This is a genomic window from Pseudomonas sp. LBUM1657 (genome assembly GCF_059716075.1).
The window spans coordinates 1,666,606-1,724,276 of record NZ_CP166799.1 but is presented as its reverse complement, the minus strand read 5'-3'; the positions used below and the strand labels follow the sequence as shown (position 1 = coordinate 1,724,276).

Annotated in this window: 54 protein-coding genes (2 of these 54 only partly in view); all 54 read right to left on the bottom strand. The window is 60.0% G+C overall.

The genetic code is table 11. From position 1 onward, the window contains the following. A protein-coding gene (locus ACA055_RS07835) for a flagellar motor protein (protein WP_497683107.1) crosses the window boundary here: on the bottom strand, window position 1 shows a 1-nt sliver of it. It extends 740 nt beyond the left edge of the window; only 1 of the gene's 741 nt is visible here; the start codon is cut by the window's left edge — 1 of its three bases falls inside, at window position 1; its stop codon lies off the left edge, out of view. After that, window positions 1-1,131, bottom strand: coding sequence for a protein-glutamate methylesterase/protein-glutamine glutaminase (locus ACA055_RS07830; RefSeq protein ID WP_497683106.1), 1,131 nt, complete (start codon window positions 1,129-1,131; stop codon window positions 1-3). Before ACA055_RS07830 ends, ACA055_RS07835 begins: the two co-directional genes overlap by 1 nt. A gap of 49 nt (window positions 1,132-1,180) precedes the next feature. Beyond that, the gene (locus ACA055_RS07825) at window positions 1,181-3,427 is read right to left on the bottom strand and encodes a chemotaxis protein CheA (RefSeq protein ID WP_497683105.1); all 2,247 of its coding nucleotides are present in this window, start codon (window positions 3,425-3,427) and stop codon (window positions 1,181-1,183) included. 30 nt (window positions 3,428-3,457) lie between these two features. Beyond that, entirely contained in the window at window positions 3,458-4,246 is a 789-nt protein-coding gene (locus ACA055_RS07820; RefSeq protein ID WP_497683104.1) for a protein phosphatase CheZ, read from the bottom strand. A 22-nt stretch (window positions 4,247-4,268) separates the two neighbouring features. Continuing rightward, window positions 4,269-4,640: a chemotaxis response regulator CheY gene (locus tag ACA055_RS07815; protein ID WP_003183998.1), complete on the bottom strand. Its 372-nt coding sequence runs from the start codon at window positions 4,638-4,640 to the stop codon at window positions 4,269-4,271. Between the two features lie 168 nt (window positions 4,641-4,808). Then, complete coding sequence (gene fliA / locus ACA055_RS07810; protein ID WP_007894214.1) at window positions 4,809-5,549, bottom strand: RNA polymerase sigma factor FliA; 741 nt, start codon at window positions 5,547-5,549, stop codon at window positions 4,809-4,811. After that, window positions 5,546-6,376 (bottom strand): flagellar synthesis regulator FleN, encoded by an 831-nt coding sequence (gene fleN, locus ACA055_RS07805; protein ID WP_008001746.1) that lies wholly within the window; start codon window positions 6,374-6,376, stop codon window positions 5,546-5,548. Before fleN ends, fliA begins: the two co-directional genes overlap by 4 nt. 116 nt (window positions 6,377-6,492) lie before the next feature. Next, the gene (gene flhF, locus ACA055_RS07800) at window positions 6,493-7,821 is read right to left on the bottom strand and encodes a flagellar biosynthesis GTPase FlhF (RefSeq protein ID WP_497683103.1); all 1,329 of its coding nucleotides are present in this window, start codon (window positions 7,819-7,821) and stop codon (window positions 6,493-6,495) included. A gap of 11 nt (window positions 7,822-7,832) precedes the next feature. Beyond that, entirely contained in the window at window positions 7,833-9,962 is a 2,130-nt protein-coding gene (gene flhA, locus ACA055_RS07795; RefSeq protein ID WP_497683102.1) for a flagellar biosynthesis protein FlhA, read from the bottom strand. 228 nt (window positions 9,963-10,190) lie between these two features. Next, window positions 10,191-11,330, bottom strand: a complete 1,140-nt coding sequence (gene flhB, locus ACA055_RS07790) for a flagellar biosynthesis protein FlhB (RefSeq protein WP_497683101.1) — start codon at window positions 11,328-11,330, stop codon at window positions 10,191-10,193. A gap of 3 nt (window positions 11,331-11,333) precedes the next feature. After that, the gene (fliR, locus tag ACA055_RS07785) at window positions 11,334-12,116 is read right to left on the bottom strand and encodes a flagellar biosynthetic protein FliR (RefSeq protein WP_497683100.1); all 783 of its coding nucleotides are present in this window, start codon (window positions 12,114-12,116) and stop codon (window positions 11,334-11,336) included. Between the two features lie 3 nt (window positions 12,117-12,119). Beyond that, entirely contained in the window at window positions 12,120-12,389 is a 270-nt protein-coding gene (gene fliQ, locus ACA055_RS07780) for a flagellar biosynthesis protein FliQ (protein ID WP_007948918.1), read from the bottom strand. Further along, the gene (fliP, locus tag ACA055_RS07775; protein WP_497683099.1) at window positions 12,386-13,144 is read right to left on the bottom strand and encodes a flagellar type III secretion system pore protein FliP; all 759 of its coding nucleotides are present in this window, start codon (window positions 13,142-13,144) and stop codon (window positions 12,386-12,388) included. Before fliP ends, fliQ begins: the two co-directional genes overlap by 4 nt. Further along, window positions 13,144-13,593, bottom strand: a complete 450-nt coding sequence (gene fliO / locus ACA055_RS07770; protein ID WP_497683098.1) for a flagellar biosynthetic protein FliO — start codon at window positions 13,591-13,593, stop codon at window positions 13,144-13,146. Before fliO ends, fliP begins: the two co-directional genes overlap by 1 nt. After that, window positions 13,594-14,052: a flagellar motor switch protein FliN gene (gene fliN / locus ACA055_RS07765; RefSeq protein WP_497684371.1), complete on the bottom strand. Its 459-nt coding sequence runs from the start codon at window positions 14,050-14,052 to the stop codon at window positions 13,594-13,596. A gap of 69 nt (window positions 14,053-14,121) precedes the next feature. Beyond that, window positions 14,122-15,090 (bottom strand): flagellar motor switch protein FliM, encoded by a 969-nt coding sequence (gene fliM, locus ACA055_RS07760; RefSeq protein WP_008024584.1) that lies wholly within the window; start codon window positions 15,088-15,090, stop codon window positions 14,122-14,124. A gap of 9 nt (window positions 15,091-15,099) precedes the next feature. Next, the gene (fliL, locus tag ACA055_RS07755; RefSeq protein ID WP_497683097.1) at window positions 15,100-15,600 is read right to left on the bottom strand and encodes a flagellar basal body-associated protein FliL; all 501 of its coding nucleotides are present in this window, start codon (window positions 15,598-15,600) and stop codon (window positions 15,100-15,102) included. A gap of 214 nt (window positions 15,601-15,814) precedes the next feature. Beyond that, window positions 15,815-17,185 (bottom strand): flagellar hook-length control protein FliK, encoded by a 1,371-nt coding sequence (locus tag ACA055_RS07750; RefSeq protein WP_497683096.1) that lies wholly within the window; start codon window positions 17,183-17,185, stop codon window positions 15,815-15,817. Between the two features lie 82 nt (window positions 17,186-17,267). After that, window positions 17,268-17,636 (bottom strand): Hpt domain-containing protein, encoded by a 369-nt coding sequence (locus ACA055_RS07745; RefSeq protein ID WP_497683095.1) that lies wholly within the window; start codon window positions 17,634-17,636, stop codon window positions 17,268-17,270. Between the two features lie 30 nt (window positions 17,637-17,666). Next, window positions 17,667-19,373, bottom strand: coding sequence for an ATP-binding SpoIIE family protein phosphatase (locus ACA055_RS07740; protein WP_497683094.1), 1,707 nt, complete (start codon window positions 19,371-19,373; stop codon window positions 17,667-17,669). A gap of 5 nt (window positions 19,374-19,378) precedes the next feature. Next, a complete protein-coding gene (locus ACA055_RS07735; protein ID WP_475266966.1) occupies window positions 19,379-19,684 on the bottom strand; it encodes an STAS domain-containing protein in 306 nt (101 codons plus the stop codon). A 95-nt stretch (window positions 19,685-19,779) separates the two neighbouring features. Then, the gene (gene fliJ, locus ACA055_RS07730; RefSeq protein WP_497683093.1) at window positions 19,780-20,229 is read right to left on the bottom strand and encodes a flagellar export protein FliJ; all 450 of its coding nucleotides are present in this window, start codon (window positions 20,227-20,229) and stop codon (window positions 19,780-19,782) included. Window positions 20,230-20,235: 6 nt separating this feature from the next. Beyond that, window positions 20,236-21,594 (bottom strand): flagellar protein export ATPase FliI, encoded by a 1,359-nt coding sequence (gene fliI / locus ACA055_RS07725; protein ID WP_497683092.1) that lies wholly within the window; start codon window positions 21,592-21,594, stop codon window positions 20,236-20,238. After that, entirely contained in the window at window positions 21,584-22,384 is an 801-nt protein-coding gene (gene fliH, locus ACA055_RS07720) for a flagellar assembly protein FliH (protein ID WP_497683091.1), read from the bottom strand. Before fliH ends, fliI begins: the two co-directional genes overlap by 11 nt. A gap of 7 nt (window positions 22,385-22,391) precedes the next feature. Then, window positions 22,392-23,411: a flagellar motor switch protein FliG gene (gene fliG, locus ACA055_RS07715; protein ID WP_497683090.1), complete on the bottom strand. Its 1,020-nt coding sequence runs from the start codon at window positions 23,409-23,411 to the stop codon at window positions 22,392-22,394. Next, complete coding sequence (gene fliF, locus ACA055_RS07710) at window positions 23,404-25,191, bottom strand: flagellar basal-body MS-ring/collar protein FliF (protein WP_497683089.1); 1,788 nt, start codon at window positions 25,189-25,191, stop codon at window positions 23,404-23,406. The genes fliG and fliF overlap by 8 nt, the downstream gene beginning before the upstream one ends. Window positions 25,192-25,206: 15 nt before the next feature. Further along, window positions 25,207-25,536 carry a flagellar hook-basal body complex protein FliE gene (gene fliE, locus ACA055_RS07705; RefSeq protein ID WP_497683088.1) on the bottom strand — a complete coding sequence of 110 codons (330 nt, stop codon included), beginning with the start codon at window positions 25,534-25,536 and terminating at the stop codon, window positions 25,207-25,209. A gap of 139 nt (window positions 25,537-25,675) precedes the next feature. Further along, window positions 25,676-27,061 (bottom strand): sigma-54-dependent transcriptional regulator, encoded by a 1,386-nt coding sequence (locus tag ACA055_RS07700; RefSeq protein WP_497683087.1) that lies wholly within the window; start codon window positions 27,059-27,061, stop codon window positions 25,676-25,678. Window positions 27,062-27,066: 5 nt separating this feature from the next. Then, window positions 27,067-28,251 carry a sensor histidine kinase gene (locus tag ACA055_RS07695; RefSeq protein ID WP_497684370.1) on the bottom strand — a complete coding sequence of 395 codons (1,185 nt, stop codon included), beginning with the start codon at window positions 28,249-28,251 and terminating at the stop codon, window positions 27,067-27,069. Between the two features lie 128 nt (window positions 28,252-28,379). After that, a complete protein-coding gene (locus ACA055_RS07690; protein ID WP_497683086.1) occupies window positions 28,380-29,855 on the bottom strand; it encodes a sigma-54 dependent transcriptional regulator in 1,476 nt (491 codons plus the stop codon). Window positions 29,856-30,028: 173 nt separating this feature from the next. After that, window positions 30,029-30,325: a flagellar protein FliT gene (gene fliT / locus ACA055_RS07685; protein ID WP_497683085.1), complete on the bottom strand. Its 297-nt coding sequence runs from the start codon at window positions 30,323-30,325 to the stop codon at window positions 30,029-30,031. Between the two features lie 10 nt (window positions 30,326-30,335). Next, window positions 30,336-30,731 carry a flagellar export chaperone FliS gene (gene fliS, locus ACA055_RS07680; protein WP_497683084.1) on the bottom strand — a complete coding sequence of 132 codons (396 nt, stop codon included), beginning with the start codon at window positions 30,729-30,731 and terminating at the stop codon, window positions 30,336-30,338. Between the two features lie 127 nt (window positions 30,732-30,858). Continuing rightward, window positions 30,859-32,265, bottom strand: coding sequence for a flagellar filament capping protein FliD (gene fliD / locus ACA055_RS07675; RefSeq protein WP_497683083.1), 1,407 nt, complete (start codon window positions 32,263-32,265; stop codon window positions 30,859-30,861). An 82-nt stretch (window positions 32,266-32,347) separates the two neighbouring features. Beyond that, on the bottom strand, window positions 32,348-32,713 hold the full coding sequence (locus ACA055_RS07670; protein WP_497684369.1) for a flagellar protein FlaG: 366 nt from the start codon (window positions 32,711-32,713) through the stop codon (window positions 32,348-32,350). Window positions 32,714-32,787: 74 nt separating this feature from the next. Next, entirely contained in the window at window positions 32,788-33,639 is an 852-nt protein-coding gene (locus ACA055_RS07665) for a flagellin domain-containing protein (protein ID WP_497683082.1), read from the bottom strand. Window positions 33,640-33,894: 255 nt separating this feature from the next. Next, window positions 33,895-34,164 carry a hypothetical protein gene (locus ACA055_RS07660; RefSeq protein ID WP_497683081.1) on the bottom strand — a complete coding sequence of 90 codons (270 nt, stop codon included), beginning with the start codon at window positions 34,162-34,164 and terminating at the stop codon, window positions 33,895-33,897. Beyond that, the gene (locus tag ACA055_RS07655; protein ID WP_497683080.1) at window positions 34,161-35,453 is read right to left on the bottom strand and encodes a motility associated factor glycosyltransferase family protein; all 1,293 of its coding nucleotides are present in this window, start codon (window positions 35,451-35,453) and stop codon (window positions 34,161-34,163) included. The genes ACA055_RS07660 and ACA055_RS07655 overlap by 4 nt, the downstream gene beginning before the upstream one ends. A gap of 95 nt (window positions 35,454-35,548) precedes the next feature. After that, window positions 35,549-36,475, bottom strand: coding sequence for a ketoacyl-ACP synthase III (locus ACA055_RS07650; protein WP_497683079.1), 927 nt, complete (start codon window positions 36,473-36,475; stop codon window positions 35,549-35,551). Between the two features lie 229 nt (window positions 36,476-36,704). After that, the gene (gene pseI / locus ACA055_RS07645; protein WP_497683078.1) at window positions 36,705-37,757 is read right to left on the bottom strand and encodes a pseudaminic acid synthase; all 1,053 of its coding nucleotides are present in this window, start codon (window positions 37,755-37,757) and stop codon (window positions 36,705-36,707) included. Continuing rightward, on the bottom strand, window positions 37,750-39,255 hold the full coding sequence (gene pseG / locus ACA055_RS07640) for a UDP-2,4-diacetamido-2,4,6-trideoxy-beta-L-altropyranose hydrolase (protein ID WP_497683077.1): 1,506 nt from the start codon (window positions 39,253-39,255) through the stop codon (window positions 37,750-37,752). The genes pseI and pseG overlap by 8 nt, the downstream gene beginning before the upstream one ends. Further along, window positions 39,252-39,947, bottom strand: a complete 696-nt coding sequence (pseF, locus tag ACA055_RS07635; RefSeq protein WP_497684368.1) for a pseudaminic acid cytidylyltransferase — start codon at window positions 39,945-39,947, stop codon at window positions 39,252-39,254. Before pseF ends, pseG begins: the two co-directional genes overlap by 4 nt. 4 nt (window positions 39,948-39,951) lie before the next feature. Then, the gene (pseC, locus tag ACA055_RS07630) at window positions 39,952-41,115 is read right to left on the bottom strand and encodes a UDP-4-amino-4,6-dideoxy-N-acetyl-beta-L-altrosamine transaminase (RefSeq protein WP_497683076.1); all 1,164 of its coding nucleotides are present in this window, start codon (window positions 41,113-41,115) and stop codon (window positions 39,952-39,954) included. Then, complete coding sequence (gene pseB, locus ACA055_RS07625; protein WP_497683075.1) at window positions 41,112-42,113, bottom strand: UDP-N-acetylglucosamine 4,6-dehydratase (inverting); 1,002 nt, start codon at window positions 42,111-42,113, stop codon at window positions 41,112-41,114. The genes pseC and pseB overlap by 4 nt, the downstream gene beginning before the upstream one ends. 30 nt (window positions 42,114-42,143) lie before the next feature. Beyond that, window positions 42,144-45,077: a TIGR00180 family glycosyltransferase gene (locus tag ACA055_RS07620; protein ID WP_497683074.1), complete on the bottom strand. Its 2,934-nt coding sequence runs from the start codon at window positions 45,075-45,077 to the stop codon at window positions 42,144-42,146. Between the two features lie 51 nt (window positions 45,078-45,128). Further along, window positions 45,129-45,866: a cephalosporin hydroxylase family protein gene (locus ACA055_RS07615; protein WP_497683073.1), complete on the bottom strand. Its 738-nt coding sequence runs from the start codon at window positions 45,864-45,866 to the stop codon at window positions 45,129-45,131. A gap of 19 nt (window positions 45,867-45,885) precedes the next feature. Then, on the bottom strand, window positions 45,886-46,956 hold the full coding sequence (locus ACA055_RS07610) for a class I SAM-dependent methyltransferase (RefSeq protein ID WP_497683072.1): 1,071 nt from the start codon (window positions 46,954-46,956) through the stop codon (window positions 45,886-45,888). Next, entirely contained in the window at window positions 46,946-47,803 is an 858-nt protein-coding gene (locus tag ACA055_RS07605) for an NAD-dependent epimerase/dehydratase family protein (protein WP_497683071.1), read from the bottom strand. Before ACA055_RS07605 ends, ACA055_RS07610 begins: the two co-directional genes overlap by 11 nt. Next, window positions 47,800-49,026: a methyltransferase domain-containing protein gene (locus ACA055_RS07600; RefSeq protein ID WP_497683070.1), complete on the bottom strand. Its 1,227-nt coding sequence runs from the start codon at window positions 49,024-49,026 to the stop codon at window positions 47,800-47,802. The genes ACA055_RS07605 and ACA055_RS07600 overlap by 4 nt, the downstream gene beginning before the upstream one ends. Further along, window positions 49,023-49,583 (bottom strand): dTDP-4-dehydrorhamnose 3,5-epimerase family protein, encoded by a 561-nt coding sequence (locus ACA055_RS07595; protein ID WP_497683069.1) that lies wholly within the window; start codon window positions 49,581-49,583, stop codon window positions 49,023-49,025. The genes ACA055_RS07600 and ACA055_RS07595 overlap by 4 nt, the downstream gene beginning before the upstream one ends. Further along, complete coding sequence (rfbG, locus tag ACA055_RS07590) at window positions 49,580-50,662, bottom strand: CDP-glucose 4,6-dehydratase (RefSeq protein WP_497683068.1); 1,083 nt, start codon at window positions 50,660-50,662, stop codon at window positions 49,580-49,582. The genes ACA055_RS07595 and rfbG overlap by 4 nt, the downstream gene beginning before the upstream one ends. Further along, window positions 50,644-51,417: a glucose-1-phosphate cytidylyltransferase gene (gene rfbF, locus ACA055_RS07585; protein ID WP_497683067.1), complete on the bottom strand. Its 774-nt coding sequence runs from the start codon at window positions 51,415-51,417 to the stop codon at window positions 50,644-50,646. Before rfbF ends, rfbG begins: the two co-directional genes overlap by 19 nt. 944 nt (window positions 51,418-52,361) lie before the next feature. Then, window positions 52,362-55,934 (bottom strand): glycosyltransferase, encoded by a 3,573-nt coding sequence (locus ACA055_RS07580; RefSeq protein ID WP_497683066.1) that lies wholly within the window; start codon window positions 55,932-55,934, stop codon window positions 52,362-52,364. Between the two features lie 93 nt (window positions 55,935-56,027). Next, window positions 56,028-57,593, bottom strand: coding sequence for a flagellar hook-associated protein 3 (locus ACA055_RS07575; protein ID WP_497683065.1), 1,566 nt, complete (start codon window positions 57,591-57,593; stop codon window positions 56,028-56,030). Between the two features lie 13 nt (window positions 57,594-57,606). Continuing rightward, a protein-coding gene (gene flgK / locus ACA055_RS07570) for a flagellar hook-associated protein FlgK (RefSeq protein ID WP_497683064.1) crosses the window boundary here: on the bottom strand, window positions 57,607-57,671 show its end. The gene runs 1,996 nt beyond the window's last position; 65 of the gene's 2,061 nt are visible here — the last part of the coding sequence; the start codon falls outside the window, past its right edge; its stop codon occupies window positions 57,607-57,609.

The following is a 57,671-nucleotide window of genomic DNA, read 5'->3' as shown; positions in this document are numbered from 1 at the left end:
TCAGATACACGCCTCGACCAGATGCCGGCCGATATCGTCCAGGCCGTACACCGCATCGGCGAGTTCGGCTTTGACGATGGCCATCGGCATGCCATAGATCACGCAGCTGGCTTCATCCTGGGCCCAGATCGAGCTGCCGCCCTGCTTGAGCAGACGCGCACCTTCACGACCGTCGGCGCCCATGCCGGTCAACACGACCGCCAGAACTTTGTCGCCGTAAGACTTGGCCGCGGAACCGAAGGTGATGTCCACGCACGGCTTGTAATTCAAACGCTCGTCGCCCGGCAGGATTTTCACCGCGCCACGGCCGTCGATCATCATCTGTTTGCCACCCGGTGCCAGCAGCGCCATGCCTGGGCGCAGGATGTCGCCATCCTCGGCTTCCTTGACGCTGATGCGGCAGAGCTTGTCCAGGCGTTCGGCAAAGGCTTTGGTGAACGCTGCCGGCATGTGCTGAATCAACACGATCGGCGCCGGGAAATTAGCCGGCAATTGGGTGAGCACCCGCTGCAGGGCAACCGGGCCGCCGGTGGACGTGCCGATGGCAACCAGTTTGTAGGCTTTGCGTTTTGGCGCTGGCGACGACGGGCTGGCCGCGTGTGCACGAGCCGGGATCGGCGCAGGTGCCGGACGTGCAGGCGCGCTGCTGCCGTAACTGCTGGCGCTCGAAGGCGCTGGCGTCGGTGCGGGTGCAGAGACAGGGGCCGGAGCAGCGTAGGCGCTGACACGACGATTACTGCGCGAAATGCTGAGAATCTTCTCGCACAGCAGTTGCTTGACCTTCTCGGGATTGCGCGAGATGTCTTCGAAATTCTTCGGCAGGAAATCCACCGCGCCAGCATCCAGCGCATCCAGGGTGACCCGGGCGCCTTCGTGCGTCAGCGAGGAAAACATCAAGACCGGGGTCGGGCAGCGCTGCATGATATGCCGCACGGCCGTGATGCCATCCATCATTGGCATCTCGTAGTCCATGGTGATCACGTCTGGCTTGAGGGCCAGCGCCTGATCGATCGCCTCTTTTCCGTTGGTCGCCGTGCCGACGACCTGGATATTCGGATCCGCTGAAAGAATTTCCGAGACGCGGCGGCGGAAAAACCCCGAATCGTCCACCACCAGGACTTTGACTGCCATAAACACTCCATTAGACGGAGCGAGGCTCAGTCGCCCCGCTCCACCAGAATCAAATACGCCGTGCGGCGTAACGCTTGAGCATGCTCGGAACATCGAGAATCAGCGCAATGCGGCCGTCACCGGTGATGGTGGCGCCGGACATGCCCGGGGTTCCCTGGAGCATTTTGCCCAATGGCTTGATGACCACTTCTTCCTGGCCCACCAGTTGATCGACGACGAAGCCGATCCGTTGAGTGCCCACCGAAAGGATCACCACATGGCCTTCGCGCTGCTCTTCGTGAGCGGCGGAGCTGACCAGCCAGCGTTTGAGGTAGAACAGTGGCAGCGCCTTGTCGCGCACGATCACCACTTCCTGACCGTCCACCACGTTGGTGCGTGACAGGTCGAGGTGGAAGATCTCGTTGACGTTCACCAGCGGGAACGCAAACGCCTGGTTGCCGAGCATGACCATCAGCGTCGGCATGATCGCCAGGGTCAACGGAACCTTGATGACGATCTTCGAGCCCTTGCCCTTGGTCGAATAGATATTGATGGTGCCGTTGAGCTGGGCGATTTTGGTTTTCACCACGTCCATGCCCACGCCGCGTCCGGACACATCGGAAATCTCGGTCTTGGTCGAGAAACCCGGCGCGAAGATCAGGTTGAAGCAATCGGACTCGCTGAGGCGATCCGCTGCATCCTTGTCCATCAAACCTTTTTTTACGGCGATGCCGCGCAGAACTTCGGCGTCCATGCCCTTGCCGTCATCGGAGATGGACAGCAGGATGTGGTCGCCTTCCTGTTCAGCGGACAGGATCACTTTACCGCTGCGAGGTTTGCCCATCGCTTCGCGATCGGCCGGTTCTTCAATACCGTGGTCGACCGAGTTGCGCACCAAGTGGACCAGCGGATCGGCCAGGGCCTCGACGAGGTTCTTGTCGAGGTCAGTTTCTTCGCCGACCAGTTCCAGGTTGATCTCTTTCTTGAGCTGGCGAGCCAGGTCTCGAACCAGACGCGGGAAGCGCCCGAATACTTTCTTGATCGGTTGCATCCGGGTCTTCATGACCGCGGTCTGCAGGTCGGCCGTGACCACGTCGAGGTTCGACACGGCCTTGGACATGGCTTCGTCGCCGCTGTTGAGGCCCAGGCGCACCAGACGGTTACGCACCAGCACCAACTCGCCGACCATGTTCATAATCTCGTCCAGACGCGCGGTATCGACCCGCACGGTGGTCTCGGCTTCGCTGGCCGGCTTATCCGCTGGTGGCGCGGACGGTGCACGAGCAGGCGCCGGTGCAGCAGCGGCAGCAGGTTTCGGCGCTTCGGCTTTTGGCTCGGGCGCTTTGGCCACAGGTTTCGGTGCAGCGGCTTTGACGACCGCAGCGGTCACCGAAGAAGCAGCAGAACCGGTACCGACTTCAGTGAACTTGCCTTTGCCGTGCAGTTCGTCGAGCAGCGATTCGAACTCGTGATCGGAGATCAGATCGCCGCCGGCCACTGCGGCGGTTGGCGCCGCAGGGGTCGGGACCGAGGCAATGGCCGATTCCAGCGCATCGACCGCAAAGTTGCCCTTGCCGTGCAGCTGATCGAGCAGTGCTTCAAACTCGTCGTCGGTGATGTCGGAGCTATCGCCTGCCGCTTTCGGGGCAGCCGGTGCGGCGGGCGCCGGGGCCACCGCATCGATGGCGAACTGACCTTTGCCGTGCAGTTGATCGAGCAACGACTCGAACTCGGCATCGGTAATTTCATCGCTGGCCGCGGCATTGCCGGCCGGCAGCGGAGCAGCCGCAGGAGCTTCGGCCTGGGCCTTGACGGCATTCAGCGAGTCCAGCAGTTGTTCGAATTCGTTATCGGTGATGTCGCCCGATTCGCTTTCAGCGGCCGGTTCTTCGACCACAGCCGCAACAGGGGCTGCTTCATCAGCGGTTTGCGGCTCGGCCAGACGGGCCAGGGCCGCCAGCAATTCAGGCGTGGCAGCGGTGATCGGGCTGCGTTCGCGAACTTCGGTAAACATGCTGTTCACCGCGTCCAGCGCTTCGAGAACCACGTCCATCAATTCCGAGTCGACGCGACGCTCACCCTTGCGCAGGATGTCGAACACGTTCTCGGCGATGTGACAGCACTCCACCAGCTCGTTGAGCTGGAGGAAGCCGGCGCCCCCTTTTACAGTGTGAAAACCGCGAAAAATTGCATTGAGCAAATCCGCATCATCTGGCCGGCTTTCAAGCTCGACCAGTTGCTCGGACAGTTGCTCTAGAATCTCGCCGGCCTCAACCAGAAAATCCTGAAGGATCTCTTCATCGGCGCCGAAGCTCATGTATGGGGTGCTCCTAACAGGTCTAAAAACCTAAAATCCAAGGCTGGATAGCAAATCGTCCACATCGTCCTGACCGGACACAACGTCTTCTCTTTTATCGGCATGAATCTGCGGACCTTCACCCTGAGAGAGATGTTTTTGTGGATCTTTTTCAGCCAGCATCGCATCACGGTCATGTTCGATGCCCGCAAAGCGGTCCACCTGACTGGCCATAAGCACGAGCTTGAGCAGGTTGCTTTCAACTTCGGTGACCAATTGGGTCACACGCTTGATCACTTGACCGGTGAGGTCCTGGTAATCCTGAGCGAGCAGAATGTCGTTGAGGTTGCTCGACACAATGCGATTGTCCTCGCTGCTGCGTGTCAGGAAACCGTCGACACGCCGGGCCAGCTCGCGGAATTCTTCAGCCCCGACTTCGCGACGCATGAACCGTCCCCAGTCGGTGCTCAAGGCCTGGGCTTCGTTGCTCAGGCCATTGACCAGCGGCGTGGCGTTTTCCACCAGGTCCATGGTGCGGTTGGCCGCGGCCTCGGTCAGCTTGACCACATAGCCCAGGCGCTCGGTCGCGTCCGTGATCTGCGACACTTCCTCGGCTTGCGGCATGTTCGGGTCAATCTGAAAATTGACGATTGCGCTATGCAGCTCGCGAGTGAGCTTGCCCACTTCCTGATACAGGCCGCGGTCACGGGTCTGGTTGAGCTCATGGATCAATTGCACAGCGTCACCGAACTTGCCTTTTTCAAGGCTTTCGACCAGTTCGACAGCGTGTTTTTTCAGGGTCGACTCGAAATCGCCCTGTGAAGATTCGTTATGCTCCATAGCTTCCCCGTGGCGCAGTTTCTCAACCGATGCGTTCGAAAATCTTCTCGATTTTTTCTTTCAACGCCTGGGCCGTGAAGGGTTTGACCACATAGCCGTTAACACCGGCCTGGGCCGCTTCGATGATCTGCTCACGCTTGGCTTCAGCGGTCACCATCAGCACCGGCAGGTGCTTGAGCTTTTCATCGGCACGCACGTGGCGCAGCAAATCGATACCGGTCATGCCAGGCATGTTCCAGTCCGTTACCAGAAAGTCGATGCTCCCGCTGTTGAGTACCGGAATGGCGGTAGTGCCATCGTCGGCCTCGACCGTGTTGGTGAACCCAAGGTCACGCAACAGGTTTTTAATGATCCGCCGCATCGTTGAGAAGTCATCAACGATGAGGATTTTCATGTTCTTGTCCAATTCGACCTCCAAGCAGTCTTAAACGCGCCCAGCACCTGGACGCGCCATTTCAATCAATCCGGCGAAGCATTCGATGACTGTCTGGAGCACAACAGATCGAGACCGGCGCGGTTCAACAACCACACCAGCCACGTTCGCAGTGTCCCCACACTGCCTTCAGCGCGCTCGCCACTCCCCCAAACGCCCCCGCAAACGGGCCGCGCACTGGCTGTGTAACTGGCTGACCCGAGATTCGCTGACACCAAGGACCTCACCGATTTCCTTGAGATTCAACTCTTCGTCGTAGTACAGCGCCAACACCAGTCGCTCACGCTCCGGCAAATTGGCAATCGCGTCCGCCAACGCCGCCTGGAAGCGTTCATCTTCCAGATCGCGTGACGGCTCGAGATGAGCACTCGCGCCATCCTCATGCAGCCCTTCGTGTTCGCCGTCCTGCAACAGATCGTCGAAACTGAATAACCGGCTGCCCAGGGTGTCGTTCAAAATCCCGTAATAATCGTCGAGACTCAATTGGAGTTCGGCCGCAACCTCGTGATCTTTAGCGTCACGACCGGTTTTAGCTTCAATCGAGCGAATGGCATCGCTGACCATCCTGGTATTGCGGTGGACCGAACGTGGCGCCCAGTCCCCCTTGCGCACTTCATCGAGCATCGCGCCGCGGATTCGAATGCCCGCGTACGTCTCGAAACTTGCGCCTTTGCTGGCGTCGTATTTGGTCGACACTTCAAGCAGGCCGATCATCCCGGCCTGGATCAGGTCTTCGACCTGGACACTGGCCGGCAGACGCGCCAGCAGGTGGTAGGCAATGCGTTTGACCAGTGGCGCGTAACGCTCGATCAGCTCGTACTGCGCGTCACGTGCCGACTTCTTGTAGAGGTTGTAGCCGCTGGCTGTCATAGCACCGGTCCTGCCGTTTGTTGCACGAGGCGCTCGACAAAAAACTCCAGGTGCCCACGGGGGTTGGCCGGCAGCGGCCAGGTATCGACCTTCTGTGCAATCGCCTTGAAGGCCAGGGAGCACTTGGAACGCGGGAAGGCCTCGTAGACGGCGCGCTGCTTCTGCACCGCCTTGCGCACGCTTTCGTCGTAAGGCACCGCGCCCACGTATTGCAGGGCGACATCGAGAAAACGATCCGTGACTTTGGTCAACTTGGCGAACAGGTTGCGACCTTCCTGTGGGCTCTGGGCCATGTTGGCCAGGACACGGAAGCGGTTCATGCCGTAATCGCGGTTCAGGAGTTTGATCAGTGCGTAGGCGTCAGTGATGGAGGTCGGTTCGTCACACACCACCAGCAGGACTTCCTGCGCGGCGCGAACGAAACTGACTACCGAGTCACCAATGCCCGCAGCGGTGTCGATCACCAATACGTCGAGGTTGTCGCCGATATCGCTGAACGCCTGGATCAGGCCGGCGTGTTGAGCCGGGCTCAAATGAACCATGCTCTGGGTGCCGGACGCGGCCGGAACGATGCGGATACCGCCAGGGCCCTGCAACAGAACGTCGCGCAGCTCACAGCGGCCTTCGATCACGTCGGCCAGGGTACGTTTGGGTGTCAGTCCCAGCAGGACGTCCACGTTCGCCAGCCCCAGATCGGCGTCCAGCAGCATGACGCGCCGGCCGAGCTCAGCTAGAGCCAGGGACAAGTTCACTGACACGTTAGTCTTCCCGACGCCACCTTTGCCGCCGGTCACCGCGATCACCTGTACGGGATGCATGCTGCCCATGAATTTTCTTTACCTTGTCTTACTTAGACGGAGGCCACATTACTGGCTGCGCGTTCACAAACGGAACAATGCATGGCAGACCATCGATGTAGGTACAAAAACTGTTCATTAGTACCTCAGCCGACCTGCTTGGTCGGGCTGTGGTAAATATCAGCGAACATATCAGCCATGGCTTCTTCGCTGGGTTCTTCCTGCATTTGCACGCTTACGGCGCGACTGACCAACTGATGACGACGCGGCAGATGCAAATCATCCGGAATCCGCGGGCCATCGGTCAGATAGGCCACCGGCAATTCATGACTGATGGCCAGGCTCAACACCTCGCCCAGACTTGCCGTTTCATCCAGTTTAGTCAGGATGCAGCCAGCAAGCCCGCAGCGTTTGTAACTGTGATATGCGGCCGTTAGAACCTGTTTCTGGCTGGTGGTTGCCAGGACCAGATAATTTTTTGATTTGATGCCACGACCAGCCAGGCTTTCAAGCTGCATGCGCAGTGCCGGATCGCTGGCTTGCAGGCCGGCGGTATCGATCAGCACCACACGCTTGCGCAGCAAAGGTTCCAGCGCCTGTACCAGTGACTGACCCGGATCGACATGAGTCACCGACACATTGAGGATCCGGCCCAGGGTCTTGAGCTGTTCCTGCGCACCGATACGATAGCTGTCCATACTCACCAGCGCGATATTTTGCGCGCCGTACTTGAGCACGTAACGGGCGGCCAGCTTGGCCAGGGTGGTGGTCTTGCCCATACCGGCAGGGCCGACCATGGCAATCACGCCGCCCTCTTCCAGTGGTTCGATTTCCGGTGTGGCGATCATCCGTGCCAGGTGGGCCAGCAACATGCGCCAGGCCTGGCGAGGCTCTTCAATCTCGGTAATCAGCGCCAGCAAGTCCCGCGACAACGGGCCGGACAGGCCGATGCGCTGCAGGCGACGCCAGAGGTTGGCCTGGGCTGGACGGCTGCCTTGCAACTGGTTCCAGGCCAGGGAGCCGAGTTGTACTTCCATCAGCTCGCGCAGGCTGTTGAGTTCGAAACGCATGGAGTCGAAGGCACGCGGGTCCACACCAGTGGCGGCCGGCGCAGCAGCCGGGGCGGGACGACGGGGTTCGGCGTAGGTCGGCTCGATCAGCGGCTCGGCGGCAGTCAGCGGCAGGCCGGCGAACAACTGGCGGTTAGTGCTCTTTTCGCTCTCGCCATCGCTGCGCAGGCTCAGTTCGGCCTGGGCGGTGACGATCCGCGACTGGGTCTTGCGCAGCTCGTCCTCGAGTTCCATGTTCGGAACACGCGGGGCCAGCGCCGACAATTTGTAATCCAGGGCAGCCGTCAGCTCGACACCACCGGCGATCCGGCGGTTGCCAATGATGGCGGCATCAGCGCCCAGCTCATCACGAACCAGTTTCATGGCCTGACGCATATCGGCGGCGAAAAAACGCTTAACTTGCATAAACCACTACCTCAGCCGTTGGGCCCTACTGTCGCAACGATGGTCACTTGCTTGTTGTCAGGAATTTCCTGATACGCCAACACATGCAAACCCGGGACTGCCAGTCGGCCGAATCGCGAAAGCATCGCGCGAACCGGACCGGCTACCAGCAGAATCACCGGTTGACCTTGCATCTCCTGACGCTGCGCCGCATCGATCAACGAGCGTTGCAGCTTTTCAGCCATGCTTGGCTCCAGCAGGACGCCCTCTTCCGAGCCTTGTCCTGCCTTCTGAAGACTATTGAGCAATATTTGTTCCAACCTTGGCTCCAGGGTGATCACTGGCAGCTCCGAGTCAGTCCCTACAATGCTTTGGACGATTGCACGGGATACGCCAACGCGCACCGCGGCCACCAATGCGGCAGTATCTTGACTCTTGTGAGCGTTGTTGGCGATGGCTTCGGCGATGCTGCGAATGTCCCTCACCGGCACTTGTTCGGCCAGCAATGCCTGCAGGACTTTGAGCAGTTGCGACAGCGAAAGCACACCAGGCACCAGCTCTTCCGCCAGTTTTGGCGAGCTTTTGGCCAGCAATTGCATGAGTTGCTGCACTTCCTCGTGGCCGATCAGCTCGCTGGAGTGCTTGTACAGAATCTGGTTCAAATGCGTTGCCACGACCGTACTGGCATCGACCACGGTGTAACCGAGGGACTGCGCCTGGGCACGCTGGCTGATTTCGATCCAGACCGCCTCCAGGCCGAAAGCCGGATCTTTGGCGGTAATGCCATTAAGCGAGCCGTAAACCTGACCCGGGTTGATCGCCAGCTCCCGCTCGGGATAAATCTCCGCTTCGGCGAGGATCACCCCCATCAAAGTCAGGCGGTAGGCACTCGGCGCCAGGTCGAGGTTGTCACGTATATGCACAGTCGGCATCAGGAAGCCCAGATCCTGGGACAGCTTCTTGCGCACGCCCTTGATCCGCGCCAGCAACTGACCGCCCTGGTTGCGGTCCACCAGCGGAATCAGGCGATAACCCACTTCGAGGCCAATCATGTCGATCGGGGTGACGTCGTCCCAGCCAAGCTCCTTGGTTTCCTGAGCGCGGGCCGGCGATGGCAGCAGTTCCTGCTGACGCTTGATCTCTTGCAGGGCCTGAACCTTGACCACGTTCTGTTTCTTCCAGAACAGGTACGCGCCGCCAGCCGCCAGGGCCGCCATGCTGAGGAAGGAGAAGTGCGGCATGCCCGGCACCAGGCCCATGACTGCCATCAAACCAGCCGCCACCGCCAACGCCTTGGGCGAGGCGAACATCTGGCGATTGATCTGCTTGCCCATGTCTTCCGAACCGGAAGCACGGGTCACCATGATCGCGGCGGCAGTGGACAGCAGCAGTGATGGCAATTGCGCCACCAAACCGTCACCGATGGTCAACAGCGCGTACACCCTGCCGGCATCGCCGAAGGTCATGCCGTGCTGGAAGATACCGACCGCCATGCCACCGATCAGGTTGATGAACAGAATCAGCAGGCCGGCGATGGCATCACCGCGCACGAACTTGCTGGCACCGTCCATGGAACCGTAGAACTCGGCTTCCTGGGCCACTTCCATCCGGCGCAATTTAGCCTGGTTTTGATCGATCAGGCCGGCGTTCAGGTCGGCGTCGATGGCCATCTGTTTGCCGGGCATCGCATCGAGGGTGAAACGCGCGCTCACCTCGGAAATCCGCCCCGCACCCTTGGTTACCACGACGAAGTTGATGATCATCAAAATCGCGAAGACCACGATACCAACCACATAGTTACCGCCGATCACCACCTCACCGAAGGCCTGGATCACCTTACCCGCGGAGGCGTGACCGTCTTGACCATGGAGCATCACCACCCGCGTAGAGGCCACGTTCAACGCCAGCCGCAGCAGCGTCGCCACCAGCAGAATGGTCGGGAACACCGCGAAATCCAACGGCCGCAGGGCGTAGACGCAGACCAGCAAGACGACGATCGACAAGGCAATGTTGAACGTGAAAAACACGTCCAGCAGGAACGGCGGGATCGGCAACATCATCATCGCCAGCATGACCAGCAGCAACAACGGCACGCCCAGATTGCCCCGACTTAAGTCGGCAACGTTTGTGCGGGCACTGTTGAGTAACTGAGAGCGATCCACCGGTTTTCCCCGTTCCTTTAAAGCAATCTTTTGACGCCCGAAGCAGGCGCAGAGCGGCTACTGCAAGAAGCCTTCCAACTTTTGCGGGGGTTTGAAACAGAAGGGTTTATCGGGGTTCTTGCTGCCCGGGCCGACGTCTTCGCGAGCGAGCCCGCTCCCACATTTGACCGCGTACTCAATGTGGGAGCGGGCTCGCTCGCGAAGGGGCTATCCGTGATGACAAAAAACTCAGGAATCGCGGCGCAAATCCGGCGGAATCGGCAGATCGTCCTTGATCGGCTCCGGGCGCTTGCCCTTGCCCGCGCGGTGCTGGCGGATCTGGTAGACGTAGGCAAGCACCTGGGCGACGGCGAGATAGAGGCCGCCAGGGATTTCCTGCTCAAGTTCAGTGGAGTAGTAAATGGACCGCGCCAGCGCCGGGGACTCAAGCAACAGCACGTCGTTGGCTACTGCGATTTCGCGGATTTTCAGGGCCAGGAAATCGCTGCCCTTGGCGATCAGCATCGGCGCCCCGCTCTTGTCCGCATCGTACTTGAGTGCCACGGCGTAATGGGTCGGGTTGGTGATGACCACGTCGGCCTCGGGAATCGCCGCCATCATCCGGCGCTGAGACATTTCGCGCTGCAACTGGCGAATCCGTTGCTTGACCTCCGGCCGCCCTTCCTGATCCTTGTGCTCGTCGCGCACTTCCTGCTTGGTCATCAGCAGTTTCTTGTGGCTCTCCCAGAGCTGCACCGGCACGTCCACGGCGGCGATGATGATCAGCCCGCAAGCCATCCACAACGTACTCCAGCCGACCAGTTGCAGGCTGTGAATGATCGCCATGTCCAGAGGTTCATGGGCAATGCGCAGCAAGTCATCGATGTCCGCGGACAACACCGCCAAGGCCACGAACAGCACGATAAAAAACTTGGCCAGGGCCTTGAGCAACTCCACCAGCGCCTTGGTGGAAAACATCCGCTTCAGGCCCGCGCCGGGGTTCATGCGACTGAACTTCGGCGCCATCGAGCCCGCAGCAAACAACCAGCCACCCAGGGAGATCGGGCCGATCACCGCCGCCAATACCAGCGTAATCATCACAGGCTGAATCGACAGCAAGGCAATCCACCCCGAATGCAGCAGGAAAGTCCCCATCGAGCGCTGATCCATGATCACTTCCCGCGACAGCGTGAAGTTCATCCGCATCAGTTCCATCAGATCCTGGGCCAGGGCCCCGCCGAAAATCAGCAGTGCACCGGCACCGGCGAGCATGATCGCCAGGGTATTGAGTTCCTTGGAGCGCGCAATCTCGCCCTTGTCGCGGGAGTCCTTTTTGCGCTTTTCCGTGGGGTCTTCTGTTTTGTCCTGACCACTCTCGCTCTCGGCCATGACTCAGCGCGCCTGTGCCAGTTCGCGTAAAAACTGCAAGGCTTCAGAGGCCAGCGGTTGATACTGATTGAGAATGTCCGCCAGCCCGACCCAGAAAATAAACAACCCGAGCACCAGGGTCAGCGGAAAGCCGATGGAGAAGATGTTCAACTGCGGCGCTGCCCGGGTCATCACGCCAAACGCGATGTTGACCACCAGCAGCGCGGTGATCGCGGGCAGCACCAGCATCAACGCAGCCCCAAGGACCCAGCCAAGCTTGCCGGCCAGCTCCCAGAAATGATTGACCATCAAGCCGCCACCGACCGGCAGCGTGGTGAAGCTTTCGGTGAGCACTTCGAACACCACCAGATGGCCATTCATGGACAGGAACAACAGCGTCACCAACATAGTGAAGAACTGCCCAATCACCGCCACCGACACGCCGTTGGTGGGGTCGATCATCGACGCGAAGCCCATGCCCATCTGAATGGCGATAATTTGCCCGGCGACCACAAACGCCTGGAACAGCAACTGCAAGGAAAACCCCAGCACCGCGCCGATGATGATCTGCTCGGCAATCAGCAACAGCGCGCTCAAGTCCAATGCATTCACCGGAGGCATGGGCGGCAGGCCAGGCGCGATGACCAGGGTAATGGCCAAAGCGAAATACAGGCGGACCCGCATGGGCACCAGGGTCGTGCCGAAAATCGGCATGACCATCAACACGGAAGCGACGCGAAACAACGGCAACATGAATGCCGCTACCCAGGTGCTGATCTGGGTATCGGTCAGCTGGAGCAGCGACATGGCTTAGCCGATGACCTGAGGAATACTGCCGTACAACTGCAGGATGTATTCCATGAAGGTCTGCACCAGCCACGGGCCGGCGACAATCAGCGTCACCAGCATCACCAGCAGGCGCGGCAGAAAGCTCAGGGTCTGTTCGTTGATCTGCGTGGCGGCCTGGAACATCGCCACCAACAGGCCAACCAGCAAGCTCGGAATCACCAGCACCGCGACCATCATGGTGGTCAGCCAGAGCGCCTCGCGAAAGATGTCGACGGCAACTTCCGGCGTCATGGCGAGACACCGCCGAAGCTGCTCGCCAGTGTGCCGATGATCAACGCCCAGCCATCCACCAGCACGAACAGCATGATCTTGAAGGGCAGGGAAATGATCAGCGGCGACAGCATCATCATCCCCATCGCCATCAGCACACTGGCCACGACCAGGTCGATGATCAGGAACGGAATGAAGATCATGAACCCGATCTGGAAAGCGGTTTTAAGCTCGGAGGTGACGAACGCCGGAACCAGAATGGTCAACGGCGCCTGATCCGGCGAGGCGATATCGGTGCGCTTGGACAGGCGCATGAACAGCTCCAGATCGCTGCTGCGCGTCTGGGCGAGCATGAAGTCCTTGATCGGCACCTGGGCCTTGGCCACCGCATCCTGGGCGGTGAGTTTTTCCGCCAGATACGGTTGCAAGGCATCCTGATTCACCCGATCGAACACCGGCGCCATGATGAACATGGTGAGGAACAGCGCCATGCCCGTGAGGATCTGGTTCGACGGTGTCTGCTGCAGACCCAGGGCCTGGCGCAGAATCGAGAAGACGATGATGATCCGGGTAAAACTGGTCATCAGCATGACGAACGCCGGGATAAAACTCAGCGCAGTCATGATCAGCAGAATTTGCAGGCTGACCGAGTATTCCTGAGCACCTTCGGCATTGGTGCCCAAGGTGATCGCCGGGATCGACAACGGATCGGCGGCGAACGCCAGCGGCGCGACCAACAGCAGGGCCAGCGTCAAGACGATGCGTAACGCACCCATTACTTCTTATCCTTCTGATCCTTGCCCATTAGCTCCATCAGGCGCTGGGCAAACTCCGGGGTCGCTTTCTCGGTGACCGGCACTTGCACCGGCTCCTTGAGCACATGCAAGGCAGTGATGCTGCCCGGGCTCAGGCCAAGCAGGATTTGCTCATTGCCGACCTGCACCAGCATCAAACGGTCACGAGGGCCCAGCGCGCGGGAACCGATCAGTTCGATCACCTGCCCCTTGCCCGCCGGCCCGGCCTGCTGCACCCGGCGCAACAGCCAGGCGAGGAAGAAGATCAACCCCAGCACCAGCAGCAAGCCGAACACCAACTGCGTCAATTGCCCGGCCACCCCGCTGCTGGCGGCTGGCGCAGCGGCGGCAGTCGCCACCGGGTCGGCAGCCAGAACGCTGAGCGGCAAGGCGAGCGCCAACCCCTGCAAAAAACCCAGAACCCTTTTCACTCAGCGCAGCTTCTTGATGCGTTCACTTGGGCTGATCACGTCGGTCAGGCGGATGCCAAACTTCTCGTTGACCACCACGACTTCGCCGTGAGCGATGAGCGTGCCGTTGACCAGCACGTCCAGCGGTTCACCCGCCAGGCGATCGAGCTCGATCACCGAACCCTGGTTGAGTTGCAGCAGGTTGCGGATGTTGATATCGGTGCTGCCGACTTCCATGGAAATCGACACCGGGATATCCAAGATCACGTCCAGGTTCGGACCATCGAGGGTGACCGGGTCGTTGTTTTTCGGCACGCTGCCGAACTCTTCCATCGGCAGACGGTTGGACGACGAGCCGGCAGCGTCGGCGGCCAGCAAGGCGTCGATGTCGCTCTGCCCGGCATCGCCGGTTTCTTCCAGGGCCGCAGCCCATTCATCGGCCAGCGCCTGGTCGTCCTGGGTATTCATATCGTCAGCCATCATGTGTCCTCGGCGGGCAACCTTTGAATCAGAAGCCGTCAGTTAAAAACGAATGTGTAGGAGCGCCGATCAACGGCGCTCGATCGGCTCGATCACTTGCAACGCGAGGTTGCCTTTGTGCGAGCCCATCTTGACCTTGAACGCAGGCACGCCGTTGGCGCGCATGATCATTTCTTCCGGCATTTCGACGGGGATGATGTCCCCCGGCTGCATGTGCAGAATGTCCCGCAGGCGCAATTGGCGACGGGCGACCGTGGCACCGATCGGCACGTCGACATCCAGCACGTCCTGACGCAGGGCGTTGACCCAGCGCTCGTCCTGGTCGTCGAGGTCCGACTGGAAGCCGGCGTCGAGCATTTCGCGCACCGGCTCGATCATCGAGTACGGCATGGTCACGTGCAGGTCGCCGCCACCGCCATCGAGTTCGATGTGGAACGTCGACACCACAATGGCCTCGCTCGGGCCGACGATGTTGGCCATGGCCGGGTTCACTTCCGAGTTGATGTACTCGAAGTTCACTTCCATGATCGCCTGCCAGGCTTCCTTCAGATCGACGAAAGCCTGCTCCAGCACCATGCGCACCACGCGCAGTTCGGTGGGGGTAAATTCACGCCCCTCGATCTTCGCGTGACGGCCGTCGCCACCGAAGAAGTTGTCCACCAACTTGAACACCAGCTTGGCGTCGAGGATGAACAGCGCGGTGCCGCGCAACGGTTTGATCTTGACCAGGTTGAGACTGGTCGGCACGTACAGCGAGTGCACGTATTCGCCGAACTTCATCACCTGCACGCCACCGACGGCAACGTCCGCCGAGCGGCGCAGCATGTTGAACATGCTGATGCGGGTGTAGCGGGCGAAACGTTCGTTGATCATTTCCAGGGTCGGCATGCGTCCACGGACGATGCGATCCTGGCTGGTCAGGTCGTAGCTTTTGACACTGCCGGGCTCAGCAGCGGTATCGGTCTGTACCAGACCATCGTCGACGCCATGCAACAGCGCATCGATCTCATCCTGGGACAGCAGGTCCTGCACGGCCATGTCGTGTTCCTACTGCAGTACGAAATTAGTGAAAAGCAACTGTTCGATGACCACTTTGCCGAGTTCTTTCTGCGCCACTTCCTGGACACTGGCCGTGGCTTTCTGACGCAACATTTCCTGACCAACTGGCGATGCCAGGGTCGCGAAATCCTGTCCGGAAAACAGCATGACCAGGTTATTGCGGATCACCGGCATGTGGACCTTGAGCGCTTCGAGATCGGCCTGGTTGCGCCCCTGCATGGTGATACTCACCTGCATATAGCGCTGACGACCGTTCTGATTGAAGTTGGCCACGAAGGCCGGTGCCATGGGTTCGAAAATCGCGGGCTGCTTGCCGACAGGCGCGGTTTCGGCCGCGGCGGCTGGCTTGCTCTGGGCGTTTTGCATGAAGAACCAGGTCGCTCCCACGGACATGCCGATCGCCAGCAGCAGGGCCACCACGACCGCAATAATCAGCTTGAGTCTGCCTTTGGTTGCGGGGTCTTTTACTACTGCGTCGCTCTTCGCCATGCCAATAATCCGTCACTATTCGGGTTTTCACAGTCGCACGGAGAGGCAAGAGCAAGTGTTATGCCAGAAGTGTCGGGAGGGAGATTGCCGGGACACTACAAAACAAATGTGGGAGCGGGCTGGTTCGCGAATGCGGCTTAACATTCAACACTGATGTCGACTGTCACACCGCATTCGCGAGCAAGCCCGCTCCCACAGGAGGTTTTGCGTTTGATCAGGCGTAGTAGTCAACCGCGCTGGAGCCGATCACGCTGGTGGTGCTGGCCGCTACTTCGGCGACTGTTGGCACAGGCTCGTCATCCATCGCGTCGAGGCGACCGCCATTGGCACTGGTACGACCGCCCTGGCCCTGCTGAGCCTGATCCTGCCCCTGGCCTTGCCAGCCACGGGACTGGTCGGAAACGTTGACGTCGACCTGGCCCATGCCCTGCTGCGTAAACATGTCACGCAAACGATGCATCTGACCGTCCAGCGCTTCGCGAACGCTTGGATGCGCGCTCATGAAGGTCACTTGGGTCTGCTGATCCGGAACCATGTTCACCCGAATGTCGAGACGCCCCAGTTCGGCCGGCTGCAACTGAATGTCGGCCGCCTTGAGATTGGCGCTGGACAGGTACATGACCCGGTTCACCACTTCTTCGGTCCAGCCGCTCTGATGCATGGCAATCGGCTGGTTCACCGGCAATGCGTTAGCGGTTTTCGGCGTAGCAGCCTGGGTCAGCGCAGCCAGACGATTGGCGAAATCGTCGACACGGGTATCGCTGCTCGCGGACTTCAGATCCTTGAGGCCGTCATCGATGAGGCCACTGAAAGCCTTCTCACCGCCCTGACTGGTGCTGTCCTTGTCGGCTTGCACGTCGAGCATGCTCGCCATGCCTGCGGCAAAGCTCTGCGCCGAGGTCGACTCGCCGTCGGCCTGGGCCTGGGCCGAGGTCGGTGCAGCTTTTGGTTGGGCCTGGCTGGAAGCGGATACGTGTCCGCTCTGCTCCATGGCCATGCGCACCGCTGGCAGTGCATCGAGGGGATCGGCTTCAGGATCGAAATCGGTGTTGGCGGCGGTGGTGACGGCCGAGGTCGCTGGCGTAGTAACGACCGCAACGACCGGTGCTTCGACCTGCGGTTGCACAGGGGCTGCCACCGGCAAAGCTTCCGGCACGGGTGCTGGTATTGCCGGTTGCACTGCCAGCATCAATGCCGGGTCGAGAGCCGGGTCAACCGGCGCGGTATCGGCAACCGGCGTCTCGGCGGTGTCCGGCGCGTCATCGCTGGCCGCCTGATCGTCGGTCGGTGCCGGTTTATCGGCGGGCAAGGATTTGCCGGTATCGGCAACCGTCGGCTCCGGGGCGGCAGACTTGTCGTTGTCGACATCCTTTTTGCCGGGGCTTTCCGGGGCTTTGTCGCGCACCGACTTGGCCGGCCCGTCATTCACCGCAGAAGGTTTGTTCTGGGCCTGATTGGCGTAGACCTGAGCGAAGCTTGACGCCTTGTCCCCGGGCTCAGCGGCCAGCGCCGGTGTATTGGCGGAAGCGGCTTGAGTCTTGGCCTGCGCGGCGGCCTGAAGAAGAATATTGGGGGTAATAGGCATGAACGGTCTCCGCTGCACTGGGATCGTAGGTACAGTTGACGGAGATCATTGCAAGGGTCGCGCCATGTTTGCGTGGTAGGCGTTAAAAGCGCCGGACGGTCGCATCAGACGGAAGAGAACGCTCGCGCTCCGCCTCATACAGCGGTCGAATGACGGCGAATTCCTGGTCGATCTCGCCAACGAGATTTTCAATTCCAGCGAGAGGCTTCTCTTTGGCGCGCCGCTCCAATTCATCACACAACTCGGCAAGGCGAATAGCCCCCATATTGCTGCTGCTTCCCTTGAAGCTATGGGCAGCCTCAATCAGCGCCACGGCATTGTCGGCCTTGCGCAACAAATTCAGCCGCTCTTCGGAATCGGCGAGAAAGGTATCCAACAATATCGGATACTCATCCTCCATGACCTCTTGCAACGCACTGAGCACGTCGCGATCCAGATGTTTGTCAGCCACTTGCTCACTCCTTGATCAAGAATGCGTGGATTATGCCAGAGCCTCCCAGAAAAATTCCACGCGGGCACTTCGACCATCGTCGGACCAACTGGCGTTGCGACTCAGCTGACGAATCAGACTGACCCCGCGCCCCGACAGACGGACACCATCAACGGGCCGCTCCATCACCCGTGCAACATCGAAACCCTTGCCACTGTCTTCGACTCGAACCGTTAGGCAACCGCCCTCGCCCTTCGGTTTAATCTGCAGATGCACACGCACATAGCCGTCCTGCAAGGCGTCCAGACGCGCGTTGCGCTGTTGATAATAGCGCGTAAAACCCGAGGCATCGCGCTTGAGGCTTGAGTCCAGCCCCAGCACGCCATGCTCCAGCGCATTGGAATACAGTTCGGCCAGAACACTGTAGAGCGCGCCGCTCTGGGCTCGCAAACCATGCACCTCAAGCAGTAATTGCAGAAGATACGGCAGCGGATTGAAGCGTTTGAGGGTCGCTGCGCGAAATTCGAAACTCACCGACCAGTCCAGCGGGCAGGACTGGCCGCTGTCGGAATACACCAACGCCGGCGGACTTATTTGCGCGGCCTCCAGCAAACTGACCTCGACCATGCTGACATCGTCACGGGCTTCACCGCGAAAGTCGCGCAGCGCCTGCTCGATCTCTTCGAACAAATGATCGGGCTGATGATTGGCCGCAAACACGTGCTGCAATCGCTCGACACCAAACAACTGATCGTTGGCATCGCAGGTATCGATCACTCCGTCGGACAGCAGGAATACCCGATCGCCAACCGCCATCGGAAACACTTCAGTGCGGTCGTCGAAGGTTAGCGGGCTGAGCACACCCAGCGGCAAATGCCGAGCCTTGAGCGGGGTTCGCTCACCGCTGGCGATGCTGTGCAGATAGCCGTCGGGCATCCCACCGTTCCACACCTCCACCGAGCGCCGCTGAAAACTCAGGCACAGCAGCGTGGCGCAACAGAACATGTCCACCGGCAGGATACGCTTGAGCTTGGCATTCATCTCCCGCAGGGTTTCTGACAGGCCATAACCCTTGGCGGTCATGCCATAAAAGACTTCGGCCAGGGGCATGGCACCGACCGCGGCCGGCAAACCATGACCGGTGAAATCGCCGAGCAACACATGCATGTCGCCGGCCGGGGTGAACGCAGCCAGCAGCAGATCGCCGTTGAACAGCGCATAGGGCGATTGCAGATAGCGGATGTTGGGAGCCTTCAGGCAACCGGAGTGGGCCACCTTGTCGAAAACGGCCTTGGCCACCCGCTGCTCATTGAGCAAGTATTCGTGGTGCCGGGCGATCTGGTCACGCTGCTCCAGCACGGTGGCCTGCAACCGTCGCAAGCGGTCCATTGCCTTGATCTTGGCGGCGAGGATCACCTGGTTGTAGGGCTTGGCCAGAAAGTCGTCGCCGCCAGCCTCCAGGCAACGGGCCAGGGCTTCGCTTTCGGTCAGCGAGGTGAGGAAGATGATCGGCACCAGGGTTTCCCCGGCCAGCGCCTTGATCTGCCGCGCGGCCTCGAAACCGTCCATCACCGGCATCATGGCGTCCATGAGCACCAGTTGCGGTCCTTGCTGGCGAAATGTATCGACCGCTTCGGCGCCATTGGTGGCCGTCAGCACCTCATGGCCCTGGCGACGGACGATCGTCGACAGCAGCATGCGATCAGCCGCGCTGTCTTCGACGATGAGTATCGTCAGCGATTCGAACAATGACTGCATGACAGTCACGCCACGTCGAAGATTTGTTCAAAATTGGAGATGGCGAGAATCTTGCGCACATCGGCGTTGGCGTTGGTCAACGTGATCTCGGCATTCTCGCCGCCCGCGTGATCTCGCAACAGCAACAACATGCCGAGCGCTGAACTGTCGAGGTAGGTGGCGTCCTTCAGGTTCACTTCGAAGGATTCTGGTTTTGGCTGAAGGTTTTCGTAGGATTCACGAAATTCCTGATGCTTGGCGAAATCGAATCGTCCCCTGATCGATATCGTCAGCTTTTGCCCATCTTGGGATACTTCTGTAACAACTGACATGAACGGCTTCCTTGTCATTGGCGAACGTACGTGTACAAGGTTTAGCACCTGGCGGGGGCCGGGGCAAGGCTACTGAGCGGTGGAAGGCTACCTGATCAATAAGGATCCTGACGCGGCAACCGCTGGGACAGTTCATCCAGCAGTTTCTGCTCGCGCCGGTCCTCCAGGCGTCGCGCTTCGTCCATGTAACGCAGGACCAGTTTGCGCAAGCCTTCGACCCGCGCAAACGCCTGTTGCCAGGTTTCCCGCGCCTTGTTCAGGTTGTTTTGATGCCAGGCGAGGCTTTGTCGCTGCTGGTCGATGGCGGTGCCCAGTTGCGCGAGGAAGCCCTGATACCCCAGCAACCACTGACCAGACACGCCACTGCTGCCACGCACGATCCATTGTTCCTGATAATCGAGACGAAAGGCTTCGAGGTCGGCGAGTTTGCTTTCCGCCAGACGGACCTGACCCTGGAAGTGCCCAAGACGCTGGACCGCTGCCTTCTCGACCTTTTCCGCCATTTCGACCACAGGGGCCAGGCGCGAGGCTCGGCTCGGGGGCATGGCCGGTTAGCCGCCAGCCGCAGGGGCGAAGATCGAGCCGAGATAGGCTTCGCTTTCACCCAGGCTGATGCTGTCGTTCAACCCCTGACGCTGGTACTTGACCAGCTGCGGTTGCAGGGAAATTGCCAGGTCGGTTTCCCGGTCACCGCCAGCGACGTAGGCGCCAACGCTGATCAGGTCCCGACTCTGCTGATAGCGCGACCACAGCTGCTTGAAATACTGCGCGCGGGCCATGTGCTCCGGCGTTACCACCGACGGCATGACCCGACTGATGGACGCTTCGATATCGATGGCCGGGTAGTGACCTTCCTCGGCCAGGCGCCGGGACAGCACGATGTGCCCGTCGAGCACACCCCGCGCTGCGTCCGCGATCGGGTCCTGCTGGTCATCGCCTTCGGACAGTACGGTGTAGAACGCCGTGATCGAGCCACCGCCCTTCTCGGCGTTACCGGCCCGCTCCACCAGTTTCGGCAGTTTGGCAAACACCGACGGCGGATAACCCTTGGTGGCCGGCGGCTCGCCGATGGCCAGGGCGATTTCCCGCTGGGCCTGGGCGAAACGGGTCAGGGAATCCATCAACAGCAGGACGTTCTTGCCCTTGTCGCGGAAATACTCAGCGATGCGCGTGCAGTACATGGCTGCGCGCAGACGCATCAGCGGCGCATCGTCGGCGGGTGAGGCGACCACGACCGAACGCTTGAGACCTTCTTCACCGAGGATGTGCTCGATGAATTCCTTAACTTCACGACCCCGCTCGCCGATCAGCCCGACGACGATAATGTCCGCCTCGGTGAAGCGCGTCATCATGCCCAGCAGCACACTCTTGCCGACGCCGGTACCGGCGAACAGCCCGAGCCGCTGACCGCGGCCGACCGTCAACAAGCCGTTGATGCAGCGGATGCCCACATCCAGGGGCTCGCTGATCGGTTCGCGCTTGAGCGGATTGATGGTCGGGCCATCCATCGGCACCCAGTCTTCGGCCTTCATGCCACCCTTGCCGTCCAGCGCGCGACCGGCACCGTCCAACACTCGCCCGAGCATGCTCATGCCCATCGGCAGGCGACCGGTATCGGCCAGCGGAACGACGCGCGCACCGGGCGCGATGCCGGCGACGCTGCCGACCGGCATCAGAAAGACTTTGCTGCCGGAGAAACCCATGACTTCGGCTTCGACTTGCACCGGGTGATAACTGTCGTCGTTGATGACCATGCAGCGGCTGCCCATGGCGGCGCGCAAGCCTTCCGCTTCAAGGGTCAGGCCGACCATGCGCAGCAAGCGGCCTTCGAGAATCGGTGCGCCGGCAAGCTCCGTGGCCTCGGCATAGCTGCCCAGGCGCCTGGCGAAGCTGGTGCGATCAAGGCGCATCGGGATCGTCCAGTTCCGGAGCGACCGGTGGTTGGGTATCGATCGGCAACTCCAGGCTCAAGTCCGGCTCGGCCGGGTGCAATGCCTGTTCGTGCAGTTGATCGAAGAGCTTGTCCATGACCCGCGCCACACGGGTTTCCACCGTGGCATCGATCCGGCTGTGTTCAGTCTCGACCCGGCAACCACCGGGTAACAGCGCCTCATCCTCGACGATGCGCCAGGTTTCTTCATGGCGCTCGCGCAAGGCTTTGACCTGTACGAAATCCTGCGGATTGATGTACAGCCGCACATTGCCCACACCCAGCGGCAAGAGCTTGAGGGCCTCACGCATGACGTGTTCGATTTGCGTCGAGTCGATGGCCAGTTCGCGCTGAATCACTTGTTTGGTGATGTGCTGCACGAGGTCGACCAGGGACTTTTCGATCTGGGTGTCCTGCTCCGCGATGGGCTCGAACAGATGGCCCATCAACGCCTCCAGACCGGCGATCTTGGCGGCCAGGGCGACTTCGGCTTCCTGGCGCACTTTGAGCGCGGTGCTGTGGAAACCCTCTTTCTCGCCCGTGGCGAAGCCTTCGTTATAGGCTTCCTGGCGAATGCTTTCGAGTTCTTCGAGGGTCAGTGGCTGGACTTCTTCCAGCGGCACTTCTTCCATCTCCGGCGGCTCGGGCTCCGGTTCCGGCTCGGGTTCCGGCACGTGCGGGTCGAAACTGGGCAACGACCAGACATCGAAACCACCGACATCCTTGGCACGGATCAGGTCGGTGTTGGACTCATCATGTTTGGACGACATAGTGACCTTAGATCATCTCTTCGCCGCCCTTCCCGCCGAGAACGATTTCTCCGGCTTCGGCCATACGGCGGGCAATGGTGAGGATTTCTTTCTGCGCGGCTTCCACGTCGCTGACACGCACCGGGCCTTTGGCCTCGAGGTCGTCGCGCAACAGTTCGGCCGCTCGTTTGGACATGTTCTTGAAGATCTTCTCTTTGACGCCTTCGTCCGAGCCTTTGAGGGCCAGCACCAGCACATCGGAGGACACTTCGCGCAACAGCGCCTGAATGCCGCGGTCGTCGACATCGGACAGGTTGTTGAACACGAACATGAGGTCTTCGATCTGACCGGACAGGTCTTCGTCGACTTCGCGGATCGAGTCCATCAACTGACCTTCGATCGAGCTGTCGAGGAAGTTCATGATATCTGCCGCACGCTTGATGCCACCCAGGGTGGTGCGCGAGGCATTCGAGTTGCCGGAGAACTGCTTCTCGAGAATCTGGTTGAGTTCTTTCAGGGCCGCTGGCTGTACGGTGTTCAGCGAGGACACCCGCAGAATGATGTCCAGTCGCACTTTGTGATCGAAGTTGCCCAGCACTTCGCCGGCCTGGTCCGGGTCGAGGTACGCCACCACGATCGCCTGGATCTGCGGGTGCTCGTAACGGATCACGTCGGCGACGGCGCGCGGCTCCATCCACTTCAGACTGTCGAGACCACTGGTGTTGCCGCCCAGCAGGATCCGGTCGATCAGGCCATTGGCCTTGTCTTCGCCCAGGGCCTGGGTGAGCATTTTGCGCACGTAATCGTCGGAGCCGACACCGAGGCTGGTCTGGTCGCCGACGATGTCGACGAACTCGCTCATCACCTGCTCGACCTGCTCGCGGTGCACATTACCCATCTGGGCCATGGCCACACCCACACGCTGGACCTCTTTGGGCCCCATGTGGCGCAACACTTGAGCAGCATCGGTCGAACCGAGGGACAGCAGCAGAATCGCGGCTTTGTCGACCTTGGACAGTTTGGCGGCAACGGCTCGGTTATCACTCATCTGCGTTAATCCACTCTTTCACGACCTGGGCCACACGACCCGGATCTTCTGCCACCAGACTCTTGATTGCGTTCAACTGTGCGTCATAGCCTTCGCTCGGGCTCGGCAGCAGGATGCTTTGCGGGCCACCGAGGCTGACGCGGTCGTTGGCCCGCTCGCCGTCCAGGCCGCCCATGCCACCCAACTCGACGTCGCTGCCCAAGCCAGCAAGCTGTTTGCCTTTGCCGCCACCGGTGATGTTGTTGAGCACCGGGCGCAGCACACCGAATACCAGCACCAGGATGAACAAGACACCCAGCACTTGCTTGACGATGTCCCAGAACCACGGCTGGGAATAGAACGGAATTTCGGCAATCGCTTCACCGCGCTCGGCGGAGAACGGCATGTTGATCACGCTGACGCTGTCGCCACGGCTGGCGTCAAACCCGACAGCGTCCTGCACCAGCCGGGTGAAGCGCGCCAGTTCATCGGCGGTCCATGGCGCGCGGGTGGTTTCACCGTTGGCCGCGTTGATCTTGACCTGATCATCCACCACCACCGACACCGACAGGCGATTCAAACGGCCCTGCTGTTGTTTGGTGTGGCTGATGGAACGGTCCAGCTCGAAGTTCTTGGTGGATTGTTGACGCTTGTCCGCCGGGTACGGTGCCAGCATCGGCTGACCGGTGGCCGGGTCCATGATCTGCTGACCGTTGGCATCGAGCAATGGCTGGCCTGGCTGCACCATGCCGGCCGACGCGGTTGCGCCACCGGTGGTTTGCGGCGCGGAGGCTGGCGCGGGCGGCTGGTTGCTCAGGGCACCCGGCACACCTTGCGGGCCATTGCTGGCGGTACGTTGTTCGTTGACCGACTGCTCGCTGCGCAACGCCGGTTGATCCGGGTTGAACTGCTCGGAGGTCGACTCGACGGCACTGAAATCCACGTCGGCCGAGACTTCGGCTTTATAGCGATCATTGCCCAGCACCGGTTGCAGGATGTTATGCACGCGCTGGGTGAGCATGCTTTCCATGCGGCGGCTGTAGTCGAACTGTTTGCCAGCCATAGTCAGTTCGGAGTTTTCCGCCTGATCCGACAGCAGGTTGCCCTTCTGGTCGACGACGGTGATCTGGGATTTGCTGAGTTCGGGAACGCTGGTCGCCACCAGATTGATGATTGCCACCACCTGGCCTGGTTCCAGCGAACGACCGGAATACAGCTCCACCAGCACCGAAGCGCTTGGCTTGCGTTCGTCGCGCACGAATACCGAGCTTTTCGGAATCGCCAGATGCACACGGGCACCCTTGACGTTGTTCAGGCTGGAGATGGTCCGGGCCAGTTCGCCTTCGAGGCCGCGACGATAACGGGTCGCTTCCATGAACTGGCTGGTACCCAGGCCCTGGTCCTTGTCGAGGATCTCAAAACCGATGTTGCCATCGCTGGGAGTGACACCAGCGCCTGCGAGTTTGAGCCGCGCACGGGACAGATCATCGGCCTTGACCAGCAAGGCACCGGAGTTGGGTTCGACGGTGTAAGGAATATCGGCGGCGGCCAGGGTTTCCATGACCTGCTTGGCGTCCATGCCGGCAAGGCTGCCGTACAGAGGCCGGTAGTCTGGTTGCTGGGACCACAACACAACGGCGAAGCCAATCGCCACGCTCGCAGCCAGGCCGACCAACAGGCCCACCTGACGCAACATGGTCATCTCGGAGAGGTTTTCCAGGAAGGACAATCCGAACAGCGGCGGCTTGCCGTCTATTGGAGTGGCCTTGGCCGGAACATTATCGGCGACTGCTTCTGCCATGACTCAATCTCGTCCTTAAACCGGCATCTGCATGATGTCTTGGTAGGCCTGAACCAGTTTGTTACGCACTTGGGTCAACGCTTGAAAAGACACGCTGGCCTTCTGCGAGGAAATCATCACGTCCGTCAGGTCGACGCCGCTCTTGCCGATCTCGAAGGCATTGGCCAATTGACCGGCCGCCTGCTGGGTATCGCTCACTTTGTTGACGGCCTGACCGAGCATGTCGGAAAAGCTGCTGCCGGCCAGTTGAGGGACTGCGGCAGTCGATTTCGACGCTGACATGGCATCCATTTGCATGGAACGCATGTCCAACATCAATCGATTAAATTCAATACCTTGGCTCATGGTTTCTCTCTTTGACGAGCTACGTGGCGACCCGCAATTTTTTGACACTCACTCGGCGGGTAGTGAGGTGTTAGCAACAAGGGTGCCAGCTCCGTGGCCGCTCTAAACAAAAGCTATTCCGGACTTTGTTGCTAACGAATCAGGTGGCGAACAAATATGCTTCCACGTCCATTCCGGCATCCCGCATTTGCGCCAGCTTGTAGCGCAGGGTGCGCGGACTGATGCCCAAGCGCTCGGCGGCCTCTTTGCGACGGCCACGTTCAGAGCGCAAGGTGTCGATGATCATCTGGAATTCACGGCGCCGCAGGTCATCGCCGAGAGCGCCCGCCGACTCGGCGTCGACTTCCACTGTACGCATGGGCGCTGCGGCCAATGTCGGCAACGGCGCGCACGCTACAGGCCCAGCCAGGCAGAAATCCTGCGGCTGGATCAAACCGCCCTGCTGCAGAATCAGCGCACGCTGAATCGCGTTATCCAACTCCCGCACGTTACCCGGCCATGGATAAGCGATCAGGCACGCCTCGGCCTCAGGCGACAGTCTCGCCGCGGTATGCTTCATTTTATTGACGTGTTTGGCCAGCAGGCGCTCGGCCAGTGGCAGGATGTCGGCGGTACGTTCACGCAGCGGACGCCAGGAAAGCGGAAACACTGACAGACGATAATAGAGGTCCTCACGGAACCGCCCCGCCGCCACTTCCCCGGCAAGGTCGCGGTTAGTGGTCGCGACAACCCGGATGTCCAACGTGATTGGCTTGCGGGCGCCGACCCGCTCGACTTCGCGCTCCTGCAATACACGCAGTAGCTTGGCCTGGAGGCCGAGGGGCATTTCGGAAATCTCATCGAGCAGGATGGTCCCACCGTCCGCCTGTTCGAACTTGCCGGCCTGCGCCGCGATGGCGCCGGTGAACGAACCCTTTTCATGACCGAATAGCGTGGCTTCGAGCATGTTGTCAGGGATGGCTGCGCAGTTGATGGCAATGAATGGCTGACTGGCGCGATGGGAGTGCTGGTGGATGTAACGGGCGAGTACTTCTTTGCCGGTCCCGGACTCTCCGGAGATCAACACCGTGGAATCACTGCGCGCGACCCGCGCGGCCAATTCCAGCAATTGCGCACTGGCCGGCTCGAACGCTATCGGCCCCTCACCCTCGGCCGCACCGAGACTGCCCAGCGCATGACGCGCCACCAGATCGAGCAACGCCTTGGGCTCGAATGGCTTGACCAGATAATCCGCCGCGCCATGACGCATCGCATCGACCGCGCGCTCCACCGCGCCGTGAGCCGTCATCAGCAACACCGGCAGTTGCGGCTGGCGCGCCCGCAGCAAACCGAGCAATTGATGTCCGTCCATGCCCGGCATGTTGACGTCGCTCAGCACGAGATTGAATGCCTCGACAGCGACCACTGCCAGCGCCTCTTCCGCCGAACCGACGGCCGTGTAATCGTGTCCCGCGAGCAACAGCGTATCGGCCAATGCTTCGCGTAACGCGCGGTCGTCCTCGACCAGTAGAACCTTGACCCCCATGTTCTTCACTCTGCTCCCGTGAACAGCGGCAAGATCACCTGCGCGCAGGTGCCGCGCCCCACCCGCGAGCGCAACTGCAACTCTCCCTGATGGGCCCGCGCCACCGCCTTGACCACAGTCAGGCCGAGGCCTGTCCCGGTGGTTTTAGTGGTGAAAAACGGCTCACCCAATCGCGCCAGAACGACACCATCAATACCGCTGCCGCTGTCGCTGACACTCAGATGAAGGTTGCTTCCTCGGGTATAGAGATGGACCTTCAAACGGACATCACCGGCACTGGCCTGGATGGCGTTTTCGATCAGGTTCAGGATCGCCCCGACCAGGGTGTCGCGATTGCACAGCAACTCGCCTGAATGGCTGTCGCACTGCCAACGGATCGGCAGATCCTGCACATGGGTCAGTGCCGCCGCTTGCAGCGACTGCATCAGCATCTTGGGCGTCACACGATCGGTCAGCGGCAGCTCGCCGCGAGCGAATACCAGCATGTCGCGCACTTGATGCTCAAGCTCATGCAAACGTTCTTTCAGGCGGCCGGCAAAGCGTTGCTGGGTGGCGACGGGGAGCTCCTGCTCAGTCAAATGACTGGCGTAGAGCAATGCGGCGGACAAGGGCGTGCGAATCTGATGAGCCAGTGACGCGACCATGCGCCCGAGGGACGACAGGCGTTCGTGGCGGGCCAGTTGATCTTGCAGATGACGGGTTTCAGTCAGGTCGTTGAGCAACACCAGCTGACCGGGCTCTGCATCCAGCGAACGCGTGGAGATCGACAAGCGCCGACCATCCTTGAGCGAGACTTCATGGCCGTCGTCTTCACGGGGGGCGAAGCAACGCGCAATGACATGCCGCCACAGCTCACCTTCGAGGGGCAGACCGAGCAGCTCGCAAGCAGCGGGGTTTGCTTCGCGCACGATGCCTTGGGCGTCGATGACAATAACGCCGCCGGGCAACAGATCAAGGAGGTTTTGCAGACGATTGGCCAGGCGTTCTTTTTCCGCCAGCTCCTGCATGCGTTGAGCGCTGACCACCGCCAGCTCACCCTTGAGCTCGGTGACCCGGGCTTCGAGCATGCTGTAGGAGTCGGTCAATTGGCTCGACATCTGGTTGAACAGCGCGAACGCCTGTTCAAGCCCCAGCCGGCTTGCCTGTTCTACGGACGACGGTTGACCCGAAGCGTCAGGGACAGGAGACATCTGGGCGGCTTGGGGCATCGTGCTCTCTCGCTTGGCTGACCGTCAGTTAAACGGAACGTTGCGAGGGATGTAGCAATACCCGTGCCTAAAAAAAACCGCCTATAAATGAACGACTTGAAAAACAGGCGTCAATCCTCCGCCTGTTCATCTCCATCACGACGGCTCATGCCGTACTTGCGCATTTTCTCCACCAGGGTGGTGCGACGAATACGCAGCCGTTCAGCCGCGCGCGCCACGATGCCATTGGCATCATCCAGCGCCTGCTGAATCAGCCCTTGCTCCAGACCACCGAGGTAGTCTTTCAGGTCGAGGCCTTCCGGCGGCAGCATGGCGTTGGCGGTGAAGTCAGGCGTATGACCGTTGATGGCCACGCGCTCTTCGAGATCGCTGCGCAGGCTGTCGACCAGCTGTTCATCTTCGTCGTCGACGTAGCGGAATTTCTTCGGCAACTCGACCACGCCAATCACGCCGTACGGATGCATGATCGCCATGCGCTCCACCAGGTTGGCGAGTTCACGAACGTTGCCTGGCCAGCCGTGACGGCACAGGGACATGATCGCCGCGGAATTGAATCGGATCGAACCGCGCTTCTCGTGCTCCATGCGCGAGATCAACTCGTTCATCAGCAGCGGGATGTCTTCGACACGCTCGCGCAATGGCGCCATTTCGATCGGGAACACGTTCAGGCGGTAGTACAGGTCTTCGCGGAAGGTGCCGATCTCGATCATGCTTTCGAGATTCTTGTGGGTCGCCGCGATGATGCGCACATCGACGCTCTGGGTCTTGTTGCTGCCCACGCGCTCGAAGGTACGTTCCTGCAACACACGCAGTAGCTTGACCTGCATCGGCAGCGGCATGTCGCCGATTTCATCGAGGAACAGGGTGCCGCCATTGGCCAGTTCGAAACGCCCGGCACGGCTGGTGATCGCCCCGGTGAAGGCGCCCTTCTCGTGGCCGAACAGTTCGCTTTCCAGCAACTCGGCCGGGATCGCCCCGCAGTTGACCGGTACGAATGGCGCGTCACGACGCTTGGAGTGGTAGTGCAGGTTGCGCGCGACCACTTCCTTGCCGGTCCCGGACTCACCGAGGATCAGCACGCTGGCGTCGGTGTCGGCGACTTGTTGCATCATCTGGCGGACGTGTTGAATCGCCCGGCTGGTGCCGACAAGACTGCGGAAAAGATTGGGTTCGCGATGACGTCCACGCTCGCGCGCCTGGTCATACATCTCGCGATAGACCTGGGCTCGGTGCAGGGAATCGAGCAATTTGCTGTAGCTGGGTGGCATTTCGAGGGTCGAAAGCACTCGACGACGCTGGTCTTCTGGCAGGTCAACGGAAGAATTATCGCCCATTAACAAAACCGGAAGGAACTCATCCCAGGTTGAGAGTGTCTTTAACAAGCCCGGAAGTGCGCCAGGAGCATTGACCGTCCCGATCAGGACACAGATCACTTCACGACTTGATGACAAAGAGCCGACAGCCTGCTGCCAGTCATGGCTGCCGCAGGGTAAATTTTCTTCGCCGAGAAAATTTAAAATCACCGCCAAATCGCGGCGGCGGACGCTATCGTCATCAATCAGCAGAATTTTGGTTTCACGCCACATGCAATAGCAACTTCCCTAGTCAACTCAATGCCCGAAATGAGGGGGCAAGCTAGACGCTTGCAGACACGTTATGCCTGTAGACGCCTGAAATCTGGAACCAGCCACTAGTTAAGTCAAAAAACCGTGCACAGTCAAATTTATGGCGCACTATGTTTGGATTAACCGGGGATTAATTATCCGAACAGATGGTAAACCTTTGCCGCGCTCTGCGCTTGATGGATCTGCGACATCTCGTCGACTATCGCTTGTCGCTCTCCTGTCGCCGCCTCAAGAAGCTGTTTGTATACCCCCAGCAACTCCTCAAGGTTATCGCGCAACGCGACCTCGTCCACCGAAGCTTCACTCAAGACGTCTTCCATGCAGGAACGGCAAGCCAGGTCCAATTCACCGATGGCTTCCCAGTCGCGCTCGGCCAATGCACCGACCAGAGCCTCACGGGTATGTTCGATTCTCTGCAATACAAGACTCATGGTGATCTCCTTAAAACTGCGGACCCGGTGTGGCAATAGCATCCCAACCGTCTTTGACCGTACGAAGCAAATCAGAGACTTCGTCGAGAATCGCCGGATCGGTCTTGATGTTGGCCTCGGCCAGACGCTTCATCATGTAGGTGTACAGGTTGTCCAGTTCGCCCACGGTTTCGATGGAGTTCTCAAGATCCAGACCTTCACGCAAACCACCAATGATGCCGATGGCCTTGCCGATCAGAACACCTTTGTTCGGAATGTCCTTGCGCTCCATCGCGCCCTTGGCCTGAGCAATACGATCCAGGCCACCTTCCATCAGCATCTGCACCAGACGATGAGGACTGGCTTCGGAAGTTTGCGCCTGAGCGCCAATCTTCTGGTATTGGCGAAGGGCTAACATTGGATTCATGTTGTACCTCATCAAAATTCTTCAGTTCGTCTAACCAGTGTATCGACGACGCGTCAAAAAACTTTAGATTCAAATGCAAAAAGCCCGGAGCGCTGAAAACGCTGCCGGGCTTTTGGCGGTGCGAATATTACGAGTTCTTCTGCTGCGCGGCCATGGCATCAAACATCGATTTGATGTTGCTGGCTGTCGCGTTCAACTTACCAACGAGCGTATCCATGTCGTTGTACTTTTTGGTCAGTACGGCGGTCAGGGTTTCGATCCGACGATCCAGAGCACCCTGGTCGGCAGTCAGCCTGGTTTTGGTCACATTGAGGTTGGTGGTGCGGGTATCAAGAATACCGCCCGTATCGGTGTACGGCTTGATCACATTGTTCATGCGCTCGATCAGACCGTTGGTACCGGTAAACAGGGTCTGAACCTCGCCACCGAGCTTCTTGTCATTCATCGCCGCCGTGAACTTGGTGGAGTTGAAGTTCAGCGCACCGGTTTTCTGGTCAGTGGTGATCCCCAACTGCGAGAGCACGGTCAGCTTGTCGCCGGCACCGGTCGTGGCCAATGGGCCACGCAGGGCAGCCAGAATCGAACGCGGCAACGGGTCACCGGTCAGAGCGGCAGGGACAGTCAGCTTGCCATCGTCGTCCAGGGACGGCTTGGTCAAGGAGGTCACTGCGTTGGCGACGGCGTTGTACGCATCGACAAACTTCTGGATCGATGCCTTCAAACCATCGTTGTTGGACGCCAGGGTGACAGTCGACGTGCCGACGGAAACCAGGTTCAAGGCCAGCCCGGAAATCGCCTGGTCGACGGTGTTGGACTTGCTGGTCATTGCCAGGCCATCGACTTTGAACTCGGCATCCTGGGCCAAGCCACCGATAGCACCTGAAGAGGTCGCGGTCGGTACAGCAGCCATTGGAGTCGACCCGTCGATTTCCAGGCCGGCGATACCGCTGGCGGAAATGTCCGAACCCGCACCGGTCGTGGTGGAACCCAAGACCAGACGAGAACCGAAACTGTCGGTCACGATGTTGGCGCTCAGGCCACTGGCTTGATATTGGCTGTTGATCGAGTCACGAACCGATTGCAACGTGGCGCCCGCGCCGACAGTAACCGGATAGCTGTTGCCGTTCTGAGTGATGGTCAGCGTGCCTGCGGGGATAGCACTGCTCGCACCGCCGGCAAACGCCGCAGAGGCGACTTTCGACGAGGTAGCCAGCTTGGTCACGTTCACGGTGTAGGTGCCGGAAACAGCCGAGTTGCTGGCCGTAGCCGTCAGCACTTTTACGTCGGAGGACGTGGCAGAAAAACCCGTGAACTGAGGAGTGGTCGTGCTGCCCAGATCGGTGAGTGCTTTCTGGAACGTGGCCAGCAGCGACTTCAGCGTACCAATCCCGGAGATACTCGCCGTGTTGGTGGCGGTCCCACGGTCGATCTGACCTTGCTTGGCCGCTTTGTCAGCGTTAACCAAGGCTTTGACGATAGCAGTGGTGTCAAGGCCGGAACCTAAACCCAGGCCCGGTAGAATTGGACTTGCCATGTGAAACTCCCTTCAGTGTGTCGCCGGTCTTTTGACCACTACAACGCCCAAAAGAACATAGCAACAAAATTCATGCCAGCTGTCAGGCTTTAGCGCTGAACAACAGGCTGCTTGCATCATTCAAACTATTGGCCAGTCTCAGGACTTCTTCGTTGGGGATCTGACGGACCACCTCACCGGATTCACTGGCAATGACTTTCACAACAACCTGGCCGGAAGGCTCGTCAATCGAGAACTCCAGGTTACGCTTGACCGACTGAACGAACTTTTCAATTTCTTGAACAGCCATTTTCAGCTTGTCCTGCTCGGCCTGGGCGCTCTTGGGCGCTTCCTTGACGTCGACCACTTTCGCGGGCTCCGCTCGAGGCTTTTCCGCTGGCTTGTCGGCCACTGTCGTTGCTGGCTTGGCCGCCGGATAAGACAAGTTCAGCTTGATGCTCATATCCATGTCCATCACCTCTAAAAGTAAAAAAGCGAGAGGGCACGACCAGCGCACACCCCTCGCCAAAACTCAATCAGCTATTACTGAAGCAGTTTCAGTACAGCGGACGGCAGTTGGTTGGCCTGGGCCAGAACTGCGGTGGAAGCTTGTTGCAGAGTTTGTTGCTTGGTCAGGTTCGCAGTTTCAGCAGCGAAGTCGGTGTCTTGTACGCGACCACGAGCAGCTTCAGCGTTTTCGTTGATGTTCTGCAGGTTGGAAATGGTGCTGGTCAGACGGTTTTGAGCAGCACCGAGGTCAGCACGGGCGGTGTTGATGGTCTGCAGAGCGGCGTCGATACGGGTGATGGCAGCCGAGAACGAAGCTTGAGCGGTAGCCGAGCTGTTACCAGTGATCTGGGTGGTAGCCGAGTCAACGGACAAGGCAGCAGCGCCGAAGCCGCTTGGCAGGCTCAGAGTGATCTGGTTAGCCGAACCGGTGTTGGAACCGACCTGGAAGGTCATGGTGCCAGCGGTGCCGTCGAGCAGGTTTTTGCCGTTCAAGTTGGTCGAAGCAGCGATACGAGTCAGCTCGTCCGACATTGCCGCGAATTCTTTGTTCAGAGCGACGCGGTCTTGAGTACCGTTCGAGTCGTTTCGAGCCTGAACAGCCAGTTCACGCATACGCTGCAGAATGTTGGTCGATTCCTGCATCGCGCCTTCAGCGGTCTGAGCGATCGAGATACCGTCGTTGGCGTTTTTGATTGCCATAGTCTGGCCGCGGATTTGTGCGGTCATACGGGTGGAGATTTGCAGGCCGGCGGCGTCGTCTTTGGCGCTGTTGATTTTCAGGCCGGAAGACAGGCGAGACATCGAAGTCGACAGGGCGTCGGAAGCACGGTTCAGGTTTTTCTGAACGTTCAGCGACGTGGTGTTGGTGTTTACTGTTAAAGCCATGACGAATTCCTCGTTGGTTGGGTACTGCGGCTTCCGGCCCTGGCAACCGCCGGGTATGGCCAAGAGAACCTTCGTAATAGTTATCGTCGCCAATGCAACTTGCTTTAGGGGATTTGCAAAAATATTTGCCATCACGTTGCCACCCCCTGTAAATCAAGGGGCTGGCGACGTTCGGGTAGCGAGAAAATGACGCCAGGGAAATGCCGGTGACAGGTTGGCGAGGACTCGCCGGCACCGGCAGAAGGGAAAAATGGTTTAAACGGACAGTGTGTCGTTCAGCAACTCGACCAGTTCATATTCCAGGTAATCCGCCAGAGCGAGCCAGTTCTGCGCCTCTTGGCACTCAAACATTCGTCCGAGCAAAAAAGCCCACTGCTGCTGAGCCTCCTGCGGCGTCGAATCGAACGCCGGGTGTACTGCACCGACCAGCTCGATCATCGCCAGCCCAGCTTCTACATCACGCCCCAGGCGGAACAATGCAGAACAGTGCCGTGCATCGACGACAAAGGATTCAAGCCCGCTCATGACGCAAACTCCGGATGAAAAGCGGTACCGGCGATCATTGCCCCTGCCCGACTGCTGTTATAGAAGCGCACCTGAGGATGGCCCGCGATAAAGCGCTCCAGTTCACACAGATAGCTGCGGAAGTTGAGTTGGGTCTTGATCCGCTGGCCACGACCATCGAGCACCCAGTGTTTGGCGGCCCCCAGTTGCGGCCCCAGGTCGCCATCGTTCCAGCCCGCGTGAGTCTTGTCGTTGGGGAAAGCGAAGTCGGCGCCGAACAGCGTGATCTGCGCCGCGCCCATCTTCACCGCCAGATCCGCAGCCGGATGAATCACGCTACCGCCGACATACAGCTCGCCCTTTGGCAATTGTCGACGCAACTGTTGATAGATCGGGCTCGCGGAGTAACCGGCATACCGCGGCCCCTGCCAGGCTTCAATCACTTGCGGATCAAGCATGGGCATGTACACCAGCGTGATGTCGGCCGTGTCTTCAGAGGGTAGATGCCGAGCCGAGATACGCTGGTCAATGCTGACCACCACGTCGGGGCGAATACCGTGATCGCGCAACGGCCGGTAGGCCGTATCGACGCAGATGAACAACGGCCGCTCGGCTTGATTGCGAATCGCGCACAAGGTCTCGAAGTGCTGTTCCAGGCTTGGGCCTGTAGCAATGACGAACACTTCCTGCCCTAGACGGGAGCCGAACAACCGGGCCACGTCATGATCGGCCTGCACCTGTTGGAGGCTCGCCTGCAAGCGCTCGACAATCTCAGGCGCCTGGGGATCGAACTCACGATTGTTGAACGTCAGGTGGGTTTCGCTGATCAGGCGATCACGGATCTTCGCGTTGAAGTCATCGGCCAGCACCAATTCGGCCGGCAAGGCAAAAAACGGCAGCTGGATTTCCGCCAGGTCGCCGGCATACAGCAGCTCGACGCGCGGATCGCTGAGCCACTGCTGTTGATCGAGCAGTTGCAGCACTAAAGCAAACACCGCACCGTTCAGGATGTGCACATACAACCGCTCAAGACCCGCGCGCTCCAGCAACTGCATCTGCAGATCGCCGAGTCCGGTGCCATAGACATGCACCACGGGGCTTGCGGCCGGCAGCGTATCGGCCTGGAGGCTGGCCTCGCGACTACGGTCATGACGGCTGGTCAGCTGGATGCCGTTGATGCTCAAGGTCGAGCCCAGGCCTTCCACCAGATCCGCCTGCAACAGGCTCACATCTTCAACCAGCAAGCGCAAAGACAACGCCGGCCAGCGTTGCTGGATGACTTCGACGTTATGCTCAAAGAACTCGCTCATGGAGCCTCGCTTTTCGTTCGGGCAAAAAAATAGCGCTCAAGGTTACACCTTGAGCGCTATTTTTGTGTCTGGCTTTTTTGACTGAAGAGCCTGGTTCAAGGGCGATAAATAATCGCCGACCCCCAGGACAACCCCACACCAAAACCGCTCAATGCAACGCGATTCCAGGCGGAGTCCAGGACATGTTTTTCCAGCAGCAATGGAATGCTCGACGACACGGTATTGCCGGTCTCGACCATGTCCTTGATGAACTTCTCGGGTTCACCTTCGAAGCGTCGGGCCACCGCATCTACAATCGCCGCACTGCCCTGGTGAATGCAGAATGCGTCGATATCATCTGCCGTAAGGCCTGAGTCAGCGAGCAGTTCATGCAAGTGCGCCGGGACTTTGAGCAGCGCGAAGTTGAACACCTGCCGGCCATTCATGAAGAACACGCCGTCGGTGACCTTCAAGTGTGGCGCGCCGGAACCGTCGGTGCCGAACTTGGCTTTGCCTAACTGCCATGGCGCGTCTTCGCCCATCCAGGTGGCGGTCGCGGCATCGCCGAAGAGCATGGTGGTGTTGCGGTCTTCCGGGTCGACGATCTTGGAGTACGGATCGGCAGTCACCAGCAGGCCATTCTTCAGGCCCGCGGCTTCCATGAAGCCCTTGATGGCATAGATGCCGTAGACGTAGCCGGAGCAGCCCAGGGAGATATCGAACGCGGCGACGGTAGTCGGCAGGCCCAGCTTGTCCTGAACGATGGCGGCGGTATGCGGCAGCCCTTCCTCGTCACCGTTTTGGGTGACCACGATCAGCACGTCGATGGCTTCACGTTTCAAATCGGGATTGTTGGCGAACAGCGCATTGACTGCTTCGACACACAGGTCTGAAGTTTCCTGCCCGGCGTCTTTACGCGGCAGGAAAGCCGAACCGATCTTGCCCAGGATGAACTCTTCATCCTTTTCGAATTTTGCACCTTGTGCGTAATTGTCCACGCCGGCTACAGGTACGTAGCTCGCAATGCTTTTTATGCCAATCATTACGGCTTCCCAATAATAAACAGCCCAATACCACCGCTCGCAAGGAATCGAGGGGCGCCGACAAACAGAGAAAAACATCGCCCCAAGAGGGCGACCAACGGGAAGAACAAAAGGCTATCACTGGACCAAACAGACACCAGGCGCTACCTCCCCGATTAATACAATACAGTGAAGATGCGCGTTATGACTCGCAGGTCACGCTATTTTGCTGAATCAGCCCCACAAGCGGTTATTCGACCAACGACCAATCCAGCGGCGTTCCGCGTTTGATGGCCTGGCGGGCGCGGCGCCCCAGCAGGGTTTCAGCATGTTTGGGCGCCAGGCCCAGGCCGGGGCGAATGGCCCGCAGATTGGCGGCGGTGAATGGCTCACCGGCGGCCATATCCTGAGTGATATAGAGCGATCGCCGGTATACCAGGGACTTGCGCTCGGCCTCGGTCACGCCGTAATGCACCTGCCCCATCGCCTGCCAGGCACGTTCGGTTTCGATGATTAGGCTGGCCAGCTCAGCCGGTTCCAACGAAAAACTGGCGTCCACCCCGCCAGCCGCCCGGTCGAGGGTGAAGTGTTTTTCCACCACGGTCGCCCCCAACGCCACAGCCGCCACAGACACCCCGACACCCATGGAGTGATCGGACAGACCGACTTCGCAACCAAACAATTCACGCAAATGAGGAATCGTTCGCACGTTGCTATTGGCCGGCGTCGCGGGGTACGTGCTGGTGCACTTGAGTAACACCAGATCCTTGCAACCGGCTTCGCGGGCAGCACGTACGGTTTCATCGAGTTCCGCGATGCTGGCCATGCCGGTGGAGATGATCAGTGGCTTGCCAGTGGCGGCAACCCGGCGAATCAGCGGCAGGTCAGTGTTTTCGAAACTGGCGATCTTGTAGGCCGGCACGTCGAGGTTTTCGAGGAAGTCTACCGCGGTGTCATCGAACGGCGTGGAGAACGCCAGCATGCCCAGTTCTTTGGCGCGGGCAAAAATCGGTGCGTGCCATTCCCATGGGGTATGGGCCTTCTCATACAGCGCGTACAGCGAAGAGCCAGCCCAGAGGCTGTTGGGGTCCTTGATGAAGAACTCGCCTTCGGACAGGTCCAGGGTCATGGTGTCGGCGGTGTAGGTTTGCAGCTTCAAGGCGTGGGCACCGGCCTTGGCCGCCGCTTCGACGATCTGCAGTGCCACTTCAAGGGACTGGTTATGGTTGCCGCTCATCTCGGCAATGATAAACGGCGGCGCATCGGCACCGATCGAGCGGTTGCCGATCTTGAAGCTAGTCATTGCACTGTTCCTTCAATACGCGCGTGAACGCGCAAGCATGCTGGGTGAAACCGGCTTCGCGAAAGACCTTCAGCGACGGCTGGTTGTCCGGCAGTACCTGGGCGGAAATTGTTTGCAGTTGCGGCCAATGGCGGGTCACGAACGTTTCGCCCCGGGCCAGCAGCGCCCTGCCCCAGCCCAGGCCGATTCGACCTTCGAACAGATAAATCGAGACTTCAGCTTCAAATCCGCGCACGTCGTAACGCAGCACCCCCACCGGCCCGTCATCGGCCTCGGCGATCAAGAGCAAGCGCTGCGCATTGTTCAAACTGGCGGTCAGCCAGTTTTGATGCGATTGCCATTCAATGACACCGGTTTCCAGCGACCAGCGCCGTACCGACTCAGCATTGCGCCCATCGAACAGCAACTGCGCATCATCGGCGGTTGCCGGGCGAATTTGCACCACCGCGCCGGCGAGCGCTGCCGCAACCCGCTGCGCACCGCGGCCATCGACCAGATTCCGGGAGCGCTCGGCCAGACTCTGACGCACCCCCTGATTGCCTGCGACAAAGCCGATTGCCTGGCGCAACTGCTCGACGCTGACCTGTTCACGAGCGCCCAGATACACGTGGGCACCCGAGACCGCCATCACCTCGCCGTTGGCCTGCTGATTATTCGAGACCGCAATGCAAATCGTCGGCAACCCCATGGCCGCCCGCTCCCAGCTGGTGCCGCCACCGGCACCGACAAACAGGTCGGCCTCGATCATCAGCTGATGGAAGTCGCTGACAAAACTGTGCAGGCGCCAGTTCGGGCGATAGGCCGTCAGGCTCTGCATCTGATCCCAGGCCGGGTTGTCGGTACCCGCAACGAAATCGACTTCCAGCTCGTGGAAATCTGCCATCGCCAGCATGGCGTGGTGGGTCTGCATCGCCGCGTCAAAGCCGCCGAAATTCACCAGCACGCGTTTGGCCCTGGGCTTGATCTCAATCGCGGGGCAGCAGAATTCATCGCGCAGCATGGCGAAACGTGGGCCGAACAACGTCCGGCAATCGGGCGTCAGCAGCGACGCATAGGCCTCTGGCGTGCCCGATAGATTCTGGTTGAGCAACAGATCGACGCTGTACTTTCGCGTCGCCAGATCATCCACTGCGGCAATCCGTGGTGCCCAACGGCGGGCCGCGGTCTGCCAGTGATGGTCGAGGCCATAGTGGTCGACAATGATCCAGTCAAACGCCGGGCAGTTTTCCAACGCCTGCGCCAGCGCATCGATGTCCGCCTGCCACGGCAGCATGGACTCGATGGCTTGCAGAGGATCTTCATCGGGATAACGATCCGGTAACGCGAAGGTTTCAAAGCCCTCGGCCGTCAGATTGTCCAACCGATGACCCGGCAGCAAACGACAGGCAAAAGCAACATGCGAGCCCTGCTTGCGCAAGGTTCTGGCCAGGGGCAACAAGCGGGCGATATGGCCGCTGCCAATGATCGGCGATGCGTCGGAGCGAATCAGCACTCTCATTGCAATTCACCACCGGCCTTCAATGCTGCGTAAAGGTATTCGGCACGTTTCCAGTCTTCGAGGGTGTCGATGTCTTGCACCAGATGCCGCGGCAAAATGACCGGCAGGCTCGCCGGGGAAAACAGCGCATCACCACGCAGCCAGGCCTCGCGGCGCCCCCAATAAAACTGGCCGGCGTCTTGAAAGGCTTCGGCCAGATCCTGCGAGCGAGTGTCGCGAAACTCCGGATAGAGCGAAGTCAGTGCACCCTGCTCGTCGAGGGTCAAGGCACGCTGTACGGGGAAGCCGAAACCGGCCACGGAAAACGCGAAGGATTTATCCGGATGCTGCACCAGCGATTCGAATCCTTGACGCAGAAACCGCGCCTGCAACAGCGGCGCAGTCGCATAGATGCAACAGGCGTAGTCGAACACCGGCAGTTCATTCAAGGCATGGACGATCACCGCAGCAGTGCCAGTGAAATCATCGGCCAATGACGCCGGACGCATGAACGGCACCTGAGCCCCGTGAGCCCGCGCAACATCGGCAATTTCGTCATCGTCGGTGCTGACGATTACCTGATCAAACAGCCCCGAATCCAGTGCCGTGCGAATCGAACGGACAATCATCGGCACGCCGTCGAACAGCTTGAGGTTCTTGCGCGGGATGCGCTTGCTGCCACCACGGGCAGGAATGATCGCGACGCTGCTCAGGACACTACTCCTCAAGGACCAGTCGTCGCAGTTGCTCGACCACGTAGTCCTGTTGTTCATCGCCGAGCAAAGGAAACAGCGGCAAGCTGATAGCCTCGGCGTAGTAACGTTCCGCTTGGGGGAAATCGCCGTCGGCAAAACCCAGCTCACGATAGTACGGCTGCAAATGCACTGGAATGTAGTGCAGGTTCACACCGACACCAGCGGCCCGCAAGCCTTCGAACACCTGACGATGGCTGAGGTTGATCCGATCCGTCTGCAACCGCACCACATACAGATGCCACGCCGACTCGGCCTCTGGTTGCGCGCCAGGCAACGTCAGCGGCAAGTACGCCAGCAACCGGTCATAGCGTGCCGCCAGTTCCCGGCGACGCGCAATAAAGCCGTCGAGCTTGTTCAATTGTGACAAACCCAGGGCCGCTTGCAGATCGGTGATCCGGTAGTTGAAGCCCAGTTCCACTTGCTGGTAGTACCAGGGTCCATGGCTGGATTCGGTCATTTGCTCAGGATCGCGGGTCATGCCGTGGCTGCGCAGGCGCTGCAAGCGCTCGGCCAGTTCCGGGCGGTTAGTCAGGACCATACCGCCCTCGGCGCTGGTGATGATCTTCACCGGGTGAAAACTGAACACCGTCATCGCTGCGAACGCACCACAGCCCACCGGCCGTCCGGCATAGGACGCACCTACGGCGTGGGAGGCGTCCTCGATCACCGTAAAACCATATCGTTCCGCCAGTTCGGCAATCATGCGCATGTCGCAGCTCTGGCCGGAAAACGCCACGGCCACCAGTACCTTGGGCAGGGAGCCGTCGCGCTCAGCCTGTTCAAGCTTCGACGCCAGGGTATGCGCATCGAGGTTCCAGGTCAGCGGATCGATGTCGACGAAGTCCACATCGGCGCCACAATAACGACCGCAGTTGGCCGAGGCCAAAAAGGTGTTTGGGGTGGTCCACAAGCGGTCGCCCGGCCCGAGACCGGCAGCGAGACAGGCAATGTGCAACGCCGCCGTGGCATTGCACACCGCAACAGCGAAATCGGCCTGGCTACGCTCCGCCATGGCCTGTTCGAAACGCTCGATGGTCGGTCCTTGAGTCAACCAGTCAGACTGCAACACGGCGACCACCGCATCGATATCCGCCTGATCAAGGCTTTGCCGACCATAGGGAATCATGCCGAGAGCCCAGCATGCAGGTCAGCGATCTGGCCGACGGAAAGGAACTGTGGGTTGGTGTCCGAGCGGTACTCGAAATCTTCGCTCACAGGCCGACCCTGCTCGCCCAGGTTGTCCACGGCGAAATCCACGTCGACGCTGGTGAAGCGGATCGACGGTTGAATCGTGTAATGATCGGCAAACTCCAGGGTCATGCGCGCGTCGTCCAGCGGCACCATCAACTCATGCAGTTTTTCGCCCGGACGAATCCCGACGTTCTTGTGCGGTAAATGTTCAGCCATGCCCAACGCCAGATCGACAATGCGGATCGACGGGATCTTCGGCACGAATACTTCCCCGCCGTGCATGCGGGCGAAACTGTCGAGCACGAACTGCACACCGTGATCCAGGGTGATCCAGAAGCGCGTCATGCGCTCATCGGTGATCGGCAACTCGTTCGCACCCTCGGCAATCAGCTTGCTGAAAAACGGCACCACCGACCCCCGTGAGCCGGCCACGTTGCCATAGCGGACCACAGAGAACCGGGTCTGCTGTTCACCGGCGATGTTGTTCGCCGCCACGAACAGCTTGTCCGACAGCAGCTTGGTCGCGCCGTACAGATTGATCGGGCTGGCGGCCTTGTCGGTGGACAGTGCGACGACTTTTTTCACCCCGTTGTCGATGGCCGCGGCGATGATGTTTTCCGCACCATTGACGTTGGTGCGGATGCATTCAGTGGGGTTGTACTCTGCCGCCGGTACTTGTTTCAGCGCCGCCGCGTGCACCACGTAGTCGATACCACGCATGGCCTGACGCAAGCGCTCGGCATCGCGCACATCCCCCAGGAAGTAACGCATGCACGGCGCATTGAACGTTTGCTGCATCTCGTACTGCTTGAGCTCATCACGGGAGAACACAACCACGCGTTTTGGCTGGTACTGCTCCAGCAGCCGACGGATGAAGTTGCGTCCGAATGAGCCGGTGCCTCCAGAAATGAAAATCGATTTACCGTTGAACATGCCTTGAGTCCTTTTACCTGTCAGCCAGGCTTAAGCAAGCAACTGCGCCCAGTTCACACTGGACGCGTCGCCGAGGGTAAAGCCCTTGCCAGTCAAGGCCAGGTTTTGGTTGTAAGCCGAATCTTGGGTGAAGCGCGCTTGCCACTTGTCTTGCAGGGCCGCAGCCGTCTGCGGCGAGTCGGGCAGCAGGCCCGGGTGCAGCAGTTGCGCCTGAGGGCACCAGACAATCAGGTAACCGGCGTCGGCGGCTTTGAGGCACAGATCGATGTCACCGTAGGCTTCGTCGAAATGCTCTTCGTCGAGACCGCCGACGGCTTCATAAAGGTCTTTGCGGACCATCATGCAAGCCCCGGACACCGCTGAGTAGTTCTGCTCCACCTGGTGACCGTTCATGTAGCCCTTGGCATCTTTGCGCTCATCGATAAACACCGAGCCCACCACGCCGTTGAAGCCAAGCACCAGACCGGCTTGAGTGGTGATGCCACGAATGTTCATCAGCTTGGCGCCGACAATCCCGACTTCCGGACGCTGGGCCTGGTTCAGCAGGCTGTCGAGCCAGTTGGCGTTGACCACTTCGGCTTCGGCCGACATCAGCACCACGTAGACGCCCTTGGCCTCACGCACTGCAAAGTTATGCAGCGCCGAGGTGCTCAGGCGCTCGTCGGTACGCAGGACGCGCAGGCGATCGCCCTTGCCTTCCAGGCTGGCCAGCCAGGTCGCCAGTTCTTCGGATTGGCTGTGGTTATCGGCGATCAGAATTTCGTGCTGCTGATAACGGGTGCGTTGCAGCACGCTGACGACGGCGCGTTGCAGTTTCTCCAGATTGTCCTGGCTGTGCAGGATGATCGACACCTTCGGCCGTTCGGCGTGCTGGTAGTCGATCTGCCAGGTTTGCGGCAGCTCGGAACTGACCTGACCGCGATAGCCGCGGGTTGTCAGATGACGTGTGAGGGTCTGACGTTCATGAGGGTTTGCCTCGGCAGACGACGCGTTGCAGATCAACAGCGGTTCGGCCAGATGCGCCAGGCCACCCAGCCCACCGTCTTCGATCAGACGCAGCAACAGATCGAATTCCAGTGCAGTCATGTAGTCGGCCGAGTAGCCACCGGCCCCAACCAATACATCACGCTGGATCAGCCAGTGCCGCGCCATCAACGACGGCACGGTTTGCAGCAGATCGAGGTTGACGCCCGGACGGAACACATCCTGCAGGGAACCGTTTTCCTGACGCTGGATTTCGTCCATGGCCACGGCACGCACGCCGTCGGCGCCTTGCAACTCGAGGCTGGCGCGCAGCAGGCCGCTGGCGGTGAACTGATCACCGGCCTCAGCCAGCACCAGCCAGTCGCTGGTGGACTGGGTCACACTCTGGTTGATGCGTTCGACGTAATTGGTGGCAGTGACTTTGACGAAGTGCACCGTGTCGCGCGGCGTGGTGGTCGCCGGCAAATCGCCGGTGGTGAACACCACCAACTTGAACGCCTTGCAGTGGCCGCTGACCAGGCTGTCGAAGGTGGCCTGCAACTTGACCATGTCAGCGTCCAGGTCCAGCAGCATGATGCCGAATTGTGGACCGCCGTTGTGATTGGCCAAGTGCGCACTGATCGCCTTCAACTGGTTGGCATCCGGGTTGCGCGCTTCGAGCCAGTTCAGCAGGCGCCCGGACGGCATGTTCTCGAACAACGACTGTTCGTCCTGTGCCGGCACCGACGCCAGGCGTTCGACCCAGGCCTGCAGTTTGACGCCCTCTTCGGCGTCTTCGGTGCCCTTCAATGACTCCGCCAGACACGCAACGACGGTGCGGTTGAAGGCATAGAGCGACAGGGCTTCCCACAAACGAGCTCGCAGAGTGCGCTCGTTATCGTTGGAATGAACGCGCATCAACTCATGCTGCTTGAGCAAAATGCCTTCCAGCTCCTGCAACTGCAATTTACCGGCCGGCATGGTGTGCAGAAGGAATTCGAACTCGGTCAGCAGATCGAAAACCGGCTGGTTGTAGAACGGCATCTCGACAAACTGTTCGGTGTTGAACGTACGCACCGGCTCTTTGCCGGCCTCGAGCCAGGACGACGTGAAAATCAGCGTCCCCTTCAGCGAACGCAAGTTATTCAGGCAGTCGGCCATGGTGGCGAAACTGTCCAGGGCAATCTGTTTGCCCTCGGCCGGTGTCTTGTGGCTCAGACCGGTCGGCAGCGAGGCCAGAAACTCGGCAAAGCGCTCGCGGTCAGCAACGGTTTTGGCGTCCTTGAGCGTCAACACCGTCAATACGTTGGTGTTGTGTTCCGAGGCACCGTAGGGGATTTCCCGCACGGCGAACGGGATCGGCAAAATCCGCGCCTTGGCCCGCGCCAGCATGTAATAGGCATGCCCGATTTCCTGCCACTCGAAGCTGGTGCCCGGCAGCAGCGCGTTATGCCAGTCTTGCAGCAACGCGGTGCGGCTGACCGCGTAGAACGGCGGCAGGAAATGCCCCATGAATTGCATCAGGCGATCCTCGACCTGATCCGCGCAATAATCTTCCGGACCCTTGCGGTCGCGGCGGAAGTAATTCACTTCCGTGGCGCGGGCCAGGTACATGATTCCGTAGCCGTGGCACATGCCGTAGTCGGCGTTGTCTTCCAGGAATTCCAGCGACTCGGTGATCGCATCGTGCAGCAGGAAATCGTCATCGGCCGCCAGCACCATGTACGGCGTGGTTACCTGATTCACGCCGTAGGCGAGTTTTTCCTGCAACCCGGTGTAGGTGAACTGCGGCAGGTGCCGGTAATCGACCATCGGGTAATCGCGGGCGATGTTCTCGTCGATCTTCAGCGAAGAATCCAGAACCAGAATCGTGCAGGGATAGCTGCTGTAATACTGCAAGGTGCGCCGCAAATAGGCGTTGCGGTTGTGGGATATCACCACCACCGTCAAGCGTTCATTCAGCGGAGCCACATCGTTTCGAGCAGTGTTTTGAACGTGCATATTTCTATCCCCACAACCGGCCAAGCGCCGAGAACCTACATTCAATAATGATTAACGAACGCGACGCAGGTAGCCGTCCGGCGCCACGGTGATCAACAGCTTGTTCTGCAACTGACGGTCGATCTCGAAGTCAGCGTTTTCTTCCAGGTACTTCCACACAGCGGTCTTCGGGTTGTCGCCCGGGCCCCATGGACGATCAGGGAAGAAATCGGCCGGCATGTCTTCAACCACGGTGTCCATGACCACGCAATAGCTGTCGACCGAGACCAATGGTGCGTAGAGACGCAGCTCTTCCAGCACGTGATCGTGGGTGTGGTTGGAGTCCAGAACCAGGATGACTTTCTTGCCTTCGGCCGCAGCGCGCACTTGCTCGGCGATGGCCGCGTCGATGCTCGAACCTTCGATCATTTTGATGCGCTTGCTCATCGGGTGGCTTTCGATGGCTTCGCGGTTGTGCGGGCGAATGTCCAGGTCGATGCCCAGCACTTCACCGTGGCCTTGCAGCTCCAGCAAGGACGCGTAGTAGATGATCGAACCGCCGTGGGCGATGCCGCATTCGATCACCAGGTCCGGCTTGACCTGCCAGATGATCTCCTGCATCGCCATCATGTCTTGCGGCAGCTGGATGATCGGACGGCCCATCCACGAGAAGTGATAGCTGTACTTGTGCCTGGCCGATTGATTGAAGAAATCCTGGGCCAGACCGGTGAGTTTCTGGTCGTCGCCCTGACGCGCGATTTCTGCCTGGCATTCGGCTTCGAAGGCTTTATTGATGGTGGTGTCGGTCATTTTTTTAGAATCTCAATAGTCACTGGAACGAAGCGCTGTCTACGGCGTGATAGACGTAGCGTCCACCGGTCATCCGCTTGATTTCTTCGAGGTAGTTGGAGTTCATCACAAACAGATTGGCGCCCTCGGGCAAGGCATCCATGGCCTCTTGGGGCGAGGACACCCGCACGCCGCTCAGGGGCAAGTAACGGCCCTGTTTGGCCGGGTTGATATCCACCACGCGATCCACCGCCACCCCGGCCCGTTGCAGGAACAGCGAATAAATCACGCCTTTGGACGACGCGCCCCAGATTGCCGAACCTTGCTCCGGGTTCGCCTTGATGATCTGCACCGCGCGTTCAAGGCTGCCGGTGAAGTTCGCGGGCAGGTCTTGGCGCGGCACCGGTTGCTCCGGCGTCAGGCGCAATGTCGCCAGGTCAGCGACGATGTACAGGTATTGGCCACCGAACAGGTGACCGGCCTCATGCACCGTGCCGAACATCCGGCGCAGGTCATCGAGGCGGAAATAATTGACGTGCTCGTAGAACAGGTCGAACCAGGCGCGGTGTTCGAGAATCCAGTCGAAGCACGGCACCTCGATGTAGATCTGCCCCCCCTGGTTGGCCTCGGCCATCTCGGCCAGAAAACTCACCGGGTCCTGAATGTGCTCCAGCACATGGCGCAACACGATGGCGTCCGCTGCCAGCCCGAGGCCACGGGTGAACGGCGCCTTGATCACATCGGCGTTGTCGCCTTCATAGGCCGGGTCGATGCCGGTAATGGCGTAGCCCAGGCCTTTGAGCAACTCCAGGAAATAACCTTTGCCGCAGCCGACTTCGATCAGTTCCTGCCCTTTGAAATGACGGGCAATGATCCCTTCGACATCGCTCAGGTGTTTCTGGAACTGGCCGGAATGGGCCTGTTCGTTCTGGTAGTCGGCGTCATAGCTGAGTTTGTCGGCATCGAAAGCCTGGTTGAAGATCAACCCGCTCTTTTCGTCCTGCACCAACACCATGTCGGCGCTGGCCGAAGCCTTGGCGGACTGTGGGTCGGCGAAGGTACGATTTTGCAATACCGGCAGGTCGGCGACCCGATACAACTCATGCCTCATGCTCTGCTCCCAGTAGCTGTTGCAAGCGGTCCGCCACGCCCCAGAACGCCATCGGTTCGTGGGTCGGGTATGGGTAGTGTCCGAGATTCAAACTGATCGAGGCGCCGCGTTCACGCAGTCGTTGTTCCACCAGCGCTCTCACCGATATCGGCTGGCCGCTGGAACAATTGACCACGCCGTTGAATTGCGGTCGCTGCACAATCGCCGCCAGGTAGTCGGCGGCGGTAGCGACGGGCAAGTAATCGCGCAGCTGTTCGCCGGCGGACATATTGAACGTCGCGTCCCCGGCCTCGATCGCCCGATCCAGCGCCGCCAGCAGGCTGTTGGGGTTCTGGCCATCGCCATGCAGGTAGAACAGACGCGCCCATTGCAGGGTGAAGGGCTGCACGCGCTGCAAGTTTTCGAGGAACAATCGCAGGGTGTTTTTTGCCAGGCCGTAAGGGTTGCTCGGCTGCGGCTCGGTCTGCTCGCTCAGCGGCCCGCTCTGCAGGCCGTATTCGAAACAGGTTCCGGTGACCAGCACCTGCGACACGCCCGCCTCGACCGCGCCCTTGATGAACCGGTAGTCGGCCATCAGGTTGTGCTCGAAATGGAACAGCGCCTGATAGTTCGGCAAACCCGGCCAGGCGAGATGCGCCAAGACGTCGATGCCATCAGTCAGCGCAGTGACGTCCAGTTCTTCGGCGTGAATATCCGCCGCGACGAATTCCACGGTATTGATCCACGGCATGCTCGCGGCGGTCTCGGCGTTGCGCGCCACGGCCCGGACTTCGCAGCCACGGGCGAGCAAGGCTTCGACCAAATGGCGGCCGACAAACCCGGTGGCACCGGTCACGAGTACTTTCACAGGACGGTCAACTCAGGCACGGCGATCACGAAACGGCCACCCCACTGACGCACCTGAGCCAGCTGCTGACTGACTTCATGCAGCAAATTCCACGGCAGGACCAGCACGTAATCCGGCTTATCGAGGTCGATCTGCGCCGGCGACACAATCGGAATGCGGCTACCCGGCAAGAACTTTCCTTGCTTGTGCGGGTTGGCATCGGCGACCCAGGCCAGCAGGTCGGGTTTGACCCCGGCGTAGTTAAGCAAGGTGTTGCCCTTGGCCGCTGCGCCATAACCGACTACACGCTTGCCATCGGCTTTGGCTTGCAACAGGAAGCGCAGCAGTTCGTGTTTGATTCGCTCCGCTGCCGGCGCAAGCGTCGCGTAGTACTGAGCCGTTTTCACACCCGCATCGAGTTCGGCCTGCAATTGCTGTTGTACCGCTGGCAGCACTTCACGGCGATCACCGTCGGCGCGCTGCACGAATACCCGCAGCGAACCGCCATGGGTCGACAGCTGACTGACGTCGAACACTTCCAGGCCGTTGCGCTCGCACAAGGTCTGCACGGCAGTCAGGGACAGGTAGGAATAGTGTTCGTGATAGAGCGTGTCGAATTGCTGCCCGGCCATCAGCGTCAGCAACTGCGGAAACTCGAACGTCGCCACGCCCGTCGGCTTGAGCAGGGTCGCAAAGCCACCGAGGAAATCATTGATGTCCGGGACGTGCGCCAGCACGTTGTTGGCGGCCATGAGGTCGGCCGCCCAGCCTTCGTTTTTCAGCTGTAGCGCGGTTTCGTGACCGAAGAAAAGCTCGCGAATCTCCAGGCCTTTTTCCCGCGCCGCTTGCGCGGTGCTGCGGGTCGGTTCGACACCCAGGCAAGGGATGCCGCGCCCGGCCACGTACTGCAACAGGTAACCGTCGTTGGCGGCGATTTCCACCACGCGGCTGTCAGCCGTCAGGCCGAAGCGCTCGACCATCTCGGCCACGTACTGATCGGCGTGGGCCAGCCACGTGCTGGAGAACGAACTGAAATAGGCGTACTCGGCGTCGAACAAACTGTCGGCACGGGTGTAATCCTCGGTCTGCACCAGCCAGCACTGCTGACACACCGCAACCTTCAGCGGCACCCATTGCTCGGCTTGTTCCAGCTGGTCGGCGCGCACGTAGGCGTTGGACGGCGGCGACGTGCCCAGATCAATCAGCGGCAACGCCAAGGGCGTTGCGCAACCACGGCAATTCATAAACACACTCCAGCGAAGTGTTCATCGAGCAAGGGATGGCTGGAATCCCTGGCTGACAGATTATTGACAGGCATCGGCCAGGCAATCGCCAGCCGCGGATCGTTCACCGACAAACCGCCCTCGTGCTCCGGCGCGTAGTCGGCGCTGTGCAGGTAAAGCAACTCGGCGTCGTCGGTCAGGGTCTGGAAGCCGTGGGCGAACCCGGCCGGGATCAACAAACCGCGACCGTCACCGGCACGCAGGTGTTCGGCGTGCCAGTGCAGGAAAGTCTTGGAGTCCGGCCGCAAGTCCACTGCCACGTCCCAGACTTCACCGCGCAGGCAGGTGATCAACTTGGCTTCCGGCGCGTTGGCGTTCTGGTAATGCAGACCGCGCACACTGCCCCGTTCGCGGGTGCAGGAATGGTTGATCTGACGGATATGAAAGGGTTGGCCGAACGCACTCAGGCTGCCTTCGCAAAACAGGCGAGCGAAGTGCCCGCGCTGATCTTCGAAGCGTTTGTGCTGCACGCTGAACAGACCGGCCAGCGGTAACGCCTTCAACAGAAACTCGCTCACAACGCGCCTCGGTACAGGTCCAACTGGCCCAACGTCACTTCACGCATGTCGTCGCCGTTTTGCCAGGCCAGGTGCCAATCGAGGGTCTGGGTCAGGCACTGCTGCAACGACCAGCGCGGTTGCCAGGCCAACAATTGCCGGGCACGGCTGCTGTCGAGGCGCAGCAGGCCGGCCTCATGCAATTCACTCGGCTCGATGCGCAATCCACGTGATTGCGGCCAGCGGTTGGCGAGCAGTTCGACGACTTCGCCGACGCTGCACATGTCCGCTTCGCTCGGACCGAAGTTCCAGGCGCCGGCGAACTGCGGGCCGTGTTCGTAGAGGCCGGCGGCCAGTTGCAGGTAACCAGCCAGCGGCTCCAGGGCGTGCTGCCATGGGCGTACGGCTTGCGGGTAACGCAGGGTCACCGGCTCATCCGCAGACCAGGCCTTGAGTACATCGGGAATCAAGCGCTCAGGCGCAAAGTCGCCACCGCCCAGCACATTGCCGGCACGCGCAGTGGCCAGGGCCAGACCGTGCTCGGCATAACGCTCGGCCGGGAAGAAGGAAGCGGCGTAAGACTGCGCCAGCAATTCGCAGCACGCCTTGCTGCTGCTGTAAGGATCGTGTCCGCCGAGGGCTTCGTTTTCACGGTATGGCCACAGCCATTCCTGATTGGCGTAGACCTTGTCAGTGGTCACCAGCACACAGGCGCGCACGCCGCCGACCTGACGAATCGCTTCAAGCAGATTAAGCGTGCCCATGACGTTGCTGGAGTAAGTCCCCAGCGGATCGCGATAGCCTTCACGCACCAGTGGCTGTGCCGCCAGGTGCAAGACGATTTCCGGTTGGGTCTCCGCGATCAGTTCCAGCAAGGCGCCGAGATCACGCAAGTCACCGCGTTGATCGTTGATGCCTTCGGCGACTCGTGCCAGTTCGAACAGACTCGGTTCAGTCGACGGATCAAGCGAAAATCCGCTGACCTCGGCACCGAGGCTTTGCAGCCACAACGTCAGCCAGCTGCCTTTGAAACCGGTATGGCCGGTTAGCAGAACCCGCTTGCCGCGCCAGAATTTCGGGCTCAGTCCCATTGCTTCCATGGGGCCTCCCCGCTCTGCCACAAATGCTCCAGGTGATTCTTGTCACGCAGGGTGTCCATCGGGTGCCAGAAGCCATCGTGCTGGAAGGCTTGCAGCTGCTGTTCGCTGGCCAATGCGGCCAGCGGCTCGGCTTCCCAGGAGGTTTGATCGTCGGCAATGTACGGCAGCACTTTTGGTGATAGCACAAAGAAACCGCCATTGATCCAGCCACCGTCACCGCGCGGTTTCTCGATGAAGCCTTTGACGCTGTCACCGTCGCGTTCCAAGGCGCCGTAACGTCCCGGCGGCTGCACGGCGGTCACGGTAGCCAGCTTGCCGTGGGCCAGGTGGAAGTCCACCAAGGCACCAATATTGAGGTCGGAGACACCGTCGCCGTAGGTGAAGCAGAACGCCTGTTCGCCCTCCAGATAACGCGCGGCGCGACGCAGACGGCCACCGGTCATGGTGTCTTCGCCCGTGTCGATCAGGGTGACGCGCCATGGCTCGCTGTAGTTCTGGTGAACGTCCATGCGGTTGTTGCACATGTCGAAGGTGACGTCGGAGGTGTGCAGGAAGTAGTTGGCGAAGAAGTCCTTGATCGCGTAGCCCTTGTAGCCAAGGCAGATCACGAAGTCATGAATCCCGTGGGCCGAGTACTGTTTCATGATGTGCCAAAGAATTGGCTTGCCGCCGATCTCGATCATTGGCTTGGGCTTGAGGTGCGACTCTTCGCTGATCCGCGTACCGAGACCACCCGCCAGAATTACTGCCTTCATCGCTGTCCTCTTGCTCTTCGCATGGCCCGGCAACCCCCGCAAGGGTCGGCGAACCGTCAGATGCACATCAATTACCCGCAGCCACTGGGCCGTTCACGCTTTTTGGGGTGAAGGTTTTATGGCGATATACAGGGGACTTGCAGGAAGTGAGCCAATTGTTTGGGGTGGGCGACTGGTTGGGGGTTTAGAAGCGGGACAGTGAACACTGAGGGGTTGGGGGTACATATCCGTTTCTGCGGTAACGGCGGCTGACGGTTTCGCTTTTACAGCGAGTCACTTGGAAGAGCCCCAAGTAACCAAGGGCTTTTGCCCCGCCATTCGGTGCCTCGCCCAGGCTCGGCATGCCCTCACTCCGGCATTGCTCCGGGGGCCCGCCGCGATCGGCCATCCATGGCCGGGCGCGGCTAGCTCGGCATCCATGCCGAGCTGCCCCCTGCGCAACGCCTGCGCTCGGCCTCTGGGAAAGGGGCGGCAGATCTGAAGCCGAAGCAAAGCAAAGCAAAGCAAAGCAAAGCAAAGCAAAGCAAAGCAAAGCAAAGCAAAGCAAAGCAAAGCAAAGCAAAGCAACGGCAACGGCAACGGCAACGGCAACGGCAACGGCAACGGCAACGGCAACGGCAACGGCAAGATCAACAGCTTCGCGAGCAAGCCCGCTCCCACAGGGGGAACGCGTGCGCTTGAAAGATCAGGCCAGCCGGTAGGCCGCCTCGCTGTTGCTGTGGCGGCGGGCCCACGGAGCAGGACCGGAGCGAGGGCACCCTGAGCCTAGGCGAAGGGCCGAACGAAAGGGGCAAAAGCGCTTTGGTTACTTTCGCGCTTTTCGAAAGTGACTCGCTGTAAAAGCGAAACCGCCAGCCGCCGCTACCGAAGAAACGGATATACCCCCGATCAAAGAGCCGCCGTTACAGGCCGAAACGGATATGTACACCGACCGAAAAAAAACCTCAGTCCGGCAACCACCCCCAAAGCCAATGCTGCAGATTATCGCCCCGCAACATGAAATCCCGATGCACCGCCTCACGCAATTCATCACCCATGCGATAGCTGGCATCCGGATCAGCCAGGTGCATACGAATCGCCTGCAACCACTCCTCAGTGCTGTTGCTAAGAACCTTGGTACACGGCAAGAAACCGTCATACGCCCGGGTATCGGTGCAAATCACCGGATAACCGCACGCGCCATATTCCAGTAACCGCAAATTGCTTTTGCAGTCGTTGAAGATATGGAATTCCAACGGTGCCAGTGCCAGGTCGAGGTTCAGGCTCGCCAGTTTGTACGGGTAACTCTGCAAATCGATGGTGCCATGGAATTCGTGAATGTACGGGCGCAAGGCGTCCGGGCACATGCCGAAGAACACCCATTCCACCTCATTGGCCAGCTCGCGGACCACGTCGGCGATGATTTCCAGGTCACCGGTGTGACTGGTACCGCCGCCCCAGCCAACCCGTGGTTTCTTCGAGGTGCGGCGCTGACTGGTCAGGGTCGCCCACGGATCGGGCGGCAGCATGTTGGGCACCACGCGAATCTCGCTGTGCATGCTCGACAAGACATCCGCCAGTGCCTGCGTGGTCACCACCACGCGGTCGCACAGGGCAATGCCATCACGCAACATCTGCTCGGTGTTGGCAGGCTTGTTGCGGGCGTGGCTGTTCTTTTTCGGCGTGCTGACAATGTAGTCGTCCAGCTCGAAGATCCTCAGGGCATTGGAGTATTTCTTCATGCGCAGAATGTCTGCCGCCGAGCCGTCGCTATAGCGCCCCTGCAAGATAATGGTGTCAGGCGACATGCGCTCGATTTCCACGGTCGACGGCGACTCGTAGGCCACGCGCGCAATGACTCGTCCCGCCGCCTCAAGCTCCGCCAGAGGCGCAGTCACCCGGTAATGCCCGATCGCCGACTCGTTGACCGGCAACCCGAGAATCAGCGGCAGGTCGCGATGGCAGAACGGATTCCAGTTGTTGCGCAGCGAAGGTTCCAGACTGAAGCTCGCCACACCGAGTGTCAGCGTCGGACTGTAGGCTGGATCGCGGGAGATTTTCGGCAGCCACTTTTTGTAGAAGGTTTCCTGCTCGAACACCTGCGCCTGCACATTCGCCGACGACGGTGCGGGCGATAAGTCGTCGCCCATCACCACGGTCGAAAAAGGCGTCCAGACGATCAGGTAGCCGTTTTTATCTGCCTTGAGGCACAGATCAACACCACTGAGTCCCAGGTTGAATTCGGCGTCATCGAGCTGACCCAGGCTGTCGAACACTTCTTTGCGCACCATCAGACAATCACTGCTGACGGCGCTCCAGTTCTGGGTCACCTGCAGGCGCTGCATGTAGCCCCGGGCACTGACATGCTCCCCGAGAAACGGCGAACTGGCAGGTCCGGCCAGCCCCAGAATCAAACCGGCGGAGACGATCGCACTGTTGGAACTCAGCAGCCGCGCGCCCACCACGCCGACTTCCGGGCGCTGAGCGTGATTGAGCAATTCAGCGAGCCAGTCGCCAGCGCAAATCACACTGCGTGGGCTGAGCGTCAACAGGTACTCGCCACGGGCGTGACTGGCGGCGAAATTGACGATAGTCGCCTCACCGCCGCTGCCGTCATAACGCAGCACCCGCAGCATGGCCGCGCCCAACTGCGCCATGGCGCTCAGCCAGTCGGCCATCGCCGGATCGCCGCGACCTTCATCGACAATCAGGATTTCGTATTCGGCGTAAGTGGTCTTTTCGATCAGGCTTTCGGTACAGCGCTGCAACGCGGCCAGCGACGTGCCTGCGGCAATGATGATCGAGACCAGAGGCCGGTGGCCGTGCAAGTAATCGATACGATTGAGCAGCGGCAACTCTTCATGGCGAATCCGGTGTTCCAGACCAATGCGTGTCAGGTGCGCACTGACCAGCGCCTCACTGCCCTCGATCACCTCGGGCAACGACATCCAATCGGGAAAGGTCTGAGTCGACTCCACCTGAATCTCGGCAATGTGCTCGATGGTGTGCAACCCGGCCTCTTCCACCAGACGCCAGAGCAAATCCTGCGGCGCCAGTTCACCGTGAGCTGAATCGAAACCGCCCGCCGTCAAAAAGCGCTGCCGCTCGAACGCCAGTGTTCGCCCGACGTAGGGGTAGGAGCGCATGAGGTCGAGGTTGAAGTCAGGCTTGAATACCGGGTCGACGGACTCACCCTCGACCAGCGCTCCCTCATCGCTGTAGGCGCACAGCATGCCGGGTGTGCCGGCAATGCGCTCAGCCAGCACCAGCAGCGCCGACTCGCGCAGCGTGTCACCTGCCCGCAGCAGATAGAACCAATGCGCACCTTCCAGTTGCGGTACCACGGCATTGAGCTGTTGCGACCAGTTCGCCTCCAGCGGCAACTGCAGCACTTTATCGCCGGCATCGCAGTCAGCATTGGACAGCACGATCACCGCTTGCGGTGCGTACAGTTGCGCGGCGATGCTGGCCAGCGTGGCTTTCAGACCGGCGCTGTCAGATTCGGTGTCGATGATGATTGGCACCAGGTTCGGACGCACGGCCCAGCGACTGATACGTTCCGGCATGTGCCGCGTTTCCGCCGGGTTGAGTTTGCGGACCGACAGCCACTCGCGGTAGAAATCGGCATAGCTGTCGCTATTCCCGCCCACGCGGCCGTTGACCACGGTGTTGCGATTGCCCAGCACGCGCACCACGCACAACTCTTCCCACTGTCGCGGTTCATCGGCGGCCTTGCTCATTTCGACACTGCGCACCCAACCCGATGCAGGTGCCGACTCGCCGCCACGCGAGGTCAGCATTTGCGTCAGCCATTCCCATTCCTGCGCGGCCGCCCGAGTCATTTCCAAGGTCTTGCTCAAGCGTTCCGGGTACAGACGTTCGGTACTCAGCACGGTGTTCAGCGCCGCCAGATTACCGCGGCGCAACAGGCACACGAACAAGGCGAAATCGAGCATCGCGACAAAGCCGGAACCTTCCTGAATCAGTGCAGGCAACAGCTCGAGCACATCGGCACGGCGCATCAGGGTCGAGCTGAAGTTGCCGATGAAATTCTTCGGCGTGCTCTCGAAAATCGCCAACATGTCATCGCCCTTGAGCAGCGAATCGATGGGCGAAAAACGGCAGTTGTCGATTCGTGGCGGCAAGATGTAGTTGTTGGTATCGCTCATCATGCGCAAGCCGCAAACGAGCGTCACCTCGGGATGATCGATCAGTACTTGGGCTTGCGACGCAATGCTCGGCACGAACAGACGGTCGTCGTCGCACAGCACTTTGATGAACTCGCCTCGAGCTTCTTCGACACAGCGCAGCAGGTTCTTTTGCAGCCCGAGACGCTTGGGGTTACGCAAGTAACGAACGGGATGCGCCGGCTCGACGAACGACTCGACGATGCCCTGAATCTCGTCGGAGGACGAATCGTCACAAATGACGATTTCGACGTTCTCATAGGTTTGAGCGAGCGAACTCTCCAGCGCCTGGCTGAAGAAGCGCGGGTTGAAGGCGGGGATGACGATACTGACTAGAGGGTGTTGATTCACGACGAAACTCTCGAGCGGCGAGCCTCTGCCCTTTCAGGCAGAGGCTCCGGAACCGCTTAGGAAAAGACGGTTGGCAGCTCGACAGACACAGACTCAGATCTTGTTGAACAAGCCCAGCTGAGTAATCTTGCTGAAGGCCAGTTGCGATGCTTGCAACATCGTTTGTTGCAACGTCAGACGAGTCATCACTGTGGCCGGATCGGAATCGCGGATCGCCGACTGGGTCTGGGTGTTGGCCAGGACCAGGCTCTGGTTGGTGTCGCTCTGGATTTCCAGAGCTGCACCGCGACCGCCCACCGAACTCAACGCACTGGACAGCTGATCGTTGCCGCTCGCCAGGTTGCCGATACCGGAAGCAAGAGACGCTTGCAACTTCTGGGTCAGGATCGGATCGCCATTGGTTGGTGTGTTCAGCGCCGTTTTCAGCTGGCTCACGGTGTCCAGAATGTTCTGGGTTTCGTGGGTGTTGACGGCCACGCTGAACTGATCACCCGCCGCCGGCGCACCGCTCAGGTTGAAACTCACGCCCGAGGCGGTAGCAACGCCAGCCACCACGGTGCCGGAAGACACCGGCTTGCTGTCGGCCGTCAGCGGTGCCGCGTACAAATCGAAGTCGGTGGCGCTGGTGAATTTCATCACCGCCGAACCGGTCGGGAAACTGGCGTGGTAAGCCACCGGGTCAGTGATGCTGCTGCCGGTCACCTGGGTCGGCGTCGGGTTACCCGGACTGCGGGTTGCGGTGAAGGTGTCAGGCTTGGCCGCCAGCGTAAATGTGTGGCCCGGCAGCACGGTGGCGGCAGTGTCACCAGCACCCAGATTGATATTGAGGGTCAGTTCGACACCGCGAAAACTGACGCCCTGGCCGGCCTTGGTGCTGGGGTCGAACGTACCGCCCTGGCTGGCTTCGGCAGTCACGTCGTTACCGCCCGAATCAGTGATTTTCAACTGGGTGCCGCTGACGAATTCGACGGTGTACGGTTCGCCCGCACGGAATTTGTTGTTGTAGGTCACGCTCGACGAAACCTGACCATTGGACAGGACTACGCGACCGTCATCCACGGCCGGCGCGGTCATGGTGACCTGGCTGCGGCTGGTATTGATGGCCTGCTGGAACACTTCCCAGCCAGTGCTGTTGGTCGCCATCGACATGTTATCGCCGACCGCCAGATCGAGGGTCACCTGGTCACCGTTGTAGCTGTAGGTGCCATCGTCGTTGCGCGAGAACGGCGCGACTTCACCCTTGGAACCGGAAAAGATGTACTTGCCGTTCTCGTCCTTGCTGTTCATCAGGCTCAGCAACTGCTCTTCGATCTGACCCAGCTCGGAGGCGTTGGCCTGACGGTCGGAGTCGGTGTAACCGGCGTTACCGGCACCGATGGCCAGTTCCCGGGCTCGCTGTATCACGTTGTTGATGCTGGTCATCACCGCTTCGGTCTGACCCAGGGTCGCCTTGAGGGTGTTGGTGTTGGTCTTGTACTGATCGAGCATCGAAGCCTGTTGGCCCAATTGCAGCAGGCGCGAGGCACCGACCGGATCATCGGCCGCGGTGTTGACGCGAACCAGGCTGCTGGCCTCTTCGCTGCTCTTGACCACGTTGGCAAAGTTCTTCTGATAGTTGGCAGCAGAGGACTCGTAAAACTGGGCGGTAGAAATGCGCATGGGCTACGACTCCTTAAAGACTGTTGATCAGTGTGCTGAAGATTTCCTGCGCAGCCTTGATGATCTGCGAAGAGGCTG

Bases quoted from the DNA above. Each gene is read 5' to 3' on its own strand.
- ACA055_RS07830 (WP_497683106.1), bottom strand. From the start codon at position 1,131: ATGGCAGTCAAAGTCCTGGTGGTGGACGATTCGGGGTTTTTCCGCCGC.
- ACA055_RS07825 (WP_497683105.1), bottom strand. From the start codon at position 3,427: ATGAGCTTCGGCGCCGATGAAGAGATCCTTCAGGATTTTCTGGTTGAG.
- ACA055_RS07820 (WP_497683104.1), bottom strand. From the start codon at position 4,246: ATGGAGCATAACGAATCTTCACAGGGCGATTTCGAGTCGACCCTGAAA.
- ACA055_RS07815 (WP_003183998.1), bottom strand. From the start codon at position 4,640: ATGAAAATCCTCATCGTTGATGACTTCTCAACGATGCGGCGGATCATT.
- fliA (WP_007894214.1), bottom strand. From the start codon at position 5,549: ATGACAGCCAGCGGCTACAACCTCTACAAGAAGTCGGCACGTGACGCG.
- fleN (WP_008001746.1), bottom strand. From the start codon at position 6,376: ATGGGCAGCATGCATCCCGTACAGGTGATCGCGGTGACCGGCGGCAAA.
- flhF (WP_497683103.1), bottom strand. From the start codon at position 7,821: ATGCAAGTTAAGCGTTTTTTCGCCGCCGATATGCGTCAGGCCATGAAA.
- flhB (WP_497683101.1), bottom strand. From the start codon at position 11,330: ATGGCCGAGAGCGAGAGTGGTCAGGACAAAACAGAAGACCCCACGGAA.
- fliR (WP_497683100.1), bottom strand. From the start codon at position 12,116: ATGTCGCTGCTCCAGCTGACCGATACCCAGATCAGCACCTGGGTAGCG.
- fliQ (WP_007948918.1), bottom strand. From the start codon at position 12,389: ATGACGCCGGAAGTTGCCGTCGACATCTTTCGCGAGGCGCTCTGGCTG.
- fliP (WP_497683099.1), bottom strand. From the start codon at position 13,144: ATGGGTGCGTTACGCATCGTCTTGACGCTGGCCCTGCTGTTGGTCGCG.
- fliN (WP_497684371.1), bottom strand. From the start codon at position 14,052: ATGGCTGACGATATGAATACCCAGGACGACCAGGCGCTGGCCGATGAA.
- fliM (WP_008024584.1), bottom strand. From the start codon at position 15,090: ATGGCCGTGCAGGACCTGCTGTCCCAGGATGAGATCGATGCGCTGTTG.
- fliL (WP_497683097.1), bottom strand. From the start codon at position 15,600: ATGGCGAAGAGCGACGCAGTAGTAAAAGACCCCGCAACCAAAGGCAGA.
- ACA055_RS07750 (WP_497683096.1), bottom strand. From the start codon at position 17,185: ATGCCTATTACCCCCAATATTCTTCTTCAGGCCGCCGCGCAGGCCAAG.
- ACA055_RS07740 (WP_497683094.1), bottom strand. From the start codon at position 19,373: ATGCAGTCATTGTTCGAATCGCTGACGATACTCATCGTCGAAGACAGC.
- ACA055_RS07735 (WP_475266966.1), bottom strand. From the start codon at position 19,684: ATGTCAGTTGTTACAGAAGTATCCCAAGATGGGCAAAAGCTGACGATA.
- fliJ (WP_497683093.1), bottom strand. From the start codon at position 20,229: ATGCCCCCGAGCCGAGCCTCGCGCCTGGCCCCTGTGGTCGAAATGGCG.
- fliI (WP_497683092.1), bottom strand. From the start codon at position 21,594: ATGCGCCTTGATCGCACCAGCTTCGCCAGGCGCCTGGGCAGCTATGCC.
- fliH (WP_497683091.1), bottom strand. From the start codon at position 22,384: ATGTCGTCCAAACATGATGAGTCCAACACCGACCTGATCCGTGCCAAG.
- fliG (WP_497683090.1), bottom strand. From the start codon at position 23,411: ATGAGTGATAACCGAGCCGTTGCCGCCAAACTGTCCAAGGTCGACAAA.
- fliF (WP_497683089.1), bottom strand. From the start codon at position 25,191: ATGGCAGAAGCAGTCGCCGATAATGTTCCGGCCAAGGCCACTCCAATA.
- fliE (WP_497683088.1), bottom strand. From the start codon at position 25,536: ATGAGCCAAGGTATTGAATTTAATCGATTGATGTTGGACATGCGTTCC.
- ACA055_RS07700 (WP_497683087.1), bottom strand. From the start codon at position 27,061: ATGGGGGTCAAGGTTCTACTGGTCGAGGACGACCGCGCGTTACGCGAA.
- ACA055_RS07695 (WP_497684370.1), bottom strand. From the start codon at position 28,251: ATGTCTCCTGTCCCTGACGCTTCGGGTCAACCGTCGTCCGTAGAACAG.
- ACA055_RS07690 (WP_497683086.1), bottom strand. From the start codon at position 29,855: ATGTGGCGTGAAACCAAAATTCTGCTGATTGATGACGATAGCGTCCGC.
- fliT (WP_497683085.1), bottom strand. From the start codon at position 30,325: ATGAGTCTTGTATTGCAGAGAATCGAACATACCCGTGAGGCTCTGGTC.
- fliS (WP_497683084.1), bottom strand. From the start codon at position 30,731: ATGAATCCAATGTTAGCCCTTCGCCAATACCAGAAGATTGGCGCTCAG.
- fliD (WP_497683083.1), bottom strand. From the start codon at position 32,265: ATGGCAAGTCCAATTCTACCGGGCCTGGGTTTAGGTTCCGGCCTTGAC.
- ACA055_RS07670 (WP_497684369.1), bottom strand. From the start codon at position 32,713: ATGGATATGAGCATCAAGCTGAACTTGTCTTATCCGGCGGCCAAGCCA.
- ACA055_RS07665 (WP_497683082.1), bottom strand. From the start codon at position 33,639: ATGGCTTTAACAGTAAACACCAACACCACGTCGCTGAACGTTCAGAAA.
- ACA055_RS07660 (WP_497683081.1), bottom strand. From the start codon at position 34,164: ATGAGCGGGCTTGAATCCTTTGTCGTCGATGCACGGCACTGTTCTGCA.
- ACA055_RS07655 (WP_497683080.1), bottom strand. From the start codon at position 35,453: ATGAGCGAGTTCTTTGAGCATAACGTCGAAGTCATCCAGCAACGCTGG.
- ACA055_RS07650 (WP_497683079.1), bottom strand. From the start codon at position 36,475: ATGATTGGCATAAAAAGCATTGCGAGCTACGTACCTGTAGCCGGCGTG.
- pseI (WP_497683078.1), bottom strand. From the start codon at position 37,757: ATGACTAGCTTCAAGATCGGCAACCGCTCGATCGGTGCCGATGCGCCG.
- pseG (WP_497683077.1), bottom strand. From the start codon at position 39,255: ATGAGAGTGCTGATTCGCTCCGACGCATCGCCGATCATTGGCAGCGGC.
- pseC (WP_497683076.1), bottom strand. From the start codon at position 41,115: ATGATTCCCTATGGTCGGCAAAGCCTTGATCAGGCGGATATCGATGCG.
- pseB (WP_497683075.1), bottom strand. From the start codon at position 42,113: ATGTTCAACGGTAAATCGATTTTCATTTCTGGAGGCACCGGCTCATTC.
- ACA055_RS07620 (WP_497683074.1), bottom strand. From the start codon at position 45,077: ATGCACGTTCAAAACACTGCTCGAAACGATGTGGCTCCGCTGAATGAA.
- ACA055_RS07615 (WP_497683073.1), bottom strand. From the start codon at position 45,866: ATGACCGACACCACCATCAATAAAGCCTTCGAAGCCGAATGCCAGGCA.
- ACA055_RS07610 (WP_497683072.1), bottom strand. From the start codon at position 46,956: ATGAGGCATGAGTTGTATCGGGTCGCCGACCTGCCGGTATTGCAAAAT.
- ACA055_RS07600 (WP_497683070.1), bottom strand. From the start codon at position 49,026: ATGAATTGCCGTGGTTGCGCAACGCCCTTGGCGTTGCCGCTGATTGAT.
- rfbG (WP_497683068.1), bottom strand. From the start codon at position 50,662: ATGGAAGCAATGGGACTGAGCCCGAAATTCTGGCGCGGCAAGCGGGTT.
- rfbF (WP_497683067.1), bottom strand. From the start codon at position 51,417: ATGAAGGCAGTAATTCTGGCGGGTGGTCTCGGTACGCGGATCAGCGAA.
- ACA055_RS07575 (WP_497683065.1), bottom strand. From the start codon at position 57,593: ATGCGCATTTCTACCGCCCAGTTTTACGAGTCCTCTGCTGCCAACTAT.